The 50,441-nt window shown below is 61.2% G+C and carries 43 protein-coding genes and 1 other RNA gene; 15 read left to right on the top strand and 29 right to left on the bottom strand.

From position 1 onward, the window contains the following. Positions 1 to 29: 29 nt before the first annotated feature. The 5 genes from dacB to NTD84_RS22530 form a co-directional block, all read right to left on the bottom strand. On the bottom strand, positions 30 to 1,490 hold the full coding sequence (dacB, locus tag NTD84_RS22550; RefSeq protein WP_262170139.1) for a D-alanyl-D-alanine carboxypeptidase/D-alanyl-D-alanine-endopeptidase: 1,461 nt from the start codon (positions 1,488 to 1,490) through the stop codon (positions 30 to 32). Between the two features lie 276 nt (positions 1,491 to 1,766). After that, on the bottom strand, positions 1,767 to 2,111 hold the full coding sequence (locus NTD84_RS22545) for a YggL family protein (RefSeq protein ID WP_262170137.1): 345 nt from the start codon (positions 2,109 to 2,111) through the stop codon (positions 1,767 to 1,769). Positions 2,112 to 2,196: 85 nt separating this feature from the next. Then, a complete protein-coding gene (locus NTD84_RS22540) occupies positions 2,197 to 3,504 on the bottom strand; it encodes a metal-dependent hydrolase family protein (RefSeq protein ID WP_262170135.1) in 1,308 nt (435 codons plus the stop codon). A 43-nt stretch (positions 3,505 to 3,547) separates the two neighbouring features. Beyond that, positions 3,548 to 4,828 (bottom strand): OprD family porin, encoded by a 1,281-nt coding sequence (locus NTD84_RS22535; protein WP_262170133.1) that lies wholly within the window; start codon positions 4,826 to 4,828, stop codon positions 3,548 to 3,550. A 198-nt stretch (positions 4,829 to 5,026) separates the two neighbouring features. Beyond that, a complete protein-coding gene (locus tag NTD84_RS22530; RefSeq protein ID WP_262170131.1) occupies positions 5,027 to 6,217 on the bottom strand; it encodes a benzoate/H(+) symporter BenE family transporter in 1,191 nt (396 codons plus the stop codon). A gap of 352 nt (positions 6,218 to 6,569) precedes the next feature. Here NTD84_RS22530 and NTD84_RS22525 point away from each other — a divergent pair, with 352 nt between their 5' ends. Further along, a complete protein-coding gene (locus NTD84_RS22525; protein WP_262170129.1) occupies positions 6,570 to 7,334 on the top strand; it encodes a GntR family transcriptional regulator in 765 nt (254 codons plus the stop codon). A gap of 181 nt (positions 7,335 to 7,515) precedes the next feature. Here NTD84_RS22525 and guaD read toward each other — a convergent pair whose 3' ends face one another. The 4 genes from guaD to xdhA all read right to left on the bottom strand — a co-directional run bounded on the left by guaD (position 7,516) and on the right by xdhA (position 13,650). After that, positions 7,516 to 8,820, bottom strand: a complete 1,305-nt coding sequence (guaD, locus tag NTD84_RS22520; RefSeq protein ID WP_262170127.1) for a guanine deaminase — start codon at positions 8,818 to 8,820, stop codon at positions 7,516 to 7,518. Between the two features lie 8 nt (positions 8,821 to 8,828). Next, positions 8,829 to 9,686 (bottom strand): xanthine dehydrogenase accessory protein XdhC, encoded by an 858-nt coding sequence (gene xdhC, locus NTD84_RS22515; RefSeq protein WP_262170125.1) that lies wholly within the window; start codon positions 9,684 to 9,686, stop codon positions 8,829 to 8,831. A 117-nt stretch (positions 9,687 to 9,803) separates the two neighbouring features. Beyond that, positions 9,804 to 12,203, bottom strand: coding sequence for a xanthine dehydrogenase molybdopterin binding subunit (xdhB, locus tag NTD84_RS22510; protein ID WP_262170123.1), 2,400 nt, complete (start codon positions 12,201 to 12,203; stop codon positions 9,804 to 9,806). Then, positions 12,196 to 13,650 (bottom strand): xanthine dehydrogenase small subunit, encoded by a 1,455-nt coding sequence (xdhA, locus tag NTD84_RS22505; protein ID WP_262170121.1) that lies wholly within the window; start codon positions 13,648 to 13,650, stop codon positions 12,196 to 12,198. The genes xdhB and xdhA overlap by 8 nt, the downstream gene beginning before the upstream one ends. A 268-nt stretch (positions 13,651 to 13,918) precedes the next feature. Between xdhA and NTD84_RS22500 the strand changes: the two genes are divergently transcribed. The 6 genes from NTD84_RS22500 (at position 13,919) to ffs (ending at position 23,275) form a co-directional block, all read left to right on the top strand. Further along, on the top strand, positions 13,919 to 14,578 hold the full coding sequence (locus NTD84_RS22500) for a GntR family transcriptional regulator (protein WP_262170143.1): 660 nt from the start codon (positions 13,919 to 13,921) through the stop codon (positions 14,576 to 14,578). A 2-nt stretch (positions 14,579 to 14,580) separates the two neighbouring features. Continuing rightward, a complete protein-coding gene (smc, locus tag NTD84_RS22495) occupies positions 14,581 to 18,069 on the top strand; it encodes a chromosome segregation protein SMC (RefSeq protein WP_262170119.1) in 3,489 nt (1,162 codons plus the stop codon). 258 nt (positions 18,070 to 18,327) lie between these two features. Beyond that, positions 18,328 to 19,182 (top strand): cell division protein ZipA, encoded by an 855-nt coding sequence (gene zipA, locus NTD84_RS22490; RefSeq protein WP_262170117.1) that lies wholly within the window; start codon positions 18,328 to 18,330, stop codon positions 19,180 to 19,182. A gap of 172 nt (positions 19,183 to 19,354) precedes the next feature. Then, positions 19,355 to 21,712: an NAD-dependent DNA ligase LigA gene (gene ligA, locus NTD84_RS22485; RefSeq protein WP_262170115.1), complete on the top strand. Its 2,358-nt coding sequence runs from the start codon at positions 19,355 to 19,357 to the stop codon at positions 21,710 to 21,712. 154 nt (positions 21,713 to 21,866) lie between these two features. Continuing rightward, positions 21,867 to 23,033 carry a putative zinc-binding metallopeptidase gene (locus tag NTD84_RS22480; RefSeq protein WP_262170113.1) on the top strand — a complete coding sequence of 389 codons (1,167 nt, stop codon included), beginning with the start codon at positions 21,867 to 21,869 and terminating at the stop codon, positions 23,031 to 23,033. 145 nt (positions 23,034 to 23,178) lie between these two features. Continuing rightward, an RNA gene (gene ffs / locus NTD84_RS22475) (signal recognition particle sRNA small type) lies at positions 23,179 to 23,275 on the top strand. Positions 23,276 to 23,608: 333 nt separating this feature from the next. Here ffs and NTD84_RS22470 read toward each other — a convergent pair. Next, entirely contained in the window at positions 23,609 to 23,923 is a 315-nt protein-coding gene (locus NTD84_RS22470; RefSeq protein ID WP_262170111.1) for a helix-turn-helix domain-containing protein, read from the bottom strand. Between the two features lie 414 nt (positions 23,924 to 24,337). On the opposite strand from NTD84_RS22470, the gene NTD84_RS22465 reads away from it, so the two are divergent. After that, positions 24,338 to 26,035 carry a putative bifunctional diguanylate cyclase/phosphodiesterase gene (locus NTD84_RS22465; protein WP_262170109.1) on the top strand — a complete coding sequence of 566 codons (1,698 nt, stop codon included), beginning with the start codon at positions 24,338 to 24,340 and terminating at the stop codon, positions 26,033 to 26,035. A gap of 6 nt (positions 26,036 to 26,041) precedes the next feature. Here NTD84_RS22465 and NTD84_RS22460 read toward each other — a convergent pair whose 3' ends face one another. Then, positions 26,042 to 26,788 (bottom strand): substrate-binding periplasmic protein, encoded by a 747-nt coding sequence (locus NTD84_RS22460; protein ID WP_262170107.1) that lies wholly within the window; start codon positions 26,786 to 26,788, stop codon positions 26,042 to 26,044. Between the two features lie 143 nt (positions 26,789 to 26,931). Between NTD84_RS22460 and dnaX the strand changes: the two genes are divergently transcribed. The 5 genes from dnaX to NTD84_RS22435 all read left to right on the top strand — a co-directional run bounded on the left by dnaX (position 26,932) and on the right by NTD84_RS22435 (position 32,581). After that, positions 26,932 to 28,980 (top strand): DNA polymerase III subunit gamma/tau, encoded by a 2,049-nt coding sequence (gene dnaX / locus NTD84_RS22455; RefSeq protein ID WP_262170105.1) that lies wholly within the window; start codon positions 26,932 to 26,934, stop codon positions 28,978 to 28,980. Between the two features lie 66 nt (positions 28,981 to 29,046). Continuing rightward, positions 29,047 to 29,385 (top strand): YbaB/EbfC family nucleoid-associated protein, encoded by a 339-nt coding sequence (locus tag NTD84_RS22450; RefSeq protein ID WP_008028561.1) that lies wholly within the window; start codon positions 29,047 to 29,049, stop codon positions 29,383 to 29,385. Between the two features lie 242 nt (positions 29,386 to 29,627). Further along, positions 29,628 to 30,662: an NADP-dependent oxidoreductase gene (locus tag NTD84_RS22445; RefSeq protein ID WP_262170103.1), complete on the top strand. Its 1,035-nt coding sequence runs from the start codon at positions 29,628 to 29,630 to the stop codon at positions 30,660 to 30,662. A 65-nt stretch (positions 30,663 to 30,727) separates the two neighbouring features. After that, positions 30,728 to 31,330 (top strand): recombination mediator RecR, encoded by a 603-nt coding sequence (gene recR / locus NTD84_RS22440; RefSeq protein WP_214381918.1) that lies wholly within the window; start codon positions 30,728 to 30,730, stop codon positions 31,328 to 31,330. Positions 31,331 to 31,432: 102 nt separating this feature from the next. Then, positions 31,433 to 32,581 (top strand): acyl-CoA dehydrogenase family protein, encoded by a 1,149-nt coding sequence (locus tag NTD84_RS22435; protein ID WP_262170098.1) that lies wholly within the window; start codon positions 31,433 to 31,435, stop codon positions 32,579 to 32,581. A gap of 126 nt (positions 32,582 to 32,707) precedes the next feature. On the opposite strand, the gene NTD84_RS22430 is transcribed toward NTD84_RS22435, so the two are convergent. Both NTD84_RS22430 and fnr read right to left on the bottom strand, forming a co-directional pair. After that, positions 32,708 to 33,256 (bottom strand): adenine phosphoribosyltransferase, encoded by a 549-nt coding sequence (locus NTD84_RS22430; protein WP_262170097.1) that lies wholly within the window; start codon positions 33,254 to 33,256, stop codon positions 32,708 to 32,710. A gap of 77 nt (positions 33,257 to 33,333) precedes the next feature. Continuing rightward, positions 33,334 to 34,068 carry a fumarate/nitrate reduction transcriptional regulator Fnr gene (gene fnr / locus NTD84_RS22425; protein ID WP_017337526.1) on the bottom strand — a complete coding sequence of 245 codons (735 nt, stop codon included), beginning with the start codon at positions 34,066 to 34,068 and terminating at the stop codon, positions 33,334 to 33,336. 155 nt (positions 34,069 to 34,223) lie between these two features. Between fnr and NTD84_RS22420 the strand changes: the two genes are divergently transcribed. Beyond that, positions 34,224 to 34,703, top strand: coding sequence for a hypothetical protein (locus tag NTD84_RS22420; RefSeq protein ID WP_262170094.1), 480 nt, complete (start codon positions 34,224 to 34,226; stop codon positions 34,701 to 34,703). Here NTD84_RS22420 and hemN read toward each other — a convergent pair. The 16 genes from hemN to ccoN (NTD84_RS22340) form a co-directional block, all read right to left on the bottom strand. Further along, entirely contained in the window at positions 34,700 to 36,082 is a 1,383-nt protein-coding gene (hemN, locus tag NTD84_RS22415; RefSeq protein WP_262170141.1) for an oxygen-independent coproporphyrinogen III oxidase, read from the bottom strand. The two genes, NTD84_RS22420 and hemN, sit on opposite strands and share 4 nt — an antisense overlap. Positions 36,083 to 36,205: 123 nt before the next feature. After that, positions 36,206 to 36,889, bottom strand: coding sequence for a sulfite exporter TauE/SafE family protein (locus tag NTD84_RS22410; RefSeq protein ID WP_262170092.1), 684 nt, complete (start codon positions 36,887 to 36,889; stop codon positions 36,206 to 36,208). Then, positions 36,882 to 37,100 (bottom strand): cbb3-type cytochrome oxidase assembly protein CcoS, encoded by a 219-nt coding sequence (gene ccoS, locus NTD84_RS22405; protein ID WP_262170089.1) that lies wholly within the window; start codon positions 37,098 to 37,100, stop codon positions 36,882 to 36,884. Before ccoS ends, NTD84_RS22410 begins: the two co-directional genes overlap by 8 nt. Positions 37,101 to 37,124: 24 nt before the next feature. After that, the gene (locus NTD84_RS22400; protein ID WP_262170087.1) at positions 37,125 to 39,575 is read right to left on the bottom strand and encodes a heavy metal translocating P-type ATPase; all 2,451 of its coding nucleotides are present in this window, start codon (positions 39,573 to 39,575) and stop codon (positions 37,125 to 37,127) included. Positions 39,576 to 39,688: 113 nt separating this feature from the next. Next, positions 39,689 to 40,228, bottom strand: a complete 540-nt coding sequence (locus NTD84_RS22395; RefSeq protein ID WP_262170085.1) for a FixH family protein — start codon at positions 40,226 to 40,228, stop codon at positions 39,689 to 39,691. A gap of 11 nt (positions 40,229 to 40,239) precedes the next feature. Next, complete coding sequence (gene ccoG / locus NTD84_RS22390) at positions 40,240 to 41,655, bottom strand: cytochrome c oxidase accessory protein CcoG (protein ID WP_262170083.1); 1,416 nt, start codon at positions 41,653 to 41,655, stop codon at positions 40,240 to 40,242. Positions 41,656 to 41,863: 208 nt separating this feature from the next. Further along, positions 41,864 to 42,274, bottom strand: a complete 411-nt coding sequence (locus NTD84_RS22385) for a type II toxin-antitoxin system VapC family toxin (protein WP_262170081.1) — start codon at positions 42,272 to 42,274, stop codon at positions 41,864 to 41,866. Continuing rightward, positions 42,274 to 42,528: a type II toxin-antitoxin system Phd/YefM family antitoxin gene (locus tag NTD84_RS22380; protein WP_262170079.1), complete on the bottom strand. Its 255-nt coding sequence runs from the start codon at positions 42,526 to 42,528 to the stop codon at positions 42,274 to 42,276. Before NTD84_RS22380 ends, NTD84_RS22385 begins: the two co-directional genes overlap by 1 nt. A 174-nt stretch (positions 42,529 to 42,702) precedes the next feature. After that, positions 42,703 to 43,686: a cytochrome-c oxidase, cbb3-type subunit III gene (ccoP, locus tag NTD84_RS22375; protein ID WP_262170077.1), complete on the bottom strand. Its 984-nt coding sequence runs from the start codon at positions 43,684 to 43,686 to the stop codon at positions 42,703 to 42,705. After that, positions 43,683 to 43,868: a CcoQ/FixQ family Cbb3-type cytochrome c oxidase assembly chaperone gene (locus tag NTD84_RS22370; protein WP_003175465.1), complete on the bottom strand. Its 186-nt coding sequence runs from the start codon at positions 43,866 to 43,868 to the stop codon at positions 43,683 to 43,685. The genes ccoP (NTD84_RS22375) and NTD84_RS22370 overlap by 4 nt, the downstream gene beginning before the upstream one ends. 5 nt (positions 43,869 to 43,873) lie before the next feature. Beyond that, complete coding sequence (ccoO, locus tag NTD84_RS22365) at positions 43,874 to 44,482, bottom strand: cytochrome-c oxidase, cbb3-type subunit II (protein ID WP_262170076.1); 609 nt, start codon at positions 44,480 to 44,482, stop codon at positions 43,874 to 43,876. Continuing rightward, positions 44,482 to 45,924 carry a cytochrome-c oxidase, cbb3-type subunit I gene (gene ccoN, locus NTD84_RS22360; protein WP_262170074.1) on the bottom strand — a complete coding sequence of 481 codons (1,443 nt, stop codon included), beginning with the start codon at positions 45,922 to 45,924 and terminating at the stop codon, positions 44,482 to 44,484. Before ccoN (NTD84_RS22360) ends, ccoO (NTD84_RS22365) begins: the two co-directional genes overlap by 1 nt. A 483-nt stretch (positions 45,925 to 46,407) precedes the next feature. After that, the gene (gene ccoP / locus NTD84_RS22355; protein ID WP_262170072.1) at positions 46,408 to 47,361 is read right to left on the bottom strand and encodes a cytochrome-c oxidase, cbb3-type subunit III; all 954 of its coding nucleotides are present in this window, start codon (positions 47,359 to 47,361) and stop codon (positions 46,408 to 46,410) included. After that, complete coding sequence (locus NTD84_RS22350) at positions 47,358 to 47,555, bottom strand: cbb3-type cytochrome oxidase subunit 3 (RefSeq protein WP_262170070.1); 198 nt, start codon at positions 47,553 to 47,555, stop codon at positions 47,358 to 47,360. The genes ccoP (NTD84_RS22355) and NTD84_RS22350 overlap by 4 nt, the downstream gene beginning before the upstream one ends. 3 nt (positions 47,556 to 47,558) lie before the next feature. Further along, a complete protein-coding gene (ccoO, locus tag NTD84_RS22345) occupies positions 47,559 to 48,167 on the bottom strand; it encodes a cytochrome-c oxidase, cbb3-type subunit II (protein ID WP_262170068.1) in 609 nt (202 codons plus the stop codon). A gap of 10 nt (positions 48,168 to 48,177) precedes the next feature. Continuing rightward, complete coding sequence (ccoN, locus tag NTD84_RS22340) at positions 48,178 to 49,602, bottom strand: cytochrome-c oxidase, cbb3-type subunit I (protein ID WP_262170066.1); 1,425 nt, start codon at positions 49,600 to 49,602, stop codon at positions 48,178 to 48,180. A gap of 94 nt (positions 49,603 to 49,696) precedes the next feature. Between ccoN (NTD84_RS22340) and NTD84_RS22335 the strand changes: the two genes are divergently transcribed. Beyond that, positions 49,697 to 50,383, top strand: a complete 687-nt coding sequence (locus NTD84_RS22335; RefSeq protein WP_262170064.1) for an alpha/beta family hydrolase — start codon at positions 49,697 to 49,699, stop codon at positions 50,381 to 50,383. Positions 50,384 to 50,441: the final 58 nt, after the last annotated feature.

Raw genomic sequence — 50,441 nt, 5'->3', positions numbered from 1 at the left:
CATTCGATCTTCGCGTATCGAAAACCGGGTTACAGAACCGAAGCGGTCTCCGGCAGTTTCGGCTGGCGATACAGGTCCAGGAGCACCTGATCCAGTACCGACGAAGCGCCGAACGGGGCCTTGTCGTTGAGGATCGCCACCACCGCCCAGGTATTGCCGTTGATGTCGCGGCTGAAGCCGGAGATCGCCCGCACGGTATTCAGGGTGCCGGTCTTGACGTGGGCTTCGCCGCGCATCGCGGTGGTCTTCAGGCGTTTACGCATGGTGCCATCGGTGCCGGCAATTGGCATCGAACTGATGAACTCGGCAGCGTACGGACTGTGCCACGCGGCTTGCAGCATCGCGGCCATTTCCCGTGCACTGACACGCTCGGCGCGGGACAGGCCGGAGCCGTTCTCCATCACCAGGTGCGGCGCGGTGATGCCTTTCTTCGCCAGCCACTGACGCACCACGCGCTGGGCTGCTTTGGCATCGTCGCCGTCGGCATCGGTGCGGAATTTCTGGCCCAGGCTCAGGAACAGCTGCTGGGCCATGGTGTTGTTACTGTATTTGTTGATGTCGCGGATGATTTCCGCCAAATCGGGCGAGAAGGCGCGGGCGAGGACCTTGGCGTCTTTCGGCGTTGGCGCCAGCACGTCCTTGCCCTGGATGCTGCCACCCAGTTCTTTCCAGATCGCCCGCACGGCACCGGCGGTGTAGGTCGCGTGGTCGAGCAGCGACAGATAGGTCTGCGAGCTGCAGCCTTCGCCCAGCTGACCGCCAACGGTCACGGTCACGGTGCCGTCAGGTTGGGTCACCGGGTTGTAACGCACGCCGCCGGTGCATTGCTTGGAGTTGATCGCCTTGACCTGGTTTTCGATGACGATGCTGGCAATCGGCGGCTCCACCGACACCAGCACCCGGCCGTTGTCGTTGCGCGCCACGAAGCGCAGGGCCTTGAGATTGACCAGCAGCGAGTCGGGCTTGACCAGGAACGGCTTGTTCTCGTCGTTGCCGTCATCGTTGAATTCGGGCAATTGCGGTTGCACGAAGAAACCGCGGTCCAGCACCAGGTTGCCGGTCACTTGCGTGACGCCGTTGGCCCGCAGGTCGCGCATCAGCAGCCAGAGTTTTTCCATGTTCAGTTTCGGATCGCCGCCACCCTTGAGGTAGAGGTTGCCGTTGAGAATGCCACCGCTGAGGGTGCCGTCGGTGTAGAACTCGGTTTTCCACTGGTGGTTCGGGCCGAGCATCTCCAGGGCAGCGTAGGTGGTCACCAGCTTCATGGTGGAAGCCGGGTTGACTGAGACGTCAGCGTTGAAGACGGTCGGGTTGCCGGGGCCGGTGAGCGGGATCATCACCAGTGACAGGGCGTTGTCCTGCAGCTTGCTGGCCTTCAGGGCCTTTTCGACGTTCGGTGACAACGCAGTATTGATGGTGGCGGCGGAAACAGGGAGGGCCAGGGGGAGAAGAAGACTGGCCAGCAACAGGGGACGCAAAGATTTGATCATGTGAAATAAAACCCTACAGCCGAGGGGAAAAAAGACGAGGGCACGAAAATGAATTCCCTCAGTGATCATGAAAGTGTCGGCATTATGCCCCAAGGTGTCGTGGCTTGTGCCGTGCCTTGGCCTTCTGATCCGCTATTTTTTTACCGGCGGTAACGCTGGAGGAGAGATTGAGAGCCACTTGGCAGGTGATGGGGCAGGAGGCGGGGCGAAGTGAGGGGGATAGTGTGTCGGGCCATAAACAAACAGGGCCATCACGATGGATGGCCCTGTTGAACATCAAGCTACCGGGTTGATCGGCTTTTCCGGATACCAGACGTCGATCAGCGGGCTGACGGTGACTTCGGTCAGTTCGCTGCGGCCCTTGAGCCAGGCTTCAACGGCAGCGCGTTGCTCTTCGGACACGGAGCCACGCTTCTGCAGGCAAACCAGACCGAAGTCATCGCCGCCAACATAGCCCAGACCGTTGGCTTCCATGGCTTCTTTCAGGAAAGCGTTGAGGAATGCATCGATTGCCTCGTCAGCCAAATCTTCCTTGAAGTCCAGGTTCAGCTCGAAGCCCAATTCCTGGAACTCGTCTACACAGAGCTTTTTGCGCAGACGCTGGGAGCGGTTAGTGGCCATGAAACAATCCTCTTAAGTAATAACGCGGCGCATCTTACCAGCTAAGCGGCGTCCCTGCTCCAGATCCCGGGGCTTTTTGCTGCGTTCACAAACCCGGCAACACATCCGAGGGCACAATTGCGCCGCCCTTCATCACCACCGGGATTTTTTCAAGAAGCGAGATATCGGCGATCGGATCGCCATCGACGGCGATCATGTCGGCAAAGCGCCCGGCACTGACGGCGCCGACGTCCTGTTGCCAACTGAGCAGGTCTGCGGCGACCACGGTGGCGGACTGGATCGCCTGCATCGGTGTCATGCCGTACTTCACCATGTAGGCGAACTGCCTGGCATTGGTGCCGATCGGGTAGACACCGGCGTCGGTGCCATAGGCAATCTTGACCCCGGCCTTGACCGCTTTACGGAAGGCCTGACGCTGTACGTCAGTGGTTTCGGTGTTCTTGCGCAGGTAACTCTCCGGCCAGTTTTCCTTGTGGCCGACCTCATCGATGTAGTCGCCGTTGTAGATATCCATCACCAGGTAGGTGCCGTTGTCTTTCGCCAGTTTGATGCCTTCGTCATCCAGCAGCGAGGCATGTTCGACGGATTTGACCCCGGCGCGGATGGCCGCCTTGATGCCTTCCGCGCCATGGGCATGCACCGTGGCATAGCTTTTGTGAACCTTGGCTTCCTGCACCACCGCACGCATTTCTTCCTCGGTCATTTCCATCTGGCCCGGTTCAGTGCCTTCGGCCAGGACCGAGCCGGTGCCCATCATCTTGATGGTGTCCACGCCGTGCTGGAACAGGTAACGGGTCTTCAACTTCGCATCGTTGGCATCACGGTAAACCCCGACGCGCATATCCGCCGGAATCTCCACGCCTGGGGCAAATCCCGTCACCTCACCACCGCCGCCCGCGACGGTGATGTACGCGCCCACCACGTTCATTCGGGGGCCCAGCACCCGGTTGGCGTTGATCGCGTCGCGAAGCGCGACGTCGGTGAATGCGCGATAAGTGCCCAAGTCATGCACCGTGGTAAATCCCGCGCGCAGGGTTTGATAGGCGTGTTTGGCGCCCATCAGCGCCACGTCTTGCGGGGAGTGCAGGAGCGGTTCGGCCACGTTGTTGGTCATGTCCCAGTCGGAGATATGCGTGTGCATATCGATCAGTCCTGGCAGCACGGTCTTGCTTGACCAGTCAATCACGGTGCTGTTGGCCGGTGGCGCGCTCCACGGTTCCACGGCGACGATGCGCTCACCGTCGATCTTGATGCGTTGATCGTTCAGCACCTTGCCTTTTTCGACATCCACCAAGCGGCCCGCATGGACATACACGACGTCTGCGTGGGCGGACAACGCCATCGAGGAGAGAGTGACAGCCAGCGCGATACACTTGATCTTCAAGTTATTCATGCGAAACCTCTGTTATTTATTTTTTAGTGAGCGAATGCGCACATCAGAAAAGATCGAACGGATATTCGGTAATGATTCGAAGTTGCTTGACGCTGTCACCGGTAAAGGCGTGATCGGCATAACGTACCCGCACTGACAGGTTTTTCAGGGGGCCATTGTCAACAACGGTCTTCAAATCGATATCGCGTTCGATTTGTTTGTCCGAATGCGCGTAGTAGGCGTACAAGCCGTCCGGATCAACTTTCTCGTTATCGATATCAAAGCCGTAGACATAACGAACGCCGAGGGTCGTGTGCAAATAACCGGTACTGCCAAAGTCATAGGCATAACCCAGTCCGATCGACTGTTCGCCAGGACCGTTGAAGTCGCCATACTGCGAAGAGTTGGCCAGATAGATGGAGTCCATGTAAGTACCGTCGGACGACATCAAATAGTCGAACGGCTGGCTGCCATGGACTTGTTGATAGGACACCGTAAACGTGTTCGAACCATAGCCGTAGGTGGTCGCCAGTGACCACGCGGTGACGTTTATTGCACCGGCATTGGCCTGTCCTTCATCGAGTGTTCGATACAGGTTGAAGTCGAAACCCACTGTCTGTTCTGTCGCCAGGGGAACACTGTAATTGGCGTTGACGTAGAACTGGCGCCACAGGTCTTCTGCGCGAGAGACATAAAAGCCAACGCCTCCTTCCTCGACCGGCAGATACGTGAAACCTGCATAGTCCACATCGCCGGCGTCTACCCCGGCATATCCGGCCTTGAATCCTGCGTCGTGGTCAGTGGTCGTATAGCCACGTGAGGAGTAGAAGTGCCCGATGTCGATACTGACCTTGTCGATATCGTCACTCAAGAGTTGAAAGCCCCTGGCGGTCATCGGCATCAATCTCAAGTCGGGTGTCGCGAACACCGGGTTGTAAGGGCGCAAGTCGCCAAACTTCAGAAGCGTGTTTGACCATTTCATCTTTACCGCGCCATTGAGTGTCGATGACTCGGATCTTTCACCGTCGCCCTCTGCCGGGAACATGCCTGTGCCCACCGTGCCGCGTCCGCCATCGAGCTTGTAGGCGGTATAGGCACTTGCATCGACACCGAAACCGATAACGCCTTGGGTCAATCCGGACTGATAGTCCATCAGGAACCCCTGTCCCCATCCTCGTGCATCGGGATAATGGGACAGCGAGTTGCGATTGAAATACATATTGCGTGCAAGTAGTTTTGCCGAGCTGCCCTCGATGAAACCTTCCTGGATTTCATCGGCTTGGGCTTGCAGAGAACTTGCGGACATCGAAAACACAAACAGTCCCAGCAGTGGACGATTCTTCATTTAAGGCCTCAGGGTTTTAATTCTTATTGTTTTACGGAAACGCCTGTGCGCCAAAGAATGTGCTCCGATCGCCGGAAGTTACAGTGATGTATCTGCATTAATCCCATGTCAGTAGCGCATAAAAAAACGGCGACCCCAGGGTCGCCGTCATGCGTGTTTTTTTGTAGGCGTTGTCGAGTGAAGCGAAGCGGCGATCTTTCAGGCTTTACGCCAATTCAAAATCACCATCGTCAACACTCCCGCCACGATCCCCCAGAACGCCGAACCAATGGAAAATAACGTCAACCCCGATGCCGTGACCATAAAGGTGATCAGCGCCGCCTCACGTTCCTTCACCTCCGCCATGGCGATGCTCAGGCCATTGATGATTGAGCCGAACAACGCCAGGGCTGCAATCGACAGCACCAGCTCTTTCGGCAGCGCGGCAAACAACGCCGCCAGCGTGGCGCCGAACACCCCGGCGATGCCGTAGAAAATCCCGCACCAGACCGCCGCCGTGTAGCGCTTGTTGCGGTCTTCGTGGGCATGCGCCCCGGTGCAGATGGCCGCGCTGATGGCGGCCAGGTTGATCCCGTGGGAGCCAAACGGCGCCAGCAGCAGCGAGGCAATGCCCGTGGTGGTGATCAGCGGCGAGGCCGGCACGGTGTAGCCGTCAGCGCGCAGCACGGCGATGCCCGGCATGTTCTGCGAGGTCATCGCCACCACGAACAACGGGATGCCGATGCTGATGGTCGCGGCCAGGGAGAAGTGCGGTGTGGTCCAGACCGGCGTCGCCACTTCCAGGTGGAACGTGCTGAAATCCAGCAACCCCATGAACCCCGAGAGCGCGGTGCCGATCAGCAACGCGGCGAGCACGGCGTAGCGGGGCGACAGGCGCTTGATCACCAGATAGGTGAAGAACATCCCCAGGACCAGCGCGGTGCGATGCTGGGCGGCGACGAAAATCTCGCTGCCGATCTTGAACAGAATCCCCGCCAGCAACGCCGCGGCCAGTGACGCCGGGATCTTCTTCACCAGGCGTTCGAAGCTGCCGGTCAAGCCACACACGGTGACCAGCACCGCACAAGTCATATAGGCGCCAATGGCTTCGCCATAACTCACACCGCCGAGGCTGGTGATCAGCAACGCCGCGCCGGGGGTCGACCAGGCGATGGTGATCGGCGTGCGATAACGCAGGGACAGGCCGATCGAGCACACCGCCATGCCAATCGAGATCGCCCAGATCCACGACGAAATCTGCCCACTGGTCAGCCCGGCCGCTTGCCCGGCCTGGAACATCAGCACCAGCGAGCTGGTGTAGCCGGTCATCATTGCGATGAACCCGGCGACGATGGCCGAAGGCGAGGTATCGGCCAGTGGGCGGAGTTGCGTGTGGGTGGCGTCGTTCATGACAGGTGTTCCTTCATGCGTCCAAAAAATATCCGAAGCAACACCGACCCCTGCAGGAGCGAGCTTGCTCGCGATGGAGTGTCAGAGATACCGAGGTGTCAGTTGACACACCCTCGCGAGCAAGCTCGCTCCTACAGAAAGATCGCATTACGCGGCGGATTCTGCGTTCAAGCCTAAACTCAAAGGTAACGCACCGTTGCAATACAGCGGAGGTGACAAACAGCCGTACAGTCGTGCTGCCACCGTCCATTGTGTACAATCGCGGTGTTTTTTACGCGATACTTGCCAGCGACCCACTGTGCCGTATTACAGTCACGGTCAATTCGCCGCAGTTCTCCCGACTCGAGTGCCCATGAACGAACAGTTGCAGCCCCTCAAGAAACAACCGCGAGCAGGCAAAGCCGGCCGTAGCGGTACCCAGGACGATATTGTCTACGCGCATATCTTCGAGGCGATCCTCGAACAGCGCCTGGCGCCCGGCACCAAGTTGAGCGAAGAAGCGCTGGGGGAAATTTTCGGGGTCAGCCGCACCATCATCCGCCGCGCGTTGTCGCGCCTGGCCCATGAAGGCGTCGTGTTGTTGCGGCCGAATCGCGGCGCCGTCGTGGCGAGCCCGAGTGTCGAAGAGGCGCGTCAGGTGTTCCTCGCCCGCCGTCTGGTCGAACGCGCGATAACCGAACTGGCGGTACAGCACGCCACCGCCGAGCAGATCGCCGAATTGCGCCAGATGGTCAACGACGAGCGCGACAGCTTCTCCCGTGGCGATCGCGGTGCCGGTATCCGTCTGTCGGGGGAGTTCCACCTGAAACTGGCCGAGGCGGCGAAGAATGCGCCGCTGATCAGCTTTCAGCGCAGCCTGGTTTCGCAGACTTCGCTGATCATCGCCCAGTATGAAAGCGGCAACCGTTCGCACTGTTCCTATGACGAGCACACCCAGCTGATCGACGCGATCGAAGCGCGCAACGGTGCGCTGGCGGTGGACCTGATGATGCATCACATGGATCACATCGACAGCAAGCTCAACCTCGACGAGGAAAGTGCCTCGGATGATCTGCATGCAGTGTTTTCGCATTTGTTGCAGACCAAGAAGCCGGGGCGCTCGAGCGCCAAGCTCTGAGCTGATACCGCGTTGCGTCCATCGCTGGCAGGCCAGCTCCCACAGTAGTTTTGCGGTGTTCACGATATTTGCGACAAATGCAAAACCCTGTGGGAGCTGGCCTGCCAGCGATAGCCATCTGACAGGCAGCAAAAATCCCCCGGGCTGAAAGGCGCGGGGGATTTTTTTTGCCAGCAATTTCTTACCGCTGGTGCACCAGATTCCCCGCCGCATACGTCTGCAACACCGTCCGGTCATCCCCCAGCGTCATCAATACAAACAACGTCTCGGCAATGTTATTCGCCTGCTTCAAGCGATAGCTCAGCAGCGGCGTAGCGTTGTAGTCCAGCACCAGGAAGTCTGCATCGCTACCCGGCTGCAAGGTGCCGATCCTGTCTTCCAGACGCAGCGCCCGCGCCCCGCCCAGTGTCGCCAGGTACAGCGATTTGAACGGGCTCAAACGCGCACCTTGCAGCTGCATGACCTTGTACGCCTCGTTCAAGGTTTGCAGCAGCGAAAAACTGGTACCGCCGCCGACGTCCGTGCCCAGGCCTACATTCAATTTATGCTTCTCGGCCATCGGCAAGTTGAACAGGCCGCTGCCGAGGAAGAAGTTCGAGGTCGGGCAGAAAGCGATCGCCGAGCCGGTTTCCGCCAGGCGCGCGCATTCGTCGTCGCACAAGTGCACGCCGTGGGCGAACACCGAGCGCTCGCCGAGCAACTGGTAGTGATCGTAGACGTCGAGGTAACCCTTGCGCTCCGGGAACAGTTCCTTGACCCACTCGACTTCCTTGAGGTTTTCGCTGATGTGGGTCTGCATGTACAGGTCCGGGTATTCACTCAGCAACTGGCCGGCGAGGGTCAGTTGTTCCGGGGTGCTGGTCGGGGCGAAGCGCGGGGTGACCGCGTAGTGCAAGCGGCCCTTGCCGTGCCAGCGCTCGATCAGCGCCTTGCTTTCGACGTAGCTGGATTCGGCGGTGTCGGTCAGGTAGTCCGGCGCGTTGCGGTCCATCATCACCTTGCCGGCGATCATCCGCAGGTCCAGCTGTTCGGCGGCTTCAAAGAACGAGTTCACCGATTGCGGGTGCACGCTGCCGAACACCAACGCGGTGGTGGTGCCGTTGCGCAGCAATTCTTTGATGAAAATGCCCGCGACTTCATCCGCGTGGGCCTTGTCGGCGAACTGGCTTTCGCAGGGGAAGGTGTACGTGTTGAGCCAGTCCAGCAATTGCTCGCCGTAGGCGCCGACCATGCCGGTTTGCGGCAGGTGAATGTGGGTATCGATAAAGCCGGGGGTGATCAGCGCGTCCTGATAATGAGTGATCTCGATATCGGCGGGCAGGGTCGGCAGCAAGTCGCGGGCGTGGCCAAGGGCGCTGATCTGGCCGTTATCGACCACCAGCAGACCGTCTTCGAAATACTCATACGACGCGTCGACCCCCACCTCGGCGGGGTCGGCGATGCTGTGCAGGATGGAGGCGCGGTAGGCTTTGCGAGTCAGAGGCATGAGCGTTCTCAGTGTGAGGCTTTCAAAGGGGTGGCCTGACTGCGGCGCGACGCCGGCAGCAGTTTGGCAATCGGTTCGGCGCTGGAGGTTTGCTGACCGAAATTGGCGTTATAGGTGGCGATGATTTCGCCAGCGATGGAAATGGCGATTTCCACAGGCAACTTGCCTTTGACGTCGCCAAGGCCCATCGGGCAGCGCATGCGTTGCAGCACGCTGCTGTCGAAACCGCGGTCGCGCAGGCGGTGTTCGAATTTCACTCGTTTGGTCTTCGAACCGATCAGGCCGAAGTAGGTGAAGTCATTGCGCTTGAGGATCGCGGCGGTGAGTTCGAGGTCGAGCTGGTGGTTGTGGGTCATGACGATGCAGTAACTGCCGGCGGGCAGGTTGTCGATTTCATCCACCGGTTCCTCGGCGACGATTTTGCGCACACCGTGGGGGATCTGCTCGGGGAATTGCGCTTCCCGCGAGTCGATCCAGCGCACCCGGCAGGGCAGGCTGGCGAGCAATGGCACCAGGGCGCGACCGACATGCCCGGCGCCGAACACGGCGATCTGCGCCTGGACCTGGCCCATCGGTTCGAACAGCAGGACGGTCACCCCGCCACAGCATTGGCCGAGGCTGGCACCGAGGCTGAAGCGCTCCAGATGGGTGTCCTGCTTGCCGCTGGCGAGCATCTCGCGGCCGATCTGCATGGCCTTGTATTCCAGGTGCCCGCCGCCGATGGTGTCGAAGGTCTGGCTGGCGCTGATGACCATTTTCGAACCGGCGTTGCGCGGCGTCGAGCCGAGCTCTTCGATGATGGTGACCAATACGCAGGGTTCACCCTGGGATTGCAGGTCGGCGAGGGCGTCGATCCAGTTGTACATGTTTCACCTCGACATCTTTTTTGTCTGTTCGGGCCTCTTCGCGAGCAAGCCCGCTCCCACAGGGGATTGCATTGCAAATGTGGGAGCGGGCTTGCTCGCGAAGGCCGCGCCTCGGTTTCAGAGCGGAGCCAACTCGGTCTCAGGCTCGACAGCCTTCGCCACCTTCAACTGGCGCATCTGCTCACACCCCCACAACACCCGTTCCGGGGTCGCCGGTGCATCGATTTTCGGTTGATGCCTGTAGTCACCCAGACTCGCCACGGCGTCCTTGATCGCACACCACGAGGCGATGCCCAGCATGAACGGCGGCTCACCCACGGCCTTGGAATGGAATACCGTGTCTTCCGGGTTCTTGCGGTTCTCCACCAGCTTCACCCGCAGGTCCAGCGGCATGTCCGCCACGGCCGGGATCTTGTAGCTGGCCGGGCCGTTGGTCATCAGTTTGCCTTTGGCATTCCAGACCAGTTCTTCCATGGTCAGCCAGCCCATGCCCTGGATGAAACCGCCCTCGACCTGGCCGATGTCGATGGCCGGGTTCAGCGAGGCGCCGACGTCGTGGAGGATGTCGGTACGGAGCATCTTGTATTCGCCGGTCAGGGTGTCGACCAGCACTTCGCAACACGCTGCGCCGAAGGCGAAATAATAGAACGGCCGCCCACGTGCCTGGCTGCGGTCGTAGTAGATTTTCGGGGTCTTGTAGAAGCCGGTGCTCGACAGCGACACCTGGGCGAAATACGCCTGCTGGATCAGCGCTTCGAACGTCAGGATGTGATCGCGCACGCGGACATGGCCGTTGTGGAACTCCACGTCTTCTTCGCTGACCTTGTAGTGCCGCGCGGCAAATTCCACCAGGCGCTGCTTGATGATTTCCGCCGCATTCTGTGCAGCCTTGCCGTTGAGGTCGGCGCCGCTGGAGGCGGCGGTCGGCGAGGTATTCGGCACCTTGTCGGTGTTGGTCGCAGTGATCTGCACGCGGTCCATTTCCACCTGGAACACTTCGGCCACAACCTGCGCGACCTTGGTGTTCAACCCCTGGCCCATCTCGGTGCCGCCGTGGTTCAGGTGGATGCTGCCGTCGGTGTAGACGTGGACCAGCGCACCGGCCTGGTTGAGGAAACTGGCGGTGAAGGAAATGCCGAATTTCACCGGGGTCAGCGCCAGGCCTTTTTTCAGGATCGGACTGTTGGCGTTGTAGCGGCGGATCGCTTCGCGGCGCTCGGCGTACTGGCTGCTTTCTTCCAGTTCGGCGGTCATTTCCTCGAGCATGTTGTGCTCGACGGTCTGGTAGTAATGGGTAACGTTGCGCTCGGTCTTGCCGTAGTAGTTGGCTTTGCGCACCGCCAGCGGATCAAGGGCCAGGTGGCGGGCAATCGCGTCCATCACTTCTTCGATGGCGACCATCCCTTGCGGACCGCCGAAGCCCCGGTAAGCGGTGTTCGACGCGGTGTTGGTCTTGCAGCGGTGGCCGTTGATGGTCGCATCGCCCAGGTAGTACGAGTTGTCAGCGTGGAACATCGCCCGGTCGACGATCGACGCCGAGAGGTCCGGCGAACAACCGCAGTTACCGGCCAGTTCCAGGGCGATGCCGTGCAGCCGACCGCTGCTGTCGAAACCGACGTCGTACTCGACGTAGAACGGGTGGCGCTTGCCGGTCATCAGCATGTCTTCGACCCGTGGCAGGCGCATCTTGGTCGGCTGGCCGGTGAGGTGCGCGACCACGGCGCACAGGCACGCCGGGCTCGCGGCCTGGGTTTCCTTGCCGCCGAAACCGCCGCCCATGCGGCGCATGTCGACAACGATCTTGTTCATCGACACGTCGAGCACTTCGGCGACCAGCTTCTGCACTTCGGTCGGGTTCTGCGTCGAGCAGTAGACGATCATGCCGCCGTCTTCCGTTGGCATCACCGAAGAGATCTGGGTTTCCAGGTAGAAGTGTTCCTGGCCGCCGATGTGCAGGGTGCCCTGGATGCGATGCTCAGCAGTCGCCAGGGCACCGGCCGAATCGCCGCGCTGATGGGTGTGGCTGTCGAGCACGAAGTGGCGTTTGCGCAACGCTTCGACCACGTCCAGCACCGGTTCGAGGTCCTCGTATTCGATGATCGCGGCCATGGCGGCTTTGCGCGCGGTTTCCAGGTCTTTCGCCGCGACGGCAATCACCGGTTGGCCAACGAATTCCACGGTGTCGATGGCCAGCAGCGGGTCACCCGGCAACAGTGGCCCGATGTCTTTCAGCCCCGGCACATCTTCGTGGGTAATGGCGATGCGCACGCCTTCAAAGGCATAGCACGGCGAGGTGTCGATGCTGATGATCTTCGCGTGGGCGCGGTCCGACAGGCGTGCGTACACGTGCAGTTGGTTGGGGAATTCCAGGCGGTCGTCGATGTACTGCGCTTCACCGGACACATGTTTGGCGGCGCTGTCGTGCTTGACGCTGCGGCCGACACCGGTGGTCAGGTCCTTGGCGAACAGTTCAGCCAGTTCGGCCTGGGTCTTCTCTACGGCGTGATGGTTAGACATAAGCGGTCACCCGAGTCTCGATGTGCGGCGTTTGCAGTTCGATGAAGTATTTGCGCAGCAGGTTCTGCGCGCTGAGCAGGCGGTATTCCTTGCTCGCGCGGAAGTCCGAGAGCGGCGTGAAATCTTCCGCCAGGGCGGCGCAGGCGCGTTCGACGGTGGTGTGGTTGAACGGTGCGCCGAGCAACGCGGTTTCGCAGCGCTTGGCGCGTTTTGGAATGGCCGCCATGCCGCCGAAGGCTACGCGGGCATCGGCGATCACGCCGTTGTCGATGCGCAGGTTGAAGGCCGCGCACACTGCGGAGATGTCATCGTCCAGCCGCTTGGACACCTTGTAGGCGCGGAACAGTTGTTCGGCACTGGCACGGGGCACGATGATCTTCTCGATGAACTCGCTTTCCTGACGTGCGGTGACCCGGTAATCGATGAAGTAATCCTCCAGCGCCATGGTCCGGCGGGTCTCGCCCTTGCACAGGACGATCTGCGCGCCGAGGGCGATCAGCAGCGGTGGCGAGTCACCGATCGGCGAGGCGTTGCCGATGTTGCCGCCGAGGGTGCCCTGGTTGCGGATCTGCAACGAGGCGAAGCGTTGGAGTAATTCGCCGAAATCCGGGTATTCGGCTTTCAAGGCTTCGTAGCAGTCGGAGAGGGCCGTGGCGGCGCCGATTTCCAGGCGATCGTCAAAGCGTTCGATGCGCTTCATCTCAGCGACGTTGCCCACGTAAATCATCACCGGCAACGTGCGGTGGAATTGGGTGACTTCCAGCGCCAGGTCGGTGCCGCCAGCGAGCAGGCGTGCTTGTGGATAAGCGTCATACAGGTCGGCCAGATCGGCCACGGTCAGCGGCACCAGGCAGCGTTTGTCGCCGCTGTTGAGTTCGCCGATATCGGTCGGCGCGATGGCTTTCAGACGGGCAATGGTCTCGGTTTCGCGGGCGTCGAACTGATCCGGTTGCTGGCCGCAGCAGGACTGTTCGGCGGCGGCGAGGATCGGTCGATAGCCGGTGCAACGGCAGAGGTTGCCGGCCAGCGCTTCATGGGCCTTGTGCGAATCCGGCTGATCGCTGTTCTTCTGCAGGGCGAACAGCGACATGACGAAGCCCGGCGTGCAGAACCCACACTGCGAGCCGTGGCACTCGACCATGGCTTTTTGCACGCTGTGCAGTTCGCCCTGGTGCTTGAGGTCTTCGACGCTGATCAATTGCTTGCCGTGCAGCGACGAAACGAACGTCAGGCACGAGTTGAGGCTGCGATAGCGAATATGTTCGCGGCCGGTGTCATCCGTTTGCAACTCGCCGACCACCACCGTGCACGCGCCGCAGTCACCGCTGGCGCAGCCTTCTTTGGTGCCGGGTTTGCCCACGTGGTCGCGCAAGTAATTGAGCACGGTCAGGTTCGGGTCCAGGGCGTGCTCGCTACGGAGTTCCTGGTTTAGTAAAAACTGGATCACGGAAGGCCTCGCAGACTCATTATTGTTGTTAACCGACGTGGACCGAATTTATCAGGTCTGACTTTTGGGTCAATGATTTTCTGACTTAAAGGTCAGGAAATAGCATTTTGTCGATCAGCAACCGGTTCCTTCATTATTGACCCTCGCGGGATACCCTGCTTTTTTGCGGGATTCGTGCCAAAAACCGCCGAGTGGGCACTCCGCCATGACCCTTCATCTGCGCTACACTGCGCCGCTTGTGCAGATCGAAGAGTTTGAAGGGACAACCATGACGTTCAAGGCGCCGGACAGCCTCGCCGAGCAAATTGCTCACCACCTCGCCGAACGCATCATTCGTGGCGAAATGAAGCCCGGGGAGCGGATCCAGGAACAGAAGGTCACGCTGGCCCTCAATGTCAGCCGCGGCTCGGTCCGCGAAGCCTTGCTGATCCTCGAGCGGCGTCACCTGATCGCGATCCTGCCGCGTCGCGGCGCGCACGTTACCGAGCTCACCGCGCACAAGGTGCAGAGCCTGTGCACGCTGATGAGCGAGCTGTACATCCTGCTTGGCAACGCAGTGGCCAGCGGCTGGAAAGTCCAGGCCGACATGGCGCCGTTCGTGCAGATCCAGCAGCGCCTCACCGCCAGCTACGAGCGCCAGGACATCCGCGCCTTCGTCGATGACAGTTTCAATGTGATGCGCGCCGCCTATCCATTCGCCAATAACCCGTACTTGCAGGAAACCGTCGAGAACCTGCAGCCGGCCATGAGCCGCGCGTATTTCCTCGCCCTTGACCAGCGCAAAGCCTCGATGAGCGAGTTCCTCGAACTGTTCGAGCGCTTGCTCGCGGCGGTGCTGGCCCGTGATTTCCCGCAGATCCGCGAAGTGCTGACGGCGTACGCCCAGCGCAGTTGCGATCTGGTGGTTGCTGCCTTGACGGACGCTTAAGCGTGCGGCTCAAGTGCATCAAGCTGGCGGGGTTCAAATCCTTCGTCGACCCGACCACGGTGAACTTCCCCAGTAACATGGCGGCGGTGGTCGGGCCCAATGGTTGCGGCAAATCAAACATCATCGACGCCGTGCGCTGGGTAATGGGCGAGAGCTCGGCCAAGAACCTGCGCGGCGAGTCGATGACCGACGTCATCTTCAACGGCTCGACCAGCCGTAAACCGGTGAGCCAGGCGAGCATCGAGCTGGTGTTCGACAACTCCGACGGCACCCTGCTCGGCGAATACGCCGCCTACGCGGAAATCTCCATTCGCCGCAAAGTGACCCGCGACAGCCAGACCACTTACTACCTCAACGGCACCAAATGCCGCCGTCGCGACATCACCGACATCTTCCTCGGCACCGGCCTTGGACCGCGCAGCTACTCGATCATCGAGCAGGGGATGATCTCCAAGCTGATCGAGTCCAAGCCTGAAGACCTGCGTAACTTCATTGAAGAAGCGGCGGGGATCTCCAAATACAAGGAGCGCCGGCGCGAGACTGAAAACCGCATTCGTCGCACCCACGAAAACCTCGAGCGCCTGACCGACCTGCGCGAGGAGCTTGAGCGGCAGCTCGAACGCCTGCACCGTCAGGCCGAGGCCGCCAAAAAGTACCAGGAATACAAGGGCGAGGAGCGTCAGCTCAAGGCCCAACTGTCGGCCTTGCGCTGGCAGGCGCTGAACGAACAGGTCGGGCAGCGTGAAGCGATCATCGGCACCCAGGAAGTCACGTTCGAAGCGTTGGTGGCCGAGCAGCGCAATGCCGACGCGGCTATCGAACGCTTTCGCGACGGGCACCATGACCTGTCCGAACGCTTCAATCTGGTGCAGGGGCGTTTCTATTCGGTCGGCGGCGACATCGCCCGGGTCGAGCAGAGCATCCAGCACGGCCAGCAGCGTTTGCGTCAGTTGCAGGACGATCTGAAGGAAGCCGAGCGCGCGCGCCTGGAAACCGAGTCGCACCTGGGCCACGACCGCACGTTGCTGCTGACCCTCGGCGAAGAGCTGGCCATGCTCACCCCGGAGCAGGAAGTCACCAGCGCCGCCGCCGAAGAAGCCGCCGCCGCCCTGGAGGAATCCGAAACCACCATGCACGGCTGGCAGGAGCAGTGGGACACGTTCAACCTGACCGCCGCCGAACCGCGTCGGCAATCCGAGGTTCAGCAGTCGCGCATCCAGCAGCTGGAAACCAGCATGGAGCGCCTGGCCGAGCGGCAGAAGCGCCTCGGCGAAGAGCGCGCGTTGCTCTCGGCGGACCCGGAGGACGCTGCGATCATGGAACTCAGCGAGCAACTCGCGGCGAGTGAGGCGACGCTGGAAGACTTGCAGGCCAGCGAGGAAGCGCAGGTCGAACGCCTTGAACAATTACGTCAGGAATTGCAGCAAGCGCTGTCGGCACAGCAACAGGCCCAGGGTGATCTGCAGCGCCTCAACGGCCGGCTCGCTTCCCTTGAAGCCTTGCAGCAAGCCGCCCTGGATCCGGGCACCGGCACCGCGCAATGGCTGCGCGAGCAGCACCTGGCGGATCGCCCGCGACTCGCCGAAGGCCTGAAAGTTGAAGCCGGTTGGGAGCTGGCGGTGGAGACCGTGCTCGGCGCTGACCTGCAAGCGGTGCTGGTGGATGACTTTGGTGATTTCGATCTGGCCGGTTTTGCCCAGGGTGATTTGCGTTTACTCAGCCCCGCCAGCGACGGCGTGCGCGTGCCGGGCAGCTTGCTCGACAAGGTCGAGGCGCAGATCGATTTGTCGCCATGGCTTGGGCAAGTCAAACCGGTCGAAAGCCTCGAACAGGCGTTGGCCCTGCGCAGTCAGTTGAGTGCCGGCCAGAGCCTGATCAGCCGCGACGGCTATTGGGTCGGTCGACACTTTTTGCGAGTGCGCCGGGCCAGCGAGGCGGAAAGTGGCGTGCTGGCGCGCGGTCAGGAAATCCAGCAACTGACCATCGAACGTGAAGAGCGTGAGGCCACGGTCGAAACCCTGGAAACCCAGTTGCAAAACCTGCGGGCACAGCAGCGTCAGCAGGAGAACGGCCGCGAACATCTGCGCCGTTTGCTGCAGGACGAAGCCCGTCAGCAAGGTGAATTGAAAGCTCAATTGTCCGCGGGCAAGGCCAAGGTCGAGCAGTTGATGTTGCGCCGTGCGCGGCTCGATGAAGAACTCACCGAGCTGGCCGAGCAGCGCGCGCTGGAGCACGAAAACATCGGCGAAGCGCGCCTGCAATTGCAGGACGCGCTGGATGCCATGGCGCTGGATACCGAGCAGCGCGAGTTGCTGCTGGCCCAGCGCGACAGCCTGCGCGAGCGCCTTGACCGGGTGCGTCAGGAAGCGCGGCAACACAAGGATCACGCGCATCAACTGGCGGTGCGCCTGGGCTCGCTCAAGGCGCAACACGACTCGACGCGCCAGGCCCTTGAACGCCTGGAAATGCAGTCCGAGCGCCTGACCGAAAAGCGCGAACAGCTGAGCCTCAATCTGGAGGAGGGCGAGGCGCCGCTGGAAGAGTTGCGGATGAAACTCGAAGAGTTGCTCGACAAGCGCATGACCGTCGACGAAGAACTCAAGACCGCGCAGATCGCCCTCGAAGACGCCGACCGTGAACTGCGTGACGCCGAGAAGCGCCGTACCCAGGCCGAGCAGCAGTCGCAGCTGATTCGTGGCCAGATGGAAACCCAGCGCATGGAATGGCAAGCCCTGACCGTGCGCCGCAAGGCTCTTGAAGATCAGTTGCTCGAAGACGGTTACGACCTGCACGGCGTGCTCGCCACCCTGGTGGCGGAGGTTAGCGAGAAGGACGCCGAGGAAGAACTGGAACGCATTGCCGCGCGCATCCAGCGCCTCGGCGCGATCAACCTCGCGGCCATCGACGAATACCAGCAACAATCCGAGCGTAAACGTTATCTGGATGCGCAGAACGACGACCTGGTGGAAGCGCTGGACACCCTCGAAAACGTAATTCGCAAGATCGACAAGGAAACCCGCAACCGTTTCAAAGATACCTTTGATCAGATCAATGGCGGTTTACAGGCACTTTTCCCAAAAGTTTTCGGTGGAGGCCGCGCCTATTTGGAACTGACGGGCGAAGATCTACTCGATACAGGGGTGACGATCATGGCGCAGCCGCCCGGAAAGAAGAACAGCACCATCCATTTGCTCTCCGGTGGCGAAAAAGCCCTGACCGCTCTGGCCCTGGTTTTTGCGATCTTCAAGTTGAATCCGGCGCCGTTCTGCATGCTCGATGAAGTTGACGCGCCACTGGATGACGCTAACGTTGGACGTTACGCACGATTGGTAAAAGAGATGTCGCAGACGGTGCAGTTCATCTATATCACCCACAACAAGATCGCCATGGAGATGGCCGATCAATTGATGGGGGTGACGATGCACGAACCGGGTTGCTCGCGTCTGGTGGCAGTGGATGTCGAGGAGGCGATGGCGATGGTGGATGCCTGAGTCAGCGCTTGTAGGACGGGTATTTTCGGTCTGTCAGGCTTTTCTGACCTTTCTTACTTGCTGGCCAATCGACATATTCGCGCAAGCCATTGTGACAGACGGTGTAAAGTTGCCTTTGGTCGTGCTAGTTTAATGTCAATTTTTCGTATACGTGGGCAAAACGCCTGTCAGAACATAGAGTTGGCGCCACGTTTTAAAGCGGTTTACGAGTTGTAAACCCCTTATTTTTCAGCATTTTTTATAGAGGCACGGGATTACATGGAAATCGGTCTGCGCGAGTGGCTGATCGTCATCGGCATTATTGTCATTGCCGGTATTCTTTTCGATGGCTGGCGCCGTATGCGCGGCGGCAAGGGAAAACTGAAGTTCCGTCTTGATCGAAGTCTGTCCAATCTGCCAGACGAGGACACCAGCGCCGAGCTGTTGGGCCCGCCCCGCGTCCTGGATACCCATAAAGAACCGCAACTGGACGAGCACGATCTGCCGTCGGTGAGCATGCCGGCCCGTGAGCCCCGTGAATCGGGTTCCAAGCGCGGCAAGCGTGGCCATAGCGAACCGTCCCAGGGCGACATGAACCTCAGCCTCGACCTGGACGGCGGCCCGAACTTCAGCAGCCGTGACGACGACTTCCCGGATGACAGCAAGGCCTCGCCTTCGGTCAGCGAAAAGGAACAACCGCAAGCCGAAGAAGTGCTGGTGATCAGCGTGATCTGCCGCGACGCTGCCGGCTTCAAGGGCCCGGCGCTGCTGCAGAACATTCTGGAAAGCGGCCTGCGTTTCGGTGAGATGGACATTTTCCACCGTCACGAAAGCATGGCCGGTAACGGCGAAGTCCTGTTCTCCATGGCCAATGCGGTCAAGCCGGGCATCTTCGACCTGGACGATATCGATCACTTCAGCACGCCGGCCGTGAGCTTCTTCCTCGGCCTGCCGGGCCCGCGTCATCCGAAGCAGGCGTTCGACGTGATGGTGGCGGCGGCGCGCAAACTGTCCCAGGAGCTGAATGGCGAACTGAAGGACGACCAACGCAGCGTATTGACCGCCCAGACGATCGAGCACTACCGCCAGCGCATCGTTGAATTCGAGCGTCGCGCGCTGACCCAGAAACGCTGATATTGGCAACGTGCGGGGCGCCTTGATAACCCCGCACCCCTGTAGGAGCCGGCCTGCCGACGATGGCGCACTTGAGATCGCCATCGCCGGCAAGCCGGGCTCCTACAATGAATCTACGCCGCATCAACATTGAGCAGCCTCGGCTGCTCTTTTGCTTTATGAGAGAACACCCATGACCGCCGCCAAAACCCGCATTCTAGAGCTGCGTGCTGAGCTGGATCAGCACAACTATCGCTACCACGTGCTGGACGAGCCGAGCATTCCGGACGCCGAATATGACCGGCTGTTCCACGAGCTCAAAGCCCTTGAAGCGGCCAACCCCGACCTCATCACCAGCGACTCGCCGACCCAGCGCGTCGGCAGCGCGGCGCTGTCGGCGTTCACCCAGGTGCGCCACGAAGTGCCGATGCTCAGCCTCGGCAACGCCTTCGAAGAAGCCGACATGCGTGAGTTCGATCGGCGGGTGACCGAGGGCCTCGACCTGCCGGCCGGCGATCTGTTGGGTGGTGGCGCGGCGGTCGAGTACAGCTGTGAGCCGAAGCTCGATGGCCTGGCTGTCAGCCTGCTGTATCAGGACGGTGTGCTGGTGCGCGGCGCGACCCGCGGAGACGGCACTACGGGCGAAGACATCAGCGTCAACGTGCGCACCGTGCGCAACATCCCGCTGAAGCTGCAAGGCAGCGGCTGGCCAGCGACCCTGGAAGTGCGCGGCGAAGTGTTCATGTCCAAGGCCGGTTTCGAACGGCTCAACGCCACACAGCTGGAAGTCGGCGGCAAGACGTTCGCCAACCCGCGCAACGCAGCGGCGGGCAGCCTGCGACAGCTGGATTCGAAGATCACCGCCAACCGTCCACTGGAATTCTGCTGCTACGGCATCGGCCAGATTTCGGCCGACATTGCCGACACCCACGTCGGCAATCTGAAACAACTGCAGGCCTGGGGCTTGCCAATCAGTCGCGAACTGAAACTGGCGCACGGCATCGATGAGTGCCTGGATTACTACCGCGACATCGGTGAGCGCCGCAACGGGCTGGCCTACGAAATCGACGGCGTGGTGTTCAAGGTCAACAGCATCGCTTCCCAGCGTGAACTGGGTTTCCGCGCGCGCGAACCGCGCTGGGCGATTGCCCACAAATTCCCGGCGATGGAAGAACTCACCGAATTGCTCGACGTGGAATTCCAGGTCGGTCGCACCGGCGCCGTGACGCCGGTGGCGCGTTTGAAACCGGTCAAGGTCGCCGGCGTCACCGTGGCCAATGCGACGCTGCACAACATGGATGAAGTCGCGCGTCTGGGCCTGATGATCGGCGACACGGTGATCATCCGCCGCGCCGGCGACGTGATTCCGCAAGTGGTGCAAGTGGTCACCGAGCGTCGTCCGCAAAACGCCCGAGCGGTGCAGATCCCGGAAAAGTGTCCGGTGTGCGGTTCCCACGTTGAGCGCACGCAACTGGTCAAGCGCAGCAAGGGGCGCGAGACCGTCAGCGAAGGCGCGGTGTATCGTTGCGTAGGGCGTCTGGCCTGTGGTGCGCAGCTCAAGCAGGCGATCATTCATTTTGTTTCGCGCCGGGCCATGGACATCGAAGGCCTGGGCGACAAAAGCGTCGAGCAACTGGTCGATGAAGGCCTGGTGAGTTCGCCCGCCGATCTGTACGCGCTGAAATTCGACGACATTGTCGATCTGGAAGGGTTTGCCGAACTGTCGAGCAAGAAGTTGCTCAGCGCCATCGAAGACAGCAAAAAGCCGAGTCTGGCGCGCTTCATCTATGCCCTCGGCATTCCCGATGTCGGCGAGGAAACGGCCAAGGTCCTGGCGCGTTCACTCGGTTCGCTGGAGCGGGTTCAACAAGCATTGCCGCAGGTGCTCACGTACCTGCCGGACGTCGGTCTGGAAGTGGCGCACGAGATTCATAGCTTCTTTGAGGATGCGCACAACCAGCAGGTGATCGCGGATCTGCTCAAGCACGGCCTGCAGATTCAGGATCAGGGCGAGCTGGGCGCCGAGTTTGCCGCGAGCACCACCCTTGGCGGCTTCCTCGACAAGTTGCATATTCCGTCGGTCGGGCCGGGCGGTGCGCAGAAACTGGCGGACAGGTTCGGCTCGCTGGAAGGCGTATTCAATGCGGATTGGCTGGACATGCGCCAGGCACTGCCGGAGAAGCAGGCCAACTCGGTTCGCGAGTTCTTCGCCGTGGCCGAGAACCGTCAGATCGCCGAAGCCGCCGAGCGACAACTGCGCGATTTCGGCATGCATTGGCAGAGCGAGAAAAAAGTCGTCGAAGGCCTGCCGCTGGCGGGGCAGACCTGGGTGTTGACCGGTTCGCTGGAGTTGATGAGTCGCGACGTCGCCAAGGACAAACTGGAAAGCCTCGGCGCCAAGGTGGCCGGGTCGGTGTCGGCCAAGACCCATTGCGTGGTGGCCGGGCCGGGGGCGGGCTCAAAGTTGGCCAAGGCCAATGAGTTGGGGTTGAAAGTGCTGGATGAAGAGGCGTTTGTCGCGTTTCTGAGTCAGCACGGTATTTCCGTGTAATGCCATTCGCGGGCAGGCTCGCTCCCACATTGGGAGCGCGGCGCCCTGTAGGAGCGAGCTTGCTCGCGAAGGCGATATTCGCCACTGCGCAAAAAACGGGAACGATCGACACCCCGACGTGATCTAGTCTTGGCAAGCCCAGGGAGAGATCGCCATGCACCGCTTCTTCGAACAGCTCAGTTCCCGCATCGCCGCGCCCTTCATCGGCGAGCGTTCGCGCAACAGCAAGGTCTGGCATTGCCGCTGCGGGCAGTCGCTGTTCTTCCGTAACAGTCAATGCCTGGCCTGTTCCGCGGCGCTGGGCTATCAACCGGAGCAGAGTCGTTTGTCGTCGCTGCAACCCGGCATGGAGGCTGACACCTGGCTGCTTGATGCCGACCCCGAGGCGGGCGTGTTCCGCCGTTGCGCCAACCTCGACGCCGCCGCCGCGTGCAACTGGCTATTGCCGGCCAACGATCACGACGCGTTGTGCCTCGCCTGCAGTCTGAATCGCACCATTCCCGATCTGTCGATCCCGGAAAACCACGAACGCTGGCGTAAAGTCGAGACCGCCAAGCGACGGTTGATCGCGCAATTGATCAGCCTGGGTTTACCGGTTATCGCCAAATCCGTGGACGAAGAAACCGGGCTGGCGTTCGATTTCATCGGCGTCGACCTCGAAGGCAAAGCGCCCACCACCGGCCACGCCAAAGGCCTGATCACCCTCGATATCAAGGAAGCCGACGACGCCCACCGCGAGCAGGTCCGGGTGCAGATGCACGAACCGTATCGCACGTTGCTCGGGCATTTTCGTCACGAGGTGGGCCACTATTATTGGGACCGGCTGATCGCCAACAGCCAGTGGCTGGAGCCGTTTCGCGGCCTGTTCGGCGACGAGCGTGCGAGCTACGCCGATGCGCTTGAGCGGCATTACCAGCAAGGCGCGCCGCTCGACTGGCAGGAGCATTTCGTCAGCGCCTACGCGACGATGCATCCGTGGGAAGACTGGGCGGAAACCTGGGCGCACTACCTGCACATGATGGACGCGGTCGACACCGCCCTCGGTTTCGGCATGAGCGCGCGGGAGATGGATTTCGACTACCAGCCGTTTCCGCCCAGCACCCTCTACGATCCGCAGCATCCCGGCGGCACGGCGTTCCTGTCTTTCGTCAATGCGTGGATCGAACTGGCCGGCATGCTCAACGAACTGTCCCGCAGCATGGGCCAGCCGGATTTCTACCCGTTCGTCCTGCCGCCCGCGGTGATCGCCAAGCTGCACTTCATCCACCTGGTGATCCAGCAAGAGGGCGGCAGGGCAGATGAAGTGTTGCAGGACCTGTAGCGGTGGCCGTTGGCCAGGGTGACCCACAGACTTTGCATGTCCTTGAACGATCTCATGTTTTTTATCCAACCGAACGGTTGTAACTTCGTCTCAGACAGGTACAATGGCGCGGCTCGCCGTCAGGTGAGCGTCGTTATGGTGATCCCATCGGTCCCCCCGCAACGATTACCCGTGAACCTGGTCAGATCCGGAAGGAAGCAGCCACAGCGGGAACATTGTGTGCCGGGGTGTGGCTGGTGGGGTTGCCTCCATAACGCCCCGCGAGCCTTCTCTCGCGTCATCAATCAAAAAAACGTCTTGTTGTTCTGCCATGGATATCGTCCAAGGCGGATTTTCGTCGTCCGCATTTTAAATGCGATGCCCACGAAGTCACCTGCCACGCAAAACCTGTAGGAGCGAGCACGCTCGCGATGGACTCAAGAACACTGTGGGGTGTCAGGCGCCCAGCGTTATCGTTTTCGATCTTCGCGAGCATGCTCGCTCCTACAGGGATTTTGGGACCGCGACCGAGGCAAAAAAAAGGAGACCGACCCGTCGAATCACGACAGGTCGGCCTCCTTTTTTCGTTTCTGCCACTAAGGCTTGGACAAGGCCTGGTCAACCGCTGCAATCAGCTTTCCCAGATCCTTCGGGGTGGCTTTATGGATAACTGCGAACAGGTACGCCCGCTGTTCATCTTCATCGCCCGGCTCGGCGAAAAAGGCTTTCAGCTTTACCCCCAGCACATTGGCAAGCAGGAACAGTGCTTCCACGCTGGGGGTGTAGGTTCCGGTTTCGAAGCGGCTGATGGTTTTGGGGTCAAAACCGGTTTTTTCGCCAAGTTCAGCCTGAGTAAGCCCTGCGACCTTGCGGTGACGCCGAATGGCTGGACCCAAACTTGAAATTTGCATCGCTCAATTCCCATTTAGAATCAAGAACTTAACGATAGATTTTTGCATTAGGCAACCGCGTGATTCATCACCTTGCTTTGCAAAATGTGATGCGTTTCGTAGAATCGCCGCTCCAAAGTGGATATGGGGTGACCGGTTCTCTGAAGTTCAGCCGATAGAGGAGCGTCACTGACACGCTCCTTCACAGGTGAGCGGAAGGCCAGGTTGACTTGAAACCCTGCAAAAAATACCGAAATGGCTGTCGCGGCCCTGCATCAGGGTTTTTGAGCCTAATGGATCTTCGGCTGCCAATGGGCCATCAATCGCCGTACAGGGAGTGATCACGTGGCGTTGCGCAGTACGATTCAACACATCTCTTCCGGGCATTGTGCGCTGGTCGAGCGGCATCACCGCTAGCGACAACGAGCCTGACTCATGGATGAGAAATACCGCAGGGCCGTGGATGCCGCCGCAATATTTTCCGAAACCGATCTGAGCGGCCGGATCACCTACGTCAATGATCAGTTCTGTGCCGTGTCCGGTTACAGCCGCGACGAACTGCTCGGGCAGAACCATCGCTTGCTCAACTCTGGCCTGCACTCCGCGGATTTTTTCGCCGGCATGTGGCGCACCATCGCGCTGGGCAATGTCTGGAAAGGCGAGATCTGTAATCGCGCCAAGAACGGCAGCCTGTACTGGGTCGAAAGCACCTTGGTGCCGGTGGTAGATGAGGCCACCGGGCGGATTCACCGTTACCTGTCGATTCGTTTCGACATCAGCGAAAAACGCCAGCTGCTGCACTCCCTGCAATGGCGGGTCGGCCATGATGTGCTGACCGGGCTACCCAATCGTGCGTTTCTCTCGGATTTGCTGGATCAGGCATTGGCCTTCTCCCGTCAGGAAAACATTCCACTGGCGGTGTGCATGCTCGACCTCGACGGCTTCAAGGCGGTCAACGACGGCTACGGGCATGCCAGTGGTGATCTGTTGCTGGTGGAAGTCGCCAGGCGCTTGCGCGAGATCGTTCGCGGGGAAGATGTGGTGGCGCGGCTGGCGGGAGATGAATTCGTGCTGGTGTTGCGTTATGTACGCGATGTGCCGGAGTTGCGCGCCGCGCTGAACCGCGTGCTGGGTGCGATTTCCGCGCCGTATTCGCTGCAGGACAAGGCCCTGAATGTTTACGCCAGCATTGGCGTCACGCTGTTCCCGCACGACAACGAAGATGCCGAAACCTTGCTGCGTCATGCCGATCAGGCCATGTACGTGGCCAAGCAGAGCGGGCGCAACCGCTTTCATTTGTTCGATGTATTTCACGATCAAGAGGTCAAGGCCACCCACCAGACCGTCGAGCGGGTTCGACAGGCGTTGGCCGCCGGCGAGTTACGCCTGCATTTCCAGCCCAAGGTGAACATGCGTCGCGGCGTGGTCGTCGGCTTCGAAGCGCTGTTGCGCTGGGAACATCCGCAAAACGGCACGGTACCGGCGCGGGAGTTCTTGCCGGTGGTGGCGGAGACGGACCTGATCATCGACATCGGCGAATGGGTGATGGATCAGGTACTGCTGCAGGTGGACCGTTGGCAAGAAGCCGGGCAGGGCTGGCCGATCAGCGTCAACATTGCCGCCCGGCATTTCCAGCGGGCGGATTTCGTCGATCGACTCAAGCAGGTGCTCGCCCGACATGCCCGGGTCGCACCGCAGATGCTGGATCTGGAAATCGTCGAGTCGGTGGCCATCGAAAACATCCAGCACGTCAGCGCCTGCCTGCAGGATTGCCAGGCGCTCGGAGTGCAGTTTTCACTGGGCGATTTCGGCACCGGGTACTCGTCGTTCAGTTATCTCAAACGTTTGCGAACCCAGACCATCAAGATCGACAAGTCGTTTATCCGCGACATTCTGCACGACCACGATGACCTGGCCCTGACCACCGCGGTGATTGGCCTGGCCAAGGCGTTTGGCCGGCAGGTGATTGCCGAGGGCCTGGAAAGCATCGAGCACGGTGAACTGCTGTTGCAGCTGGGGTGCGAAGTCGCCCAGGGTTATTTCATCGCCCGACCAATGCCGGCCGCCGAGGTGCCGGGCTGGGTCGAGAATTTCGTCGCGCCGCCGCAGTGGTTATCGGGCGACTCGACCTGAGGACGTCTACAGGTGGTCGGGTTTGCCGACGTACAACCGAATGATGTCATCGATTTCCCCGGACGTTTTCATTCTCAACAAGGTCCGCAGAACCCGCTGCACCGGTACGTTCGGGTCGTTGCGCACGTAGCAGCCGACATGCTGCTCCTGTAGCACCGCGACGCCTTGCAGTTGCCGCTCGGGCAGCAGCCGTTGGTTGAACCAGTCCAGCGTCCATTGATTGCTCACGGCATAGCGATAACGTCCGGCCATGAGCTTTTCCAGCACCTGGTCCTGGTTGCGCGCATCTTCGCGGAGCAGGCGACCGGAGTCGAACAGCGGTTGCAGGGTCGGATAGCTGTAACCCAGCACCGTACCGATGGTCTGGCGCGGCAGGCTCGTCGGAGCAATGGCGGCCTCGGGCTCCTTTCGGCTGATCAATACATCGGGCTGCGTCCACAGCGGGATGCTCCAGATATAGTCCCCGGACTGGTTCGGCAGCCACGACTGCGCGGCGTAGCAACGGACGTCGACCTCGCCGTGTTCCATCGCATTCTGCACCCGCGCCCGGGGCAGCACGTGAAACTCTGCGGGCATGCCGAGCTGAGTGGCGAGGCTCAGCATCACGTCATACAAAATGCCTTGCGTCGGCTGACTGTGCTCCAGTTGCACCATCGGCATCGCCCAGCTGTCGGGCACCACAAAGCGCAACGGCGCTTCGCCAGCCGCGACGTTCAAACTCAACCCCAGCAGTGCCCCCAAGGCCAGCCGCATAAATGCTCCGGTACTGACGGAAACCCGAGCCGATAAAAGCCCCAAAGTGCATCTTAGCCAGATTAGACGAGCGCGCCGGATGCAATTTTGGCCTTGCTCCGCTAGCATTAGCCGCTTCTGTTCCTTCGTTGCGACGGTTTTCGATGAGTTATCAGGTTCTTGCACGTAAATGGCGTCCGCGCTCGTTCCGCGAAATGGTCGGCCAGACCCATGTGCTCAAGGCTCTGATCAATGCCTTGGACAGCCAGCGGCTGCACCACGCCTACCTGTTCACCGGCACGCGCGGGGTCGGCAAAACCACGATCGCGCGGATCATCGCCAAATGCCTGAACTGTGAAACAGGTATCACTTCGACACCGTGCGGCGAGTGCTCGGTGTGCCGTGAAATCGATGAAGGGCGCTTCGTCGACCTGATCGAGATTGACGCCGCGAGCCGGACCAAGGTCGAGGACACCCGCGAGCTGCTGGATAACGTGCAATACGCGCCAAGCCGCGGGCGCTTCAAGGTCTACCTGATCGACGAAGTGCACATGCTGTCCAGCCATTCTTTCAATGCGCTGTTGAAAACCCTCGAAGAGCCGCCGCCCTACGTCAAGTTCATCCTGGCGACCACCGACCCGCAGAAACTTCCCGCAACGATTCTTTCGCGGTGCCTGCAGTTCTCCCTGAAGAACATGACACCGGAACGGGTGGTCGAGCATTTGACCCACGTGCTGGGTGTCGAGAACGTGCCGTTCGAAGACGATGCCCTGTGGTTGCTCGGTCGTGCCGCCGACGGTTCGATGCGCGACGCCATGAGCCTGACTGACCAGGCGATCGCCTTTGGTGAAGGCAAGGTCATGGCGGCCGACGTGCGGGCAATGCTCGGGACCCTCGATCACGGTCAGGTCTACGACGTTCTGCATGCGCTGATCGAGGGCGACGCCAAGGCGTTGCTGGAAGGCGTGCGCCACCTGGCCGAACAAGGCCCGGACTGGAACGGCGTGCTGTCGGAAATTCTCAACGTGCTGCACCGTGTCGCCATCGCCCAGGCCCTGCCGGAAGGCGTCGACAACGGTCACGGCGATCGCGACCGGGTGCTGGCGCTGGCTCAGGCCCTGCCCGCCGAAGACGTGCAGTTCTATTATCAGATGGGCCTGATCGGTCGGCGTGACCTGCCGCTGGCGCCGGACCCGCGAGGCGGGTTTGAAATGGTCCTGTTGCGGATGCTGGCGTTCCGGCCTGCCGACACTGACGACGCACCGAGGCAGCCGCTAAAGCCAGTGGGGATCAGCCAGGCCACAGTTGATTCCGCAAATTCAGTGGCTGCCGCGCCGAGTGTTGCGCCGGTAGTCGCTGCGGCAGTTGCACCTGCGGTTGCTGCAGTTCCTGCGCCCGCGCCTGAACCCGTCGCGCCCGTTGCCGCGCCCGAGCCAGTCGCGATTGAGGCCGTCGTCGATCTGCCATGGAATGACCCGGTAGAGCCCGAAATCGTCCAACAGCCTGCCGTTGAGCCGGTGCTGGAAACCACCGGCGAACAGCCGGAATTGCCACCGATGCCGCTGCCGACCCCGGACAGCGTGGTGCCGGATGCGCCGGAGTGGGTGGCTGCGCCGATCCCCGAGCCGTCCGTGGCCGAAGTCGATGCCGCCACCCCTGGCGTCGACCTCGACGACGAGCCGCCGCTGGACGAGGACTACATCGAGCCGGACATGGATTCGGCGTACAGCTACCTCGATGAACTGGCCAGCGAACATGCCGCCGAACCGGCGCCGGAGCCCGAGCCGGAACCCGCGGCGATGCCCGCCACCGGGCTGGCGCTGCAATGGCTGGAGTTGTTCCCGAAACTGCAGATTTCCGGCATGACCGGCAGCATCGCCGCCAACTGTACGCTGATCGCCGTCGATGGCGACAATTGGTTGCTGCACCTCGATCCGGCCCACAGCGCATTGTTCAACGCTACCCAGCAACGTCGACTTAACGAGGCGCTGAACCAGTTTCACGGTCGCACGCTGACCCTGAGCATGGAGTTGATCAAGCCCGAGCAGGAGACGCCGGCCCAGGCAGCGTCGCGACGCCGCGCCGATCGTCAGCGCGAGGCCGAGGAGTCGATTCACGGTGATCCGTTCATCCAGCAAATGATGCAGCAGTTCGGTGCGGTCATCCGTAACGATACTATTGAACCTGTCGAAGCCCTGGTCAGTCAGGGCTAATAACTGAAGGCGTTCGGTCGAACAGGCCGGACACCGTTTTTATCCAAGTACGTTGAGGTGATTACCATGATGAAAGGTGGCATGGCCGGCCTGATGAAGCAGGCGCAGCAGATGCAGGAAAAAATGGCCAAGATGCAGGAAGAACTGGCCAACGCCGAAGTCACCGGTAAGGCCGGTGGCGATATGGTCACCGTGGTGATGACCGGTCGTCATGACGTCAAGCGCGTGACCATCGACCCGAGCCTGGTCGAAGGCCTGAGCGAAGACGACAAGGAAATGCTGGAGGCGGTGTTCGCCGCCGCCGTCAACGACGCCGTGCGCAAGATCGAAGCCAACAGCCAGGACAAAATGTCCGGCATGACCGCAGGCATGCAATTGCCGCCGGGCATGAAACTGCCGTTCTGATTCGCTAAAGCGCGTTGGATGGGCTAAAAAAAATGCCAGGCAGTGCGCCTGGCATTTTTGTTTCTGCCGGTTGGTGATCTAGCGTCAGCAAGCTCGCTCCCACAGGATTCAGGTGATCCCTGAGGCGCGGGCTTGCCCGCGAAGCAGTCACCTCGGCACACCTGACAAAACATCGAACCCCCCACCACCGCAAAGGTCTGCTCCCTATACCGCCAAATTCATCGATCACAGGAGACGCTCACATGCCAGACGCATTGACCCTCAACCAACGCATCGTCCTGGCGTCCCGTCCAGTGGGCGCGCCAACGCCGGAGAATTTCCGCCTGGAGCGCGAAGCGCTGCCGGACCTGACCGATGGTCAGGTGTTGCTCAAGACCCTGTTTCTGTCACTGGACCCCTACATGCGCGGACGCATGAGTGACGCGCCTTCCTACGCAGCACCGGTAGAAATCGACGAAGTGATGACCGGTGGGGCGGTCAGCCGGGTCGAGCGTTCGCTGAACCCCAAGTTCCAGGAAGGCGATATCGTCGTCGGCGCTACCGGCTGGCAGAGCCACAGCATCAGCGACGGCCGCAACGTGATTCCGGTCCCGTCCGGGCTGCCGAGCCCGTCGATGGCCCTGGGTGTGCTCGGCATGCCCGGCATGACCGCCTATATGGGCCTGATGGACATCGGCCAGCCCACGTCCGGCGAGACCCTGGTGGTCGCCGCAGCGTCCGGTGCGGTGGGCTCGGTGGTCGGCCAGGTGGCGAAGATCAAGGGCCTGCGGGTGGTCGGTGTGGCGGGCGGCGCGGAAAAATGCCGTTATGTCGTCGAAGAACTGGGGTTCGACGCCTGCATCGATCACAAGGGCGAGAATTTCGCCGACGAACTGGCGCTGGCCTGTCCCAACGGCATCGACATCTATTATGAGAACGTCGGTGGCAAAGTCTTCGAGGCGGTCCTGCCGCTGCTCAACCCCAAGGCGCGAATTCCGCTCTGCGGGCTGATCGCGTCCTACAACGCCCACGAAGCGCCGACCGGCCCGGATCGTCTGCCACAATTGCAGCGCACGTTGCTGACCAAGCGGGTGCGGATCCAGGGGTTCATCGTGTTTGACGACTACGGTGATCGCCAGCCGGAATTCGTCAGCGCCATGGCGCCGTGGGTGCGTGATGGCAAGGTGAAATTCCGCGAGGACGTGGTCGACGGTCTCGAGAATGCGCCCGAGGCGTTCATCGGTCTGCTGGAAGGGCGCAACTTCGGCAAACTGGTGGTGCGGGTCGCGCAAGACTGAGTATTTGACGCTAAAGAGGGGCGCGGGTATAAACCGCGTCTCGTTGTTTTGTCGGAATTTTCCCCATGAGCTTCAGCCCTTTGATTCGCCAACTGATCGATGCCCTGCGAATTTTGCCAGGTGTTGGTCAGAAAACTGCCCAGCGCATGGCGTTGCAGCTGCTGGAGCGTGATCGTAGCGGTGGTTCGCGCCTGGCCTCGGCATTGAGCCAGGCCATGGAAGGGGTGGGCCACTGCCGGCTGTGCCGCACGCTGACCGAAGATGACCTGTGCCCACAATGCGCCGATACCCGTCGCGACGACACCTTGCTCTGCGTGGTGGAAGGGCCGATGGATGTGTACGCGGTGGAGCAGACCGGTTTCCGCGGTCGCTACTTCGTGCTCAAAGGCCATCTGTCGCCCCTCGACGGGCTTGGCCCGGAAGCCATCGGAATTCCGCAGTTGCTGGCGCGGATCGAAGAGGCGGGCACGTTCACCGAAGTGATCCTCGCGACCAACCCCACGGTCGAAGGCGAAGCCACCGCGCACTACATTGCGCAACTGCTCAGCAACAAAGGCCTGATCGCGTCGCGCATTGCCCATGGCGTGCCGTTGGGCGGTGAGCTGGAGCTGGTGGATGGCGGGACGTTGGCGCATTCGTTTGCCGGGCGCAAGCCGATTGCCCTGTAGCGTATGAGCGAACGCGCTGCGGTCCCGCTGATTTACACAATCCTGTTGAAAACCAAGCAAGCGCTCGGTTAACGTCGCTGAACCCCTCAGTGGAGTTCGCCGATGCCTGCTTTCCAGGAATACTTCGACCCCAGCCACCAATTGGTCCGCGACAGCGTCAGACGTTTCGTCGAGCGCGAGATTCTTCCGGACATCGACCAGTGGGAAGAAGCCGAAAGCTTTCCTCGGTCACTGTATTTGAAGGCCGGGGCGGCGGGCCTCCTGGGCATCGGTTACCCCGAGGCGCTGGGCGGCAGTCATGACGGCGATTTGTTCGCCAAGATTGCCGCCAGTGAAGAATTGATGCGTTGCGGTTCCGGCGGCCTGGTCGCGGGGCTTGGCTCGCTGGATATCGGCCTGCCGCCGATCCTCAAGTGGGCCCGGCCTGAGGTGCGTGATCGCGTGGTGCCGCCCGTCCTGGCCGGCGAGAAGATCAGCGCCCTGGCCATCACCGAGCCCAGCGGCGGGTCCGATGTGGCCAACCTGCAAACCCGTGCCGTGCGCGACGGCGACGTTTACCGAGTCAACGGCAGCAAAACCTTTATCACCAGCGGAGTCCGCGCGGATTATTACACCGTCGCGGTGCGCACTGGCGCGCCCGGCTTTGGCGGCATCAGCCTGTTGCTGATCGAGAAGGGTACGCCCGGCTTCACGGTCGGCCGGCAGTTGAAGAAAATGGGCTGGTGGGCGTCGGACACGGCTGAATTGTTTTTCGATGATTGCCGCGTGCCAGCGGGCAATCTGATTGGCGCCGAGAACATGGGCTTTGCCTGCATCATGGGCAACTTCCAGAGCGAGCGCCTGGCCCTGGCGCTGATGGCCAACATGACCGCGCAACTGGCGCTGGAAGAGAGCTTGAAGTGGGCGCGCCAGCGCGAAGCGTTCGGCAAACCCATCGGCAAGTTTCAGGTGCTCAAGCATCGCCTGGCAGAAATGGCCACGGCGCTGGAAGTGTCACGGGAGTTCACCTACCGCCAAGCCGCGAAGATGGCGGCGGGGCAGAGTGTGATCAAGGAGATTTCCATGGCCAAGAATTTCGCCACTGACACGGCGGACCGGATCACCACCGATGCGGTGCAGATACTGGGTGGTCTGGGTTACATGCGCGAGAGCCTGGTGGAGCGGTTGTACCGGGATAACCGGATTCTGTCGATTGGCGGCGGGACGCGGGAAGTGATGAACGAGATCATCAGCAAGCAGATGGGGCTTTGAGGCAGGCGTCGTTGCGGCTGACGTCTTCGCGGGCAAGCCCGCTCCCACAGTTGATCGAGTTGTCCGAGCGGACGCGATCTAATGTGGGAGCGGGCTTGCTCGCGAAGAGGCCCTTGTAGACGCAGCTTATTTATCAGTCAGGGCAAACCGCGTCAGGCAAAACGTCGGAATCCCCATGTCTTCCAGACGCTGCGACCCGCCCAGCTCCGGCAAATCAATAATCGCCGCCGCTTCATGCACCCGCGCACCCATGCGTCGAATCAGGTTGGCCGCCGCGATCAGCGTACCGCCGGTGGCGATCAGGTCATCGAACATCACCACCGAATCGCCTTCACACAGGCTGTCGGCATGCACTTCGAGGAAGGCTTCGCCGTATTCGGTGGCGTAAGCCTCGGCCAGTACGTCCGCCGGCAGTTTGCCTTGCTTGCGGAACAGCACCAGCGGCTTGTTCAGCTGATAAGCCAGCACCGAGCCAATCAGGAAGCCACGTGCATCCATGGCGCCGATGTGGGTGAAGTCGGCTTCGACATAGCGGTGGGCGAAGCTGTCCATCACCAGGCGCAGGGCCGTGGGCGACTGGAACAAAGGGGTGATGTCGCGAAAGATCACACCCGGTTTCGGGAAGTCCATCACCGGGCGGATCAGGGATTTGATGTCGAAGGAGTCGAAGACCATCGTCGAGGTGTCCTGGCAGGCTGCAAACGTCGCAGTATAACGGCGGCTGAACCGTTTCGCTCAGCCCCCCTGTCGCCTCAACCTTCGATCGAGCCACCGGCCAGGGCGCAGAGCTGGATCGGGTCGAGGATGTGGATTTCCTTGCCTTCGGCGGCGATCAGTTCGTTCTGCTGGAAGCGTGTGAATACCCGCGATACGGTTTCCACCGCCAGGCCCAGGTAATTGCCGATTTCGTTGCGCGACATGCTCAGGCGGAACTGGTTCGCCGAGAACCCGCGGGCACGGAAGCGCGCCGACAGGTTGACCAGGAACGTAGCGATGCGCTCGTCGGCAGTCTTTTTCGACAGCAGCAACATCATTTGCTGATCGTCACGGATTTCGCGGCTCATCACGCGCATCAACTGACGGCGCAGTTGCGGCAGTTGCAGCGCCAGCTCATCGAGGCGCTCGAACGGAATTTCGCAGACTGAGGTGGTTTCCAGCGCCTGCGCCGACACCGGATGCTTCTCCGTATCCATACCCGACAGCCCGACCAGTTCACTTGGCAAATGGAAACCGGTGAGCTGCTCTTCACCGCCGTCGCTCAGGCCGAAGGTCTTCAACGCGCCCGAACGCACTGCATAAACGGAATCGAAAACGTCGCCCTGGCGGAACAGGAATTCACCCTTTTTCAACGGGCGGCCACGTTTAACGATCTCATCCAGCGCATCCATGTCTTCCAGATTCAGAGAAAGTGGCAGGCAGAGGGGGGCCAGGCTGCAATCCTTGCAATGAGCCTGGTTATGAGCGCGCAGTTTGACTGGCTCGGACATTTCTTAAATCCTTGTGGGAAAACACACATAAGACGTAAGGGTAACCCACTGGGCGACATTCAGGCCAGTGCTGTGCCGAATTGTCACATCGCAGTCAAGGGCCGCCATTAGCGGCCGATAACCCGGCATCCGCATCGATCCAAGGTACTCGCTCCATGGCCACCATCGGCGTGCTAAACCCCAGCAACAGTGGCGTGCAGAGCCTGCATGAGCCTTCCAGCGCCTCGGCCGGCGAAGACTCGGCCCTCTCGGCAAATCCGGTGAGTTCGCCGATAGTGGAAGGGATCAAGGTGTCGTTATCCGGCGCCGGTTTGACCAAGGCTGCCGGCGTCCATGGCGACAACAAGGACATCGAGGAAAGCAACCTGCCGGAAAACATCAAACAGATCCTGATCATGCTTCGACGCATACAACAGCAGGTCGCCGAGAAACGCGCGCGGATGCAAGCCGTGATGGCCGACAAACGCCTCTCGGTCGAAGAGCGCCGGGCCAAGCTCATCGCGCTGCAAGCCGCTGTCGACGCCCTCAATGGCGGCCTGATCACGGCCAACATGGCCCTGTCCAAAGCCACGACTCAGTCAAACCTGACCCCTGAGCAAGTGCTGAAGACTGCCTCCCTGGCGATGAAAAGCTAGATCACCCGCGAGAACCGCTGTCGGTTCTGTTGTTCAAGGTAGGCGTCGAAGACCATGCACACCGAACGCACCAGCAAGCGTCCGGCGGGCAGTACGACGATCCGTTCGTTGCTCAGTTCGATCAGCCCGTCCACGGCCATGCGCTGCAATGGCGGCCACAACTCACCGAAGTAGCCACGGAAATCGATGTTGAACGCCTGCTCGATCTCGGCGAATTCCACGTTGAAACTGCAAATCAGTTGCTGAATCACCGCCCGCCGCACGCGGTCGTCGCTGTTGCACACCAAGCCGCGGCTGGTGGCCAGTTGTGTGGAGGCCAGGGCATTTTGGTACTGGTTCAAGTCACTGCTGTTCTGGCAGTAGAGGTTGCCGATCTGACTGATGGCCGACACGCCCAAGCCGATCAGATCGCAATGGCCGTGGGTGGTGTAGCCCTGGAAATTGCGTTGCAAGGTCGACTCTTCCTGGGCCATCGCCAGCTCATCGTCGGGCAACGCAAAGTGGTCCATGCCGATGTAGCGGTAGCCAGCCGCGGTCAGTTGTTCGATGGTGCGCTGGAGCATGTCGAGTTTCTGCGCCGGCGTCGGCAAATCGTCGCTGTTGATGCGCCGCTGCGGCATGAAGCGCTCCGGCAGGTGCGCATAGTTGAACACCGACAACCGATCCGGTTGCAGGTTGATGACTTCCTCGACGGTGCGGGCGAAATTTTCCGGCGTCTGCCTGGGCAAGCCGTAGATCAGGTCGATGTTGATCGAGCGGAATTGCAGCGTGCGGGCCGCGTCGATCACTGCGCGGGTTTCTTCAAGGCTTTGCAGGCGATTGACCGCCCGTTGTACCGCCGGGTCGAGGTCTTGCAGGCCGATGCTGACCCGATTGAAACCCAGTTCACGGAGCAGGCCCATGGTCGACCAGTCGGCCTCGCGCGGATCGATCTCGATGCCGTAGTCGCCGCTGTCGTCGTCCAGCAGGTGGAAGCTTTTGCGCAGTTGCGCCATGAGCTGACGCAACTCGTCGTGGCTGAGAAAGGTCGGCGTGCCGCCGCCAAAGTGCAATTGCTCGACCTTTTGTGCCGGGTCGAGGTGGCAGGCGACCAATTGGATTTCCTGCTCCAGGCGCTGCAGATAGGGGAGGGCGCGGCCGCGATCCTTGGTGATGACTTTGTTGCACGCGCAGTAGTAGCAAATGTTCGCGCAGAACGGCACGTGCACGTACAGCGACAGCGGACGCAGGGCTTTGCGGCTTTGCCCCAAGGCGTGGAACAGGTCGAACGTGCCGACATGACCGTCGAACTGCACGGCGGTCGGGTAGGAGGTGTAGCGCGGTCCCGCCAGGTCATAACGGCGGATCAGATCGGTATCCCAACGAATGGCGTCGAGCATCATGCGGGCATTCCCCCGGATAGGCTGGCAGTGTCAGCGAGTCTATGGGGGGCGGCGTTGGAGCATCTTGATTTGCATCAAGGCCAGGGCGACGACGCCCCTCCTACAGGAGAGGGGGGCTGGCTAATGGCCCATTAGCCAATGCTGATGCGGCCCCGGCAGGGTCCAGATGCCGAACAGGATCACCAGCAAACCACCGGTCATGCGCACATACCGTTTGCGCAACAACGCCGTGACCCGCTCCGCCGCCAACCCTGTGGCCAGCAACACCGGCCAGGTGCCGAGGCCGAACGCGAGCATCAGCAACGCACTGTCCAGGGCATTGCCCTGGCTCGCCGACCACAGCAGCGTGCTGTAAACCAGTCCGCAGGGCAGCCAGCCCCACAGTGCTCCCAGCAACAAGGCACGAGGCAGGCTCGACACCGGCAGCAGCTTGTTGGCTATTGGCTGGATGTGCCGCCACACACCGCGACCGAGGCTTTCGATGCGGGTCAGGCCGCTCCACCAGCCGGCCAGGTACAGGCCCATGGCGATCAGCAACAGGCCGGCCACGACCCGCATGAACATCGCCGCCGGGCTGTTCGCCAGCGCCCAGCCTGCGAGGCCGATCAGCAGGCCTGCCGTGGCATAGCTGAGAATCCGCCCGAGGTTGTAGGCCAGCAGCAAGCGGAAGCGTCGGCTGCGTTGTTCCTTGGGAATCGCCAGGGTCAGCGCGCCCATCAAACCGCCGCACATGCCCAGGCAATGGCCGCCGCCGAGCAGGCCGAGAATCACCGCCGACACCAGCAGGGGCGCCAATTCAAGCATGCGGGGGCGCCTTGTCGTCCGGGTTGGCCGGATGGCCGCTGGCTTCGTCGACCGCCGCGGTATGGTTCGGGTCCTGGTCGTCGAACAGGATGCTGTGGGCCGGGCCGTCGAGGTCGTCGTACTGACCGCTGTCGACTGCCCAGAAGAAGATGTACACGGCGATGGCCACGATCAGCAGCGCGGCCGGGATCATCACGTAGAGAGCTGGCATGGCAAGGCTCCATGCCCGCGCGGCTCAGGCCGGCAGCGGGCGGGTTTCTGGCGTGGCGCTGACGGTCGGCGCGCTCGGCAGGCGAGTCAGGCGCAGGGCGTTCAGCACCACGGTCAACGAACTGATGGACATGCCGACCGCGGCCCACACCGGGGTGATCCAGCCGAGGGCGGCGAACGGCAACATGAGGCCATTGTACAGCCCGGCCCAGAGCAGGTTCTCGATGATGACCCGACGAGTCCGGCGGGCAAGGTTGAAGGCCTGCACCAGCGCGTCGAGTCGGTTGGACAGCAGCACGGCGTCGGCACTGGTTTTCGCCAGGTCGGTGGCCGAGCCCATGGCCACGCTGATGTCAGCGGCGGCCAGCACCGGCACATCGTTGACCCCGTCGCCGAGCATCAACACCTTGCGTCCTTGCTTGTGCAGCTGTTGCAGGACCTGCAATTTGTCGTCCGGACGCAAACCGCCCCGGGCCTCGTCGATGCCCAGTTCGGCGGCAACGCTGGCCACCATCGGCGAACTGTCACCGGACAGCAACAGCGTGCGCCAGCCGCGCGCCTTGCATGCCGCGAGCAGGGCGGGCGCATCGTCGCGCAAGCGGTCGTCGAGGACGAACCACGCCAGCGGCCCTTGAGGGTCGCCGAGCAGCAGCCACTGGCCGGCTTCATCGGGCATCACCGGCAGGTCAGCGCCACTGAGCTCACAGACAAAACCCGGTTGACCGATACGCAGGCGTTGTTCGCCCACCACGCCTTCAAGGCCCAACCCTGGCGTGCTGTGCACTTCTTCAGCGGCCAGCGGTGCCCGGCCAAACGCTCGGGCGATCGGGTGTTCGGAACGGTTTTCGAGGGCGGCGGCGAGGCTCAGGCATTGATCACTGTCGAGGGCGCCAAGGGGCCGGATCGACCGCAGCGCCAGGCGACCTTCGGTGAGCGTGCCGGTCTTGTCGAAGATCACCGTGTCGATCTGGTTCAGTCCTTCCAGCACATGCCCGCGGGTCAACAGCAAGCCGAGTTTGTGCAGGGTGCCGGTGGCTGCCGTGAGGGCGGTGGGCGTGGCGAGGGACAGGGCGCACGGGCAGGTCGCGACGAGCATCGCCAGGACAATCCACAACGCTCGCGACGAATCCAGCTCCCACCAGACCAGGCCGATGACCGCCGCGGCGATCAGCGACAGCAGCAGGAACCACTGCGCGGCACGGTCGGCGATTTCCGCCAGCCGTGGTTTTTCGGCCTGGGCACGGTCCAGCAGGCGGACGATGGCAGACAGCCGGGTGTCGTGGCCGAGGGCCAGGACTTCCACGGTCAGCGCGCCTTCGACGTTGAGGGTGCCGGCGGTGACCGCGTCGCCCAGGGTGCGCGGTTGCGGCAGGTATTCGCCGGTGAGCAGGGATTCGTCGATGCTTGACTGACCGTCGAGGATCTTGCCGTCGGCCGGGAGAATCGCTCCGGGGTGCACCAGCACGTGATCGCCGACCCGCAGTTCGCTGAGCAGGATGCGCTCGCTCTGACCGTCGGCGCTCAGGCGCAGGCACGACGCGGGCAGCAGATTGACCAGTTGCGCGGTAGCAGCGGCGGTGCGTTCCCGGGCGCGTCGCTCCAGATAGCGCCCGGCCAGCAGGAACAGCGCGAACATGCCGACCGCATCGAAATACAGTTCGCCAACCCCGGTGATCGAGGTCCAGATCCCGGCGATGTAGGCGCTACCGATCGCCAGCGATACGGACACGTCCATGGTCAGGTGACGGGTGCGCACGTCACGCATCGCCCCTTTGAAGAACGGCGCGCAGCTGTAGAACACGATCGGCGTGGTGAGGAACAGCGCGACCCAGCGCAGGATGGTGTGCAGTTCGGGGCTGAGGTCGATGTTGAATTCCGGCCAGGTGGCCATGGTTGCCATCATGGCCTGGAACCACAGCAATCCCGCCAAACCGAGCTGGCGCAGGGCCAGGCGGTTTTCGCTGGCCAGTTGTTCGCTGGCGCGGTCGGCCTGATAAGGGTGAGCGGCGTAACCGATGTGGCGCAATTCGCTGAGCACCTGGCTCAGTGGCAGCTGTGCATCGGCCCAGCGCACATGCAGGCGATGGTTGGACAGGTTCAGCCGCGCTTCCGCCACCGCCGGCAAGCCGCGCAGGTGTTTCTCGATCAGCCAGCCGCACGCCGCGCAACTGATGCCTTCCATCAACAGCGTGGCCTCGGCGAGTTCACCGTCGTGGCGCACGAACGGCTTTTGCACGTCGGCACGGTCATACAGCGCCAGCTCATCCACCAACTGCACCGGCAACGCTTCGGGGTTGGCCGAGGCTTCGCTGCGATGCTGGTAATAGCTTTCCAGGCCCCCGGCCACAATCGCTTCGGCCACGGCCTGGCAACCCGGGCAGCAGAACTCGCGGGTTTCACCGAGGACGGCAGCGGTGAAGCGGCTGCCGGTGGGAACGGGCAGGGCGCAGTGGTAGCAGGGGGTTGGGGTGGTCATGGTTTTGGATCTGTGTCGTCTGGAAGGGCCTCATCGCGAGCAGGCTCGCTCCCACAGTGGATTGCGGTCAACTGTGGGAGCGAGCCTGCTCGCGATGCGCGAAGCGCTGGTTGTTACTTTTTCAAGTCTTCGGCGCCCTGCAAAGGCTCATCACCCAGCAGCAGATCCTTGTCATGGCTGACCTGTTCTTCCTCGAACATGCGCCAGGTCTTGTCATCTTCCACGCCCAGCAACTCGACAAAGCGACGACCTTCGACCTTGTCGCTCAACTGGCCGATGTAACGACCCTGTTCGGTTTCGCTGCGGGCGAGGGTGATCTTGCGGTCCTTTTCCGGCTGGGTCGGCGAGATCAGGTTCAGTTCCAGGGTCTTCGGCTGGCTGTTGCCGCTCAGGCGCAGGTCGACTTCACCGGTCACCTCATCCAGGTGCACGCTGGCGCGCAGCAGCAGGGTCTGCGCCAGCAGCTCGCGGTCGAGGGAACGATTGATGCCTTTGCCGGCTTCGTAGTAGTTGTCGTTGACCAGGTTGTCCGGGTTGTTCACCGCGATGGTCACCATGGACAGGGTCAGCGTCACCGAGCAGGCGAGGATGGCAATGATGATCCACGGCCAAAGGTGCTTGTACCAGGGACTTGCGGCGTTTGCTGCGGGCATGATCACTTCTCTCAACGAATTTGTGGGCCGATGAACCGGCTCTTGGCTTCAACGTGGATGCTCTCGTCATCGGCATCCTTGAGGATGAATTTCACCTCGTTGGTGCTCGACGGCAGTTTTTCCGGGGCGATGGACAGTTCTACCGGCTGGCTGAAGATCTCGCCGGCGGCGACCTTGATCTCGCGTTTGCCCTGCAGCTTCAAGTCCGGCAGGCCGGTGGCTTCGAGCACGTAGGTGTGGTCGCGCTGATCCTTGTTCATGATCTTCAGGCTGTAGACGTTCTCGATCCGGCCTTCGGCGTTCTCGCGGTACAGCACGCGGTCCTTGCTGACGTCGAACCCCACCAGGGAACGCATGAAGAACGCCCCCGCCAGCAACGCCATCATCGTCATCAACACCACGGCGTAGCCGATCAGCCGCGGGCGCAGTTTATGGGTTTTTTGCCCGGACAGGTTGTGCTCGGTGGTGTAGCTGATCAGGCCGCGCGGATACTCCATCTTGTCCATGATGCTGTCGCAGGCATCGATGCACGCGGCGCAACCGATGCATTCGATCTGCAGGCCGTCGCGGATGTCGATGCCGGTCGGGCAGACCTGGACGCACATGGTGCAGTCGATGCAATCGCCCAGGCCCAGGGCCTTGTAGTCGACGCCTTTCTTGCGCGGACCGCGGCTCTCACCGCGACGTGGATCGTAGGAAACGATCAGCGTGTCCTTGTCGAACATCACGCTCTGGAAGCGCGCGTACGGGCACATGTAAATGCACACCTGCTCGCGCAACCAGCCGGCATTGCCGTAGGTGGCGAGGGTGAAGAAACCGACCCAGAAATACGACCAGCCATCGGCCTCACCGGTGAAAAAGTCGAGGGTCAGCTCGCGGATCGGTGAGAAGTACCCCACGAAGGTCATGCCAGTGACGAAACCGATCAGCAGCCACATCGCGTGCTTGCTGAATTTGCGCAGGAACTTGTTCGCACCCATCGGCGCCTTGTCGAGCTTGATGCGCTGGTTGCGGTCGCCTTCGGTGACCTTTTCGCACCACATGAAAATCCACGTCCAGACGCTCTGCGGGCAGGTATACCCGCACCAGACCCGACCGGCGTACACGGTGATGAAGAACAGGCCGAAGGCGCTGACGATCAGGATCCCCGAGAGCAGGATGAAGTCCTGGGGCCAGAAGGTGGCGCCGAAGATGAAGAATTTACGCTCCGGGAGGTTCCACCAGACCGCTTGATGACCACCCCAGTTCAGCCAGACCGTGCCGAAGTACAACAGGAACAGAAAGGCCCCGCCCATCATCCGCAGATTGCGGAACAGGCCGGTGAAGGCACGGGTGTAGATCTTTTCTCGAGAGGCATAGAGGTCGACGCTATTGTTCGCGTTTTTGGCGGGCGGGGTAACGTCGTGTACCGGAATCTGGTTGCTCATCGGTTGCATCCCACGGCAGTGGAAAAATGCCTCGGTCAGTACATGCCGGCCGGGGTCAGAAAGAGGCGTTGCAGTGGCGCAATGATACGCCTGTAGCTCTAGCTCAAGGGTGCGACCTTTGGTCACGTTGGTGGAAATCAATCGACGGTGTAATGACTTGAATCAATTGACTGGGGAAATTATGGACGGTTTTGCCGGTTGTCGACGGTTAATCGGCCCATGGGTTGATCAACGTAACGCCGCTGGATTGAAAATCGCTGGTGTTGCGTGTGACGACGGTCAGGCCGTGAACCAATGCGGTCGCCGCGATCAGCGAATCCGCTTCGTTGACTCGGTCCGGAACATGCAGACCGGCACAGCGTAGGGCCACGGCAGCATCGACTGGCAGGATTCTGCCGTCGAACGCAGGCATGACGTGGCGCTTTAGCCAGGTACGCAAGACCTTGCCCTGCGCGGGGTCTCGGCGCTCTATGCGCAGGACGCCTGTTTCAAGTTCCTTCAGGGTAATGGCGGAAATAAACATCCGTGGCGCGATGACACCTCGGGCCCAGGCGACAACGTTGACGTCCGCCTTGGGTTTGCGTAGTTCAGAGATCACATTGGTATCGAGTAGAAACATCAGGACAGGTCCACGGGTCGATGGGAAATAACGGCACGCTCGGTTTCGAACTCGATGTCTGCCGCTTCCGGCATCGCCAGCAGCTCAACGATGCTGGCACTGACGCCGGTCAGTTTTTCGTAGTCCTCAATGCTTAGCAGTACATGCGCCGGCTTGCCACGATCGGTGATGATAACCGGGCCTTGGCGCGTGGCTTTTTTGGCACTGCTTGTGTCCTGGTTGAAGTCGCGGCTGGAAATGGTGGTGATAGCCATGTAGGTGGCTCTCCTGAGTGCCTGAATGTAGAAACGTTACTACGTTTCCTGTGGGCGAGCAATCGGTCAGGCCAGCAGGGCCTGCCATTCGTCGGCGTCAGGTACAGCCCTTTAGGCCGAAACGAAAACGGCCCCGTCAAATGACGGGGCCGTTTTTTGTATCGGGCGATCAGCTTACTGAGCGTCTTGCGCCGGAGCCTTCTCGCCATGAGACAGGCTGTAGACGTAAGCGGCCAGCAGGTGAACCTTGTCGTTGCCTTGCAGTTGTTCCTGCGCAGGCATCTGGCCCTGACGGCCGTAACGGATGGTCTGCTGCAGTTGGGCGAAGCTCGAACCATAGATGAACGCAGCCGGGTGGGTCAGGTTAGGCGCGCCCATCGCTGGCGTGCCTTTGCCTTCCGGACCGTGGCAGGCCACGCAGTTGGCGGCGAACAGTTTCTGCCCGGCAACCGGGTCGGCCTTGGTGCCTTCCGGCAGCTTGCGGCCATCGAGGTTGGTCAGCACGAACGCGGCGACATCGGCCACGCCTTGCTCGCCGATCACTTCGGCCCACGCCGGCATCACGGCGTGACGACCGCCCATGATGGTGGTCTTGATGGTTTCCGCTTCACCGCCCCAGCGCCAGTCGGCGTCGGTCAGGTTGGGGAAGCCATAAGCGCCTTTGGCGTCGGAGCCGTGGCAGACCGAGCAGTTGGAGGCGAACAGACGGCCACCCATCTTCAGGGCTTGCGGATCCTTGGCCACTTCTTCGATTGGCATGGAGGCGAACTTGGCGAAGATCGGGCCGAACTTGGCGTCCGACTTGGCCATTTCCTTTTCCCACTCGTGAACGCCGGTCCAGCCGGTCTGGCCGTTGGCGAACGCGGTCTGCTTGTCGTTATCCAGGTAGTTGTAACCCGGCAACAGGCCTTTCCAGTTGCCCAGGCCCGGGTACAGCACCAGGTAGCCCAGGGCGAAGATGATGGTGCCCACGAACAGCATGAACCACCATTTCGGCAGTGGGTTGTCGTACTCCTCGATCCCGTCGAAGGAGTGGCCAACCGTCTCTTCGGTGGCTTCGCTGCGCTGGCCCTTGCGGGTGGACAGCAGCAGCCAGGTCAGGGCGAAGATGGTGCCGAGACTGAGGACTGTGACGTACAGACTCCAGAACGTAGTCATTCTTTGTTACTCCTAGAAGCTTGCTCGACGTGCTTGATAGCTTCGGGATCATCCGCGAAAGGCAGCAAGGTCGCGTCTTCAAACTCCGACTTGCGCTTGGGGCTGAACACCCACAACGCCAGACCGATGAAGGCCACCATCACGACAACGGTGCCCAGGCCACGAATCATCCCGATATCCATCTAAATCACCGTTTGCTTTTGATGATGGTGCCCAGGCCTTGCAGATAGGCCACCAGCGCGTCCATTTCGGTTTTGCCCTTCACAGCATCCTGAGCGCCGGCGATGTCTTCGTCGGTGTAAGGGACGCCGAGCGTGCGCAAGACTTCCATTTTCTTGGCGGTTTCCTTACCGTCGAGCTTGTTTTCCACGAGGAACGGATACGCCGGCATTTTCGATTCAGGCACGACGTTGCGCGGGTTGTACAAGTGCGCACGATGCCAGTCATCGGAGTAACGACCGCCGACACGGGCCAGGTCCGGACCGGTACGCTTGGAGCCCCACAGGAACGGGTGGTCCCAGACGCTTTCACCGGCCACCGAGTAGTGGCCATAACGTTCGGTTTCAGCACGGAAGGGGCGGATCATCTGCGAGTGGCAGCCGACACAACCGTTGGCGATGTAGATGTCGCGGCCTTCCAGTTCAAGGGCGGTGCGAGGCTTCATGCCTTCGACCGGCTTGTTGGTGACGTCCTGGAAAAACAGCGGAACGATCTGGGTCAGGCCGCCGACGCTGACGGCGATAACCATGAAGAAGGCCAGCAGGCCAATATTCTTCTCGACTGCTTCATGCTTCATCAGTGAGCTCCAACTACAGCGATCTGTTCGGCGGCTTCAGCTTCAGCCGGGTTCGAGGCACGAACGGTACGGAACACGTTGTAGGCCATGAACAGCATGCCGCTGGCGAAGAACGCACCGCCGAGGGCGCGAACGATGTAACCCGGGTGGCTGGCTTGCAGTGCTTCCACGAACGAGTAGGTGAGGGTGCCGTCGTCGTTGATGGCGCGCCACATCAGGCCCTGGGTAATGCCGTTGACCCACATCGAGGCGATGTACAGCACGGTCCCGATGGTCGCGAGCCAGAAGTGCGCGTTGATCAGGCCGATGCTGTGCATCTGCGCGCGACCGAACAGTTTCGGGATCATGTGGTAGATGGCACCGATCGAGATCATCGCTACCCAGCCCAAGGCCCCGGCGTGTACGTGGCCGATGGTCCAGTCGGTGTAGTGCGAGAGCGAGTTGACGGTCTTGATCGCCATCATCGGCCCTTCGAAGGTCGACATGCCGTAGAACGCCAGCGAGACCACGAGGAAGCGCAGGATCGGGTCGGTGCGCAGCTTATGCCAGGCGCCCGACAGGGTCATCATGCCGTTGATCATGCCGCCCCAGCTCGGAGCCAGCAGGATGATCGACATCGCCATGCCGAGGGACTGGGCCCAGTCTGGCAATGCGGTGTAGTGCAGGTGGTGCGGACCGGCCCAGATGTACAGGGTGATCAGCGCCCAGAAGTGCACGATGGACAGGCGATAGGAGTAGATCGGACGTTCGGCCTGTTTCGGCACGAAGTAGTACATCATCCCCAGGAAGCCGGTGGTCAGGAAGAAGCCCACCGCGTTGTGGCCGTACCACCACTGGATCATCGCGTCCGTCGCACCCGAGTAGGCAGAGTAGGACTTGAACAGGCTGACCGGCAGGGACATGTGGTTGACGATGTGAAGCATCGCAGTCACGACGATGAACGCGCCGTAGAACCAGTTACCCACATAGATGTGCTTGGTCTTGCGCTTGACGATGGTGCCGAAGAACACCAGACCGTAGGTGACCCAGACAATGGCCAGCAGAATAGCCAGGGGCCATTCCAGTTCCGCGTATTCCTTGGTGGTGGTGTAACCCAGCGGCAAGGTCACGATCGCGCCGACGATCACGGCTTGCCATCCCCAGAAGTGGAAGGCCGCGAGGCTGTCGGAAATCAGTCGCGTTTGGCAGGTTCGCTGCACGACGTAATAAGAAGTGGCAAACAGTGCACAACCACCGAAGGCGAAAATCACCAGGTTGGTGTGCAACGGGCGTAAGCGTCCAAAGGTCGTCCACGGCAGACCGAAGTTCAATTCCGGCCATACGAGCTGTGAGGCGATGAAGACACCGAGCCCCATGCCAAGGATCCCCCAGACCACCGTCATGATGGCGAACTGGCGGACTACCTTATAGTTATAAGCAGTCGGACTGATTGCTGTGCTCATTCTAAGGTTCCACGGTTTGGGTGTTTTATTAGGAGTAAAAATCGGTCGCAAGTATGGAGAAAGCAGGGGGTCATTGCAACGCGCCATGACCTGGGTCAATGCTTTCAAAAGCTGATTCTGCGGCCTTTCCATGCGCCGCGTAAGGACAAAATCGCCCTCGGACAAAATGTCGCATCGAACGAAAAGGGGGCGGGGGTCAGGTCATCTGTAACGGGGTGTGTTCAAACGCAACGACGGGGTGACCGATGGCAATTGGCACGACAGCCGGTATCTACCAGCCTTTGCGGCCTGTCATCGAACGGCTTCGTCGAACACATCGGGTTGGGTCGACCTGCAACCGGCGCTTGCCAGTCCGCATCGGAGCAAGCTTAGACCCGAATCCGGGGAATCGAAAGGAGGACTAACGGAGGGTGCGACAATGGGTCGCAAAGCGGCAGGGAACTGCCGCATCCGGGAAGAATGCGGCAGCAGAGCGGTCAGGAGTTATGGGTTTTTGCCTTGCGCCTGCTGACGCTCAGTGTTCAGTCCGTGGGACAGGCTGTACACATAAGCGGCCAGCAGTTGCACTTTATCGTTGCCGAGCAGTTCGTTCTGCGCCGGCATATGGCCCTGGCGGCCATGACGAATCGTCTGTTGCAGTTGTGCCAGGCTGGTACCGTAGATGAATCCGGCCGGTTGCGTCAGGTTCGGCGCTCCCATGGCTTCAGTGCCGTGGCCGTTTGCCCCATGACAGGCTACGCAGGTGGTGCTGAACGCTTGCTGTCCGGCTTGCAGGTCGGCGCTGTCGTCCGCCGGCAAGGGCAGGCCGGCCAGTTCATGACGCACATACGCGGCAACGTTTTTCACCCCGGCGTCCCCAAGGATTTCACCCCAGGCCGGCATGGCCGCCATGCGCCCGCCCATGATCGTGGTCTTGATCATCTCGGCGTCGCCGCCCCAGCGCCAGTTGTCGTCGGCCAGGTTAGGGAAGCCGAACGCGCCCTTGGCATCCGAGCCGTGGCACACCGAGCAGTTCGAGGCGAACAGGCGGCCGCCCATTTTCAGCGCTTGCGGGTCTTTCGCCACTTCTTCCACCGGCATGGCCGCGAACTTGGCGAAGATCGGCCCGAACTTCGCGTCGGCCTTGTTCATCTCCTTTTCCCATTCGTGCACACCGGTCCAGCCGTCCTCGTACCCCGGCAAGATGCCTTTCCAGTTGCCCAGGCCCGGGTACAACACCAGATAACCGACGGCGAACACCAGCGTGCCGGCGAACAGCATGAACCACCATTGCGGCAACGGGTTGTCGTACTCCTCGATGCCGTCGAAGCTGTGGCCCATGGTCTGGTCGACGCTGCCCTTGGTTTCGCCCTTGCGCGTGCCGATCAGCAGCCAGGTCAGGCCGATCAGGCTGCCGATGGTCAGTACGCAGATCCACGTACTCCAGAAGGTGGTCATGGCCGGGTACTCCTTGTGACAGGTTCTTGAGTGCTATCGGGGTGTGGCTCATCGGCAAACGGCAGCAGGCGCGCTTCGGCGAATTGCGGGTTGCGCTTGCTGTTGAACACCCACAGCGTCAGGCCGACGAAGGCCACGAACACCACGACCGTGCCGAGGCCGCGGATCATTCCACTGCTCATTTCAACGACCATGGTTCACCTCTTGCTCTTGATGGCAGTGCCGAGCACTTGCAGGTAGGCGACCAAGGCGTCCATTTCGGTCTTGCCCTTGAGCGACTCGACACTGCCGGCGAGGTCGTCGTCGGTGTACGGCACGCCGAGGGTGCGCATTGCCTTGATCTTGCTTTCGGTGTGGCTGCTGTCGAGCGGGTTGGCCACGAGCCACGGGTAGGCGGGCATCTTCGATTCCGGCACGACGTTGCGCGGGTTGTACAGGTGTGCGCGGTGCCAGTCTTCGGAGTAGCGACCGCCGACCCGGGCCAGGTCCGGACCGGTGCGTTTCGAACCCCAGAGGAACGGGTGATCCCAGACGCTTTCCCCGGCCACCGAGTAGTGACCGTAGCGCTCGGTCTCGGCGCGAAACGGCCGGATCATCTGCGAATGGCAACCGACGCAGCCTTCGCGGATGTAAATGTCGCGGCCTTCCAGTTGCAGCGCGGTGTAGGGCTTCATGCCTTCCACCGGTTTGTTGGTCACGTCCTGGAAAAACAGCGGGACGATCTGGGTCAGACCACCGATGCTCACGGCCAGGACCATCAGCAGCATCAGCAGGCCGACGTTTTTCTCGATTGTTTCGTGTTTCATGGCGGACTCCTCAGGCCATCTGCGCGGCAGCGGCGACGTCGGCAGGCTGCGAAGCCCGCACGGTGCGCCAGGTGTTGTAAGCCATCAGGAACATGCCGCTGAGGAAGATCGCCCCGCCCACCAGCCGCACGACGAAGCCCGGGTGGCTGGCCACCAGGGTTTCGACAAAGGAGTAGGTCAGCGTGCCGTCCTCGTTGACCGCGCGCCACATGAGGCCCTGGGCGATGCCGTTGACCCACATCGAGGCGATGTAGAGCACGGTGCCGATGGTCGCGAGCCAGAAGTGCGCGTTGATCAGGCCGATGCTGTGCATCTGCGCGCGACCGAAGATTTTCGGGATCATGTGGTACAGCGCGCCGATGGAAATCATCGCCACCCAGCCGAGTGCCCCGGCGTGTACGTGGCCGATGGTCCAGTCGGTGTAGTGGGAGAGGGCATTGACGGTCTTGATCGCCATCATCGGCCCTTCGAAGGTCGACATGCCGTAGAACGCCAGCGAGACGACGAGGAAGCGCAGGATCGGGTCGCTGCGCAACTTATGCCAGGCGCCCGAGAGCGTCATCATCCCGTTGATCATCCCGCCCCAGCTTGGCGCCAGCAGGATCAGCGACATCACCATGCCCAGCGACTGCGCCCAGTCCGGCAACGCGGTGTAGTGCAGGTGGTGCGGGCCGGCCCAGATGTACAGGGTGATCAGCGCCCAGAAGTGCACGATCGACAGGCGATAGGAATACACCGGACGCTCGGCCTGCTTCGGCACGAAGTAATACATCATCCCGAGGAAACCAGCGGTGAGGAAAAAGCCTACCGCGTTGTGCCCGTACCACCATTGCACCATGGCATCGGTTGCACCGGCGTATACCGAGTAAGACTTGGTAAAACTCACTGGCAGCTCAAGGTTGTTGACGATGTGCAGGATCGCCACGGTGATGATGAACGCACCGAAGAACCAGTTGCCGACGTAGATGTGCCGGGTCTTGCGCTGGGCCAGAGTGCCGAAGAACACGATGGCGTAGGCGACCCAGACGATGGTGATCAGGATGTCGATCGGCCATTCCAGCTCGGCGTATTCCTTGGAACTGGTGTAGCCCAGCGGCAGGCTGATGGCTGCCAGCAGGATCACCAGTTGCCAGCCCCAGAAACAGAACGCGGCGATTTTCGGTGCAAACAGCTGCGTCTGGCAGGTGCGCTGCACCGAATAAAAGGAGCTGGCAAACAGGGCGCAACCGCCGAAGGCAAAGATCACCGCGTTGGTGTGCAGCGGGCGCAGGCGGCCGAAGCTGGTCCACGGCAAGTCGAAGTTGAGTTCGGGCCAGACCAATTGGGCCGCGAGAAAAACCCCGAGGCCCATGCCGACGATGCCCCACACCACCGTCATAATGGCGAATTGGCGGACCACCTTGTAGTTGTAGGCGGTACTGATAGAAGTGTTCATGGTTCCCCATCCACGGTTCAGCCGAAGTGACAGCGTTCGTAAGGCAGACGCGCCCTTCGCCTGGAGTTATAGGCAGACTAAAAGCGAGGCAAGCATGGACAAAGAGCACAAGGCCAGTATTGACGGGGATCAATGGGCGCGGTGCCTGCGGGATCATGGATGGCTATGGGATGAGGCCGTTTCAAAAGGGTCGGCCGCGCCGGTGACGCTGATTCTCGCCCACGGCGCCGGTGCGCCGATGGACAGCGCCTGGATGAACGACATGGCTGCGCGCCTTGCCGCACAAGGCGTCAACGTGCTGCGCTTCGAATTTCCGTACATGGCGCAACGGCGCATCGACGGCGGTAAACGCCCGCCGAACCCGGCACCGAAACTCCTGGAATGCTGGCGTGAGGTGTACGCCGAGGTGCGACGCCATGTCACTGGGCGCTTGGCCATCGGCGGCAAGTCCATGGGCGGGCGGATGGCCAGTTTGCTGGCGGATGAGCTGGGCGCGGATGCGCTGGTGTGTCTGGGGTATCCGTTTTATGCCGTCGGCAAACCGCAGAAGCCGCGGGTCGAGCATTTGGCCGGGCTAAAGACGAGGACACTGATTGTTCAGGGCGAGCGGGATGCGCTGGGGAATCGTGAGGCGGTCGAGGCTTATGCGTTGTCGCCGAGCATCGAGCTTTTTTGGCGGGTGGCGGGGGATCATGACTTAAAGCCGTTGAGGGCGTCGGGGTTTAGTCATGAGCAGCATTTGGCGGCTGCGGCGCAGCAGGTGGCTTCGTTCCTTCAGTAAGATTTGTACAGGCTTTGATGGCCCCATCGCGTGGAGGGGGGGGCCCCCCTTTGTTCCC

The organism is Pseudomonas sp. 14P_8.1_Bac3, from assembly GCF_025466085.1.
Lineage (GTDB): Bacteria > Pseudomonadota > Gammaproteobacteria > Pseudomonadales > Pseudomonadaceae > Aquipseudomonas.
Note: the sequence above shows the minus strand (reverse complement) of the source record. Positions and strands in the feature narration are given on the sequence as shown.

What these genes read in the sequence shown, in the direction of transcription:
- dacB (WP_262170139.1), bottom strand. Translation starts at nt 1,490, where the DNA reads ATGATCAAATCTTTGCGTCCCCTGTTGCTGGCCAGTCTTCTTCTCCCC.
- NTD84_RS22545 (WP_262170137.1), bottom strand. Translation starts at nt 2,111, where the DNA reads ATGGCCACTAACCGCTCCCAGCGTCTGCGCAAAAAGCTCTGTGTAGAC.
- NTD84_RS22540 (WP_262170135.1), bottom strand. Translation starts at nt 3,504, where the DNA reads ATGAATAACTTGAAGATCAAGTGTATCGCGCTGGCTGTCACTCTCTCC.
- NTD84_RS22535 (WP_262170133.1), bottom strand. Translation starts at nt 4,828, where the DNA reads ATGAAGAATCGTCCACTGCTGGGACTGTTTGTGTTTTCGATGTCCGCA.
- NTD84_RS22530 (WP_262170131.1), bottom strand. Translation starts at nt 6,217, where the DNA reads ATGAACGACGCCACCCACACGCAACTCCGCCCACTGGCCGATACCTCG.
- NTD84_RS22525 (WP_262170129.1), top strand. Translation starts at nt 6,570, where the DNA reads ATGAACGAACAGTTGCAGCCCCTCAAGAAACAACCGCGAGCAGGCAAA.
- guaD (WP_262170127.1), bottom strand. Translation starts at nt 8,820, where the DNA reads ATGCCTCTGACTCGCAAAGCCTACCGCGCCTCCATCCTGCACAGCATC.
- xdhC (WP_262170125.1), bottom strand. Translation starts at nt 9,686, where the DNA reads ATGTACAACTGGATCGACGCCCTCGCCGACCTGCAATCCCAGGGTGAA.
- xdhB (WP_262170123.1), bottom strand. Translation starts at nt 12,203, where the DNA reads ATGTCTAACCATCACGCCGTAGAGAAGACCCAGGCCGAACTGGCTGAA.
- NTD84_RS22500 (WP_262170143.1), top strand. Translation starts at nt 13,919, where the DNA reads ATGACGTTCAAGGCGCCGGACAGCCTCGCCGAGCAAATTGCTCACCAC.
- zipA (WP_262170117.1), top strand. Translation starts at nt 18,328, where the DNA reads ATGGAAATCGGTCTGCGCGAGTGGCTGATCGTCATCGGCATTATTGTC.
- ligA (WP_262170115.1), top strand. Translation starts at nt 19,355, where the DNA reads ATGACCGCCGCCAAAACCCGCATTCTAGAGCTGCGTGCTGAGCTGGAT.
- NTD84_RS22480 (WP_262170113.1), top strand. Translation starts at nt 21,867, where the DNA reads ATGCACCGCTTCTTCGAACAGCTCAGTTCCCGCATCGCCGCGCCCTTC.
- NTD84_RS22470 (WP_262170111.1), bottom strand. Translation starts at nt 23,923, where the DNA reads ATGCAAATTTCAAGTTTGGGTCCAGCCATTCGGCGTCACCGCAAGGTC.
- NTD84_RS22465 (WP_262170109.1), top strand. Translation starts at nt 24,338, where the DNA reads ATGGATGAGAAATACCGCAGGGCCGTGGATGCCGCCGCAATATTTTCC.
- NTD84_RS22460 (WP_262170107.1), bottom strand. Translation starts at nt 26,788, where the DNA reads ATGCGGCTGGCCTTGGGGGCACTGCTGGGGTTGAGTTTGAACGTCGCG.
- dnaX (WP_262170105.1), top strand. Translation starts at nt 26,932, where the DNA reads ATGAGTTATCAGGTTCTTGCACGTAAATGGCGTCCGCGCTCGTTCCGC.
- NTD84_RS22450 (WP_008028561.1), top strand. Translation starts at nt 29,047, where the DNA reads ATGATGAAAGGTGGCATGGCCGGCCTGATGAAGCAGGCGCAGCAGATG.
- NTD84_RS22445 (WP_262170103.1), top strand. Translation starts at nt 29,628, where the DNA reads ATGCCAGACGCATTGACCCTCAACCAACGCATCGTCCTGGCGTCCCGT.
- recR (WP_214381918.1), top strand. Translation starts at nt 30,728, where the DNA reads ATGAGCTTCAGCCCTTTGATTCGCCAACTGATCGATGCCCTGCGAATT.
- NTD84_RS22435 (WP_262170098.1), top strand. Translation starts at nt 31,433, where the DNA reads ATGCCTGCTTTCCAGGAATACTTCGACCCCAGCCACCAATTGGTCCGC.
- NTD84_RS22430 (WP_262170097.1), bottom strand. Translation starts at nt 33,256, where the DNA reads ATGGTCTTCGACTCCTTCGACATCAAATCCCTGATCCGCCCGGTGATG.
- fnr (WP_017337526.1), bottom strand. Translation starts at nt 34,068, where the DNA reads ATGTCCGAGCCAGTCAAACTGCGCGCTCATAACCAGGCTCATTGCAAG.
- NTD84_RS22420 (WP_262170094.1), top strand. Translation starts at nt 34,224, where the DNA reads ATGGCCACCATCGGCGTGCTAAACCCCAGCAACAGTGGCGTGCAGAGC.
- hemN (WP_262170141.1), bottom strand. Translation starts at nt 36,082, where the DNA reads ATGCTCGACGCCATTCGTTGGGATACCGATCTGATCCGCCGTTATGAC.
- NTD84_RS22410 (WP_262170092.1), bottom strand. Translation starts at nt 36,889, where the DNA reads ATGCTTGAATTGGCGCCCCTGCTGGTGTCGGCGGTGATTCTCGGCCTG.
- ccoS (WP_262170089.1), bottom strand. Translation starts at nt 37,100, where the DNA reads ATGCCAGCTCTCTACGTGATGATCCCGGCCGCGCTGCTGATCGTGGCC.
- NTD84_RS22400 (WP_262170087.1), bottom strand. Translation starts at nt 39,575, where the DNA reads ATGACCACCCCAACCCCCTGCTACCACTGCGCCCTGCCCGTTCCCACC.
- NTD84_RS22395 (WP_262170085.1), bottom strand. Translation starts at nt 40,228, where the DNA reads ATGCCCGCAGCAAACGCCGCAAGTCCCTGGTACAAGCACCTTTGGCCG.
- ccoG (WP_262170083.1), bottom strand. Translation starts at nt 41,655, where the DNA reads ATGAGCAACCAGATTCCGGTACACGACGTTACCCCGCCCGCCAAAAAC.
- NTD84_RS22385 (WP_262170081.1), bottom strand. Translation starts at nt 42,274, where the DNA reads ATGTTTCTACTCGATACCAATGTGATCTCTGAACTACGCAAACCCAAG.
- NTD84_RS22380 (WP_262170079.1), bottom strand. Translation starts at nt 42,528, where the DNA reads ATGGCTATCACCACCATTTCCAGCCGCGACTTCAACCAGGACACAAGC.
- ccoP (WP_262170077.1), bottom strand. Translation starts at nt 43,686, where the DNA reads ATGACTACGTTCTGGAGTCTGTACGTCACAGTCCTCAGTCTCGGCACC.
- NTD84_RS22370 (WP_003175465.1), bottom strand. Translation starts at nt 43,868, where the DNA reads ATGGATATCGGGATGATTCGTGGCCTGGGCACCGTTGTCGTGATGGTG.
- ccoO (WP_262170076.1), bottom strand. Translation starts at nt 44,482, where the DNA reads ATGAAGCATGAAGCAGTCGAGAAGAATATTGGCCTGCTGGCCTTCTTC.
- ccoN (WP_262170074.1), bottom strand. Translation starts at nt 45,924, where the DNA reads ATGAGCACAGCAATCAGTCCGACTGCTTATAACTATAAGGTAGTCCGC.
- ccoP (WP_262170072.1), bottom strand. Translation starts at nt 47,361, where the DNA reads ATGACCACCTTCTGGAGTACGTGGATCTGCGTACTGACCATCGGCAGC.
- NTD84_RS22350 (WP_262170070.1), bottom strand. Translation starts at nt 47,555, where the DNA reads ATGGTCGTTGAAATGAGCAGTGGAATGATCCGCGGCCTCGGCACGGTC.
- ccoO (WP_262170068.1), bottom strand. Translation starts at nt 48,167, where the DNA reads ATGAAACACGAAACAATCGAGAAAAACGTCGGCCTGCTGATGCTGCTG.
- ccoN (WP_262170066.1), bottom strand. Translation starts at nt 49,602, where the DNA reads ATGAACACTTCTATCAGTACCGCCTACAACTACAAGGTGGTCCGCCAA.
- NTD84_RS22335 (WP_262170064.1), top strand. Translation starts at nt 49,697, where the DNA reads ATGGACAAAGAGCACAAGGCCAGTATTGACGGGGATCAATGGGCGCGG.